The sequence below is a fragment of the Nonomuraea basaltis genome (assembly GCF_005893125.1).
Lineage (GTDB): Bacteria > Actinomycetota > Actinomycetes > Streptosporangiales > Streptosporangiaceae > Nonomuraea > Nonomuraea basaltis.
Window position 1 is genome coordinate 1 of record NZ_VCJS01000111.1, and the last position, 41089, is coordinate 41089.

Annotated in this window: 43 protein-coding genes, 4 tRNA genes and 1 pseudogene; 25 read left to right on the forward strand and 23 right to left on the reverse strand. The window is 71.7% G+C overall.

The window, feature by feature from the left end; translation table 11 throughout:
• From EJK15_RS39150 to EJK15_RS39190, 9 genes are all read right to left on the reverse strand, one after another.
• The coding region (locus tag EJK15_RS39150) for an FtsW/RodA/SpoVE family cell cycle protein (protein WP_171074783.1) at positions 1-599 on the reverse strand (599 nt) is incomplete at its 3' end.
• Positions 596-2527 (reverse strand): penicillin-binding protein 2, encoded by a 1932-nt coding sequence (gene mrdA / locus EJK15_RS39155; RefSeq protein WP_138715531.1) that lies wholly within the window; start codon positions 2525-2527, stop codon positions 596-598. The genes EJK15_RS39150 and mrdA, both read right to left, overlap by 4 nt.
• Positions 2520-3032, reverse strand: a complete 513-nt coding sequence (locus EJK15_RS39160) for a rod shape-determining protein MreD (protein ID WP_138715532.1) — start codon at positions 3030-3032, stop codon at positions 2520-2522. The genes mrdA and EJK15_RS39160 overlap by 8 nt, the downstream gene beginning before the upstream one ends.
• A 3-nt stretch (positions 3033-3035) precedes the next feature.
• The gene (gene mreC / locus EJK15_RS39165) at positions 3036-3794 is read right to left on the reverse strand and encodes a rod shape-determining protein MreC (protein ID WP_138715533.1); all 759 of its coding nucleotides are present in this window, start codon (positions 3792-3794) and stop codon (positions 3036-3038) included.
• Positions 3791-5014, reverse strand: a complete 1224-nt coding sequence (mreB, locus tag EJK15_RS39170) for a rod shape-determining protein (RefSeq protein WP_138715534.1) — start codon at positions 5012-5014, stop codon at positions 3791-3793. Before mreB ends, mreC begins: the two co-directional genes overlap by 4 nt.
• Positions 5015-5127: 113 nt before the next feature.
• On the reverse strand, positions 5128-5559 hold the full coding sequence (locus EJK15_RS39175; RefSeq protein ID WP_138715535.1) for a nuclear transport factor 2 family protein: 432 nt from the start codon (positions 5557-5559) through the stop codon (positions 5128-5130).
• A 41-nt stretch (positions 5560-5600) separates the two neighbouring features.
• Entirely contained in the window at positions 5601-8156 is a 2556-nt protein-coding gene (locus EJK15_RS39180) for a hypothetical protein (protein ID WP_138715536.1), read from the reverse strand.
• Between the two features lie 73 nt (positions 8157-8229).
• Positions 8230-8685 carry a hypothetical protein gene (locus EJK15_RS39185; protein ID WP_138715537.1) on the reverse strand — a complete coding sequence of 152 codons (456 nt, stop codon included), beginning with the start codon at positions 8683-8685 and terminating at the stop codon, positions 8230-8232.
• A gap of 173 nt (positions 8686-8858) precedes the next feature.
• Positions 8859-9476 (reverse strand): MBL fold metallo-hydrolase, encoded by a 618-nt coding sequence (locus EJK15_RS39190; protein ID WP_206061378.1) that lies wholly within the window; start codon positions 9474-9476, stop codon positions 8859-8861.
• Between the two features lie 97 nt (positions 9477-9573).
• On the opposite strand from EJK15_RS39190, the gene EJK15_RS71210 reads away from it, so the two are divergent.
• Together EJK15_RS71210 and EJK15_RS39195 are read left to right on the forward strand one after the other, a co-directional pair.
• A complete protein-coding gene (locus EJK15_RS71210) occupies positions 9574-9720 on the forward strand; it encodes a hypothetical protein (protein ID WP_171074784.1) in 147 nt (48 codons plus the stop codon).
• 50 nt (positions 9721-9770) lie between these two features.
• Positions 9771-10451, forward strand: a complete 681-nt coding sequence (locus EJK15_RS39195; protein ID WP_138715538.1) for a DUF1275 family protein — start codon at positions 9771-9773, stop codon at positions 10449-10451.
• A gap of 116 nt (positions 10452-10567) precedes the next feature.
• Here the strand turns inward: EJK15_RS39195 and EJK15_RS39200 are convergent.
• The 5 genes from EJK15_RS39200 to EJK15_RS39220 all read right to left on the reverse strand — a co-directional run bounded on the left by EJK15_RS39200 (position 10568) and on the right by EJK15_RS39220 (position 12850).
• Positions 10568-10642: transfer RNA gene (locus EJK15_RS39200), tRNA-Val, on the reverse strand.
• Between the two features lie 5 nt (positions 10643-10647).
• Positions 10648-10718: transfer RNA gene (locus tag EJK15_RS39205), tRNA-Cys, on the reverse strand.
• A 15-nt stretch (positions 10719-10733) separates the two neighbouring features.
• Positions 10734-10805: transfer RNA gene (locus EJK15_RS39210), tRNA-Gly, on the reverse strand.
• An 81-nt stretch (positions 10806-10886) separates the two neighbouring features.
• Positions 10887-11612 carry an SDR family NAD(P)-dependent oxidoreductase gene (locus tag EJK15_RS39215; protein WP_138715539.1) on the reverse strand — a complete coding sequence of 242 codons (726 nt, stop codon included), beginning with the start codon at positions 11610-11612 and terminating at the stop codon, positions 10887-10889.
• Positions 11613-11650: 38 nt separating this feature from the next.
• The gene (locus EJK15_RS39220; protein ID WP_138715562.1) at positions 11651-12850 is read right to left on the reverse strand and encodes a hypothetical protein; all 1200 of its coding nucleotides are present in this window, start codon (positions 12848-12850) and stop codon (positions 11651-11653) included.
• A 112-nt stretch (positions 12851-12962) separates the two neighbouring features.
• Here EJK15_RS39220 and EJK15_RS39225 point away from each other — a divergent pair, with 112 nt between their 5' ends.
• The 3 genes from EJK15_RS39225 to hutH are packed head-to-tail and all read left to right on the forward strand — an operon-like array spanning position 12963 to position 15841.
• The gene (locus EJK15_RS39225) at positions 12963-13514 is read left to right on the forward strand and encodes a hemerythrin domain-containing protein (protein WP_240777494.1); all 552 of its coding nucleotides are present in this window, start codon (positions 12963-12965) and stop codon (positions 13512-13514) included.
• Positions 13515-13563: 49 nt separating this feature from the next.
• Positions 13564-14271: an ArsR/SmtB family transcription factor gene (locus EJK15_RS39230; protein WP_138715540.1), complete on the forward strand. Its 708-nt coding sequence runs from the start codon at positions 13564-13566 to the stop codon at positions 14269-14271.
• 19 nt (positions 14272-14290) lie between these two features.
• Entirely contained in the window at positions 14291-15841 is a 1551-nt protein-coding gene (gene hutH, locus EJK15_RS39235) for a histidine ammonia-lyase (RefSeq protein WP_138715541.1), read from the forward strand.
• On the opposite strand, the gene EJK15_RS39240 is transcribed toward hutH, so the two are convergent.
• A complete protein-coding gene (locus EJK15_RS39240; protein ID WP_138715542.1) occupies positions 15822-16988 on the reverse strand; it encodes a Rid family hydrolase in 1167 nt (388 codons plus the stop codon). The two genes, hutH and EJK15_RS39240, sit on opposite strands and share 20 nt — an antisense overlap.
• A 58-nt stretch (positions 16989-17046) precedes the next feature.
• On the opposite strand from EJK15_RS39240, the gene EJK15_RS39245 reads away from it, so the two are divergent.
• From EJK15_RS39245 to EJK15_RS39255, 3 genes are read left to right on the forward strand one after another with little or no spacing between them, the layout of a single operon-like run.
• Complete coding sequence (locus tag EJK15_RS39245; protein WP_171074785.1) at positions 17047-17964, forward strand: LysR family transcriptional regulator; 918 nt, start codon at positions 17047-17049, stop codon at positions 17962-17964.
• Positions 17965-17993: 29 nt separating this feature from the next.
• Positions 17994-18956, forward strand: coding sequence for a chorismate-binding protein (locus EJK15_RS39250; protein WP_240777495.1), 963 nt, complete (start codon positions 17994-17996; stop codon positions 18954-18956).
• Positions 18957-19787, forward strand: a complete 831-nt coding sequence (locus EJK15_RS39255; RefSeq protein ID WP_171074786.1) for an aminotransferase class IV — start codon at positions 18957-18959, stop codon at positions 19785-19787. It abuts the gene before it with no gap.
• A 166-nt stretch (positions 19788-19953) separates the two neighbouring features.
• Here EJK15_RS39255 and EJK15_RS39260 read toward each other — a convergent pair whose 3' ends face one another.
• Positions 19954-21315: an LVIVD repeat-containing protein gene (locus EJK15_RS39260; protein ID WP_420847125.1), complete on the reverse strand. Its 1362-nt coding sequence runs from the start codon at positions 21313-21315 to the stop codon at positions 19954-19956.
• A 168-nt stretch (positions 21316-21483) separates the two neighbouring features.
• Here EJK15_RS39260 and EJK15_RS39265 point away from each other — a divergent pair, with 168 nt between their 5' ends.
• Positions 21484-22041, forward strand: coding sequence for a DUF305 domain-containing protein (locus EJK15_RS39265; RefSeq protein ID WP_240777496.1), 558 nt, complete (start codon positions 21484-21486; stop codon positions 22039-22041).
• A 30-nt stretch (positions 22042-22071) separates the two neighbouring features.
• Here the strand turns inward: EJK15_RS39265 and EJK15_RS39270 are convergent, their stop codons facing one another.
• On the reverse strand, positions 22072-22488 hold the full coding sequence (locus EJK15_RS39270) for an SsgA family sporulation/cell division regulator (protein ID WP_138715546.1): 417 nt from the start codon (positions 22486-22488) through the stop codon (positions 22072-22074).
• Between the two features lie 450 nt (positions 22489-22938).
• On the opposite strand from EJK15_RS39270, the gene EJK15_RS39275 reads away from it, so the two are divergent.
• Positions 22939-23010: transfer RNA gene (locus tag EJK15_RS39275), tRNA-Val, on the forward strand.
• A 6-nt stretch (positions 23011-23016) separates the two neighbouring features.
• Here EJK15_RS39275 and EJK15_RS39280 read toward each other — a convergent pair.
• From EJK15_RS39280 to EJK15_RS71215, 3 genes and pseudogenes are all read right to left on the reverse strand, one after another.
• Positions 23017-23454 (reverse strand): site-specific integrase, encoded by a 438-nt coding sequence (locus tag EJK15_RS39280; protein WP_138715547.1) that lies wholly within the window; start codon positions 23452-23454, stop codon positions 23017-23019.
• A 246-nt stretch (positions 23455-23700) separates the two neighbouring features.
• Positions 23701-24562 (reverse strand): annotated as a pseudogene (locus tag EJK15_RS39285) (IS110 family transposase); the annotation flags it as partial.
• A gap of 65 nt (positions 24563-24627) precedes the next feature.
• A complete protein-coding gene (locus tag EJK15_RS71215; protein ID WP_171074787.1) occupies positions 24628-24786 on the reverse strand; it encodes a hypothetical protein in 159 nt (52 codons plus the stop codon).
• Positions 24787-24878: 92 nt separating this feature from the next.
• Here EJK15_RS71215 and EJK15_RS39290 point away from each other — a divergent pair, with 92 nt between their 5' ends.
• Both EJK15_RS39290 and EJK15_RS39295 read left to right on the forward strand, forming a co-directional pair.
• On the forward strand, positions 24879-25907 hold the full coding sequence (locus EJK15_RS39290) for a hypothetical protein (RefSeq protein WP_138715548.1): 1029 nt from the start codon (positions 24879-24881) through the stop codon (positions 25905-25907).
• A gap of 117 nt (positions 25908-26024) precedes the next feature.
• Positions 26025-26438, forward strand: a complete 414-nt coding sequence (locus EJK15_RS39295) for an SbtR family transcriptional regulator (protein ID WP_138715549.1) — start codon at positions 26025-26027, stop codon at positions 26436-26438.
• 35 nt (positions 26439-26473) lie between these two features.
• Here the strand turns inward: EJK15_RS39295 and EJK15_RS39300 are convergent, their stop codons facing one another.
• A complete protein-coding gene (locus tag EJK15_RS39300; protein WP_138715550.1) occupies positions 26474-27571 on the reverse strand; it encodes a TetR/AcrR family transcriptional regulator in 1098 nt (365 codons plus the stop codon).
• Between the two features lie 221 nt (positions 27572-27792).
• Here EJK15_RS39300 and EJK15_RS39305 point away from each other — a divergent pair, with 221 nt between their 5' ends.
• The 3 genes from EJK15_RS39305 to EJK15_RS39315 all read left to right on the forward strand — a co-directional run bounded on the left by EJK15_RS39305 (position 27793) and on the right by EJK15_RS39315 (position 29747).
• Entirely contained in the window at positions 27793-28197 is a 405-nt protein-coding gene (locus EJK15_RS39305) for an ArsR/SmtB family transcription factor (protein ID WP_240777497.1), read from the forward strand.
• Positions 28194-28853 carry an SRPBCC family protein gene (locus EJK15_RS39310; protein ID WP_138715551.1) on the forward strand — a complete coding sequence of 220 codons (660 nt, stop codon included), beginning with the start codon at positions 28194-28196 and terminating at the stop codon, positions 28851-28853. Before EJK15_RS39305 ends, EJK15_RS39310 begins: the two co-directional genes overlap by 4 nt.
• A 201-nt stretch (positions 28854-29054) precedes the next feature.
• Entirely contained in the window at positions 29055-29747 is a 693-nt protein-coding gene (locus EJK15_RS39315; protein WP_138715552.1) for a DUF998 domain-containing protein, read from the forward strand.
• A gap of 130 nt (positions 29748-29877) precedes the next feature.
• Here EJK15_RS39315 and EJK15_RS71220 read toward each other — a convergent pair whose 3' ends face one another.
• Complete coding sequence (locus EJK15_RS71220) at positions 29878-30027, reverse strand: hypothetical protein (protein WP_171074788.1); 150 nt, start codon at positions 30025-30027, stop codon at positions 29878-29880.
• A gap of 62 nt (positions 30028-30089) precedes the next feature.
• On the opposite strand from EJK15_RS71220, the gene EJK15_RS39320 reads away from it, so the two are divergent.
• Genes EJK15_RS39320 through EJK15_RS39330 form a run of 3 tightly spaced genes read left to right on the forward strand, consistent with a single transcriptional unit; the run spans position 30090 to position 31572 of the window.
• The gene (locus tag EJK15_RS39320; protein ID WP_138715553.1) at positions 30090-30359 is read left to right on the forward strand and encodes an SAM-dependent methyltransferase; all 270 of its coding nucleotides are present in this window, start codon (positions 30090-30092) and stop codon (positions 30357-30359) included.
• Entirely contained in the window at positions 30353-30628 is a 276-nt protein-coding gene (locus EJK15_RS39325) for an SAM-dependent methyltransferase (protein WP_240777498.1), read from the forward strand. The genes EJK15_RS39320 and EJK15_RS39325 overlap by 7 nt, the downstream gene beginning before the upstream one ends.
• A 20-nt stretch (positions 30629-30648) precedes the next feature.
• Complete coding sequence (locus tag EJK15_RS39330; RefSeq protein ID WP_138715555.1) at positions 30649-31572, forward strand: phosphotransferase enzyme family protein; 924 nt, start codon at positions 30649-30651, stop codon at positions 31570-31572.
• 5 nt (positions 31573-31577) lie between these two features.
• On the opposite strand, the gene EJK15_RS39335 is transcribed toward EJK15_RS39330, so the two are convergent.
• Positions 31578-32267, reverse strand: coding sequence for a sulfotransferase family protein (locus EJK15_RS39335; RefSeq protein ID WP_138715556.1), 690 nt, complete (start codon positions 32265-32267; stop codon positions 31578-31580).
• Between the two features lie 104 nt (positions 32268-32371).
• Here EJK15_RS39335 and EJK15_RS39340 point away from each other — a divergent pair, with 104 nt between their 5' ends.
• The 7 genes from EJK15_RS39340 to EJK15_RS39370 form a co-directional block, all read left to right on the forward strand.
• Entirely contained in the window at positions 32372-33880 is a 1509-nt protein-coding gene (locus EJK15_RS39340) for a class I adenylate-forming enzyme family protein (RefSeq protein WP_138715557.1), read from the forward strand.
• Positions 33881-33924: 44 nt separating this feature from the next.
• Complete coding sequence (locus EJK15_RS39345; protein WP_240777499.1) at positions 33925-35535, forward strand: NAD(P)-binding domain-containing protein; 1611 nt, start codon at positions 33925-33927, stop codon at positions 35533-35535.
• Between the two features lie 2 nt (positions 35536-35537).
• The gene (locus tag EJK15_RS39350) at positions 35538-36587 is read left to right on the forward strand and encodes an alpha-hydroxy acid oxidase (RefSeq protein ID WP_138715558.1); all 1050 of its coding nucleotides are present in this window, start codon (positions 35538-35540) and stop codon (positions 36585-36587) included.
• Complete coding sequence (locus EJK15_RS39355) at positions 36581-37918, forward strand: cytochrome P450 (protein ID WP_171074789.1); 1338 nt, start codon at positions 36581-36583, stop codon at positions 37916-37918. The genes EJK15_RS39350 and EJK15_RS39355 overlap by 7 nt, the downstream gene beginning before the upstream one ends.
• A 13-nt stretch (positions 37919-37931) precedes the next feature.
• Positions 37932-39254, forward strand: coding sequence for a cation:proton antiporter (locus EJK15_RS39360; protein WP_138715559.1), 1323 nt, complete (start codon positions 37932-37934; stop codon positions 39252-39254).
• 92 nt (positions 39255-39346) lie between these two features.
• Positions 39347-40036, forward strand: a complete 690-nt coding sequence (locus EJK15_RS39365) for a response regulator transcription factor (protein ID WP_206061379.1) — start codon at positions 39347-39349, stop codon at positions 40034-40036.
• Positions 40033-41089, forward strand: a 1057-nt coding sequence (locus EJK15_RS39370; protein ID WP_138715560.1) for a sensor histidine kinase, incomplete at its 3' end; no start/stop codon positions are given. The genes EJK15_RS39365 and EJK15_RS39370, both read left to right, overlap by 4 nt.

The window sequence follows — 41089 nt, forward strand, 5'->3', positions numbered from 1 at the left end:
CCCGCCACCAGCACCAGCAGCCACCGCTTGGGCGCCCCCGACACCAGCAGCGCTCCGGCCACCATGGCCGCGAACACCAGCATCGTGCCCAGGTCCGGCTGCAGCGCGATCAGCCCGATCGGCACCGCGGCCAGCACCAGCGCCAGCAGCACCCCGCCGAACCCGGGCCGGCGCTGCCCGTCGCGCAGCTCGCCGAGCGGCACCGCGAACGCCAGGGCGAGCGCCACCTTGGCGAACTCGGACGGCTGGAACTGCACCCCGGGAGCCAGCACGATCCACGAGTGCGCCCCGTTCACCCGGACCCCGAGCGGGCTCAGCACGCCCGCCAGCGAGATCAGCGCCAGCACGTAGGCCAGCGGCACGTACGCCCGCAGGACCCGCAGGTCGCACCGGGACACGAACCACATCAGCACCAGCCCGAGCCCGACGCTCACCGCCTGCCGGACGAGCAGCGCGTAGTCGCCCTCCATCCGCGTGGCCGACCACACCAGCAGCAGGCCGACCACGGACAGGGCGAGCGCGAGCAGCGTCAGCGTCCAGTCGGGGGCGGCCAGCGTCGGCGCCCACACGATCCGCCGCTTCCCGGTGACCGCGATCATCGCCGCTCCTGTGTTGGATGGTCGCGCTCACTTGGCCCTCGCTGGTCACGCAAGCTACCGCTCTCGGGCCCGAACGTTCGCCGCTCCGTCAGTCCCAAGATGCCCTCCCAGATGTCGCGGGCCGCCGGCGCCGCGCCCTCGCCCCCGCGGCCGCCCTCCGACAGGACGACGACCACGGTGTAGGCCGGATCCGGCGCGAACGACGCGAACCACGAGGTGTCCCGCCGCCCGAACGACTCCGCCGTCCCCGTCTTCCCGGCCACCGCGATCTTGCCGAACGGGAACCCGTCGAACGCCTCCTCCGCCGTGCCCTTCCTCGGCACCTGGCTCAGCGCGGCCCTCATGAACCGCAGCGTCTCGGCCGAGGCGGGCAGCTTCCCGGCCACGGGCGGCGTGATGGTCCTGACCGTGGTGCCGTCAGGACGGACGATCTTCTGGCCGACGCGCGGGCTGTGCAGCGTCCCGCCGTTGGCGACGGCCGCGTACGCCCGGGCCAGCTGCAGCGGCGTGACCAGCACGCCGCCCTGCCCGATGGAGAAGTTGGCCGCGTCGCCGCCCCGCCACACGCCGCCGCCGCGGCAGTTCTCCTTCGCGATCGCGGTCAGGTACGCCGCCCGGCCCTGGTCGGCCAGCTCGGGGTAGCCCTTGACGGCCCGGCGGCAGCTCTCCTTGCGCGTCGCCTGCCAGTACGCCTTCTTCGACGCCGCGTCGGGCACCGCCCCGGCCGCCTCCCCCGGCAGGTCCACCCCGGTCGGCTTGCCGAAGCCGAACCTGCGGGCGGTCTCCTGCATGGCCTCGGACCCGCGCTCCCATAGCTGGTCGGCCAGCCGGTAGAAGATCGTGTCGCACGACTTCACCAGCGCCCCGTGCATGGTCATCAGGCCGAGGTCGGCGCTGGCGAAGTTCCTGAACACCCGGTTGCCCACCGTGTAGCCGCTCGGGCAGTCGTAGAGGGCGCCGAGCCCGTACCCGGCCTGCGCGGCGGCCGCCACCGAGGCGACCTTCCACGTCGAGCCGGGCGCCCACTCGCCCTGCACGGACTGCGACAGCAGCGGCAGCCGCTTGTACTCGCGGGCCGTCACACCGTCGGTCCACACGGCCGGGTCGTAGGCGGGCAGCCCGGCCAGCGCGACCACGCGGCCGGTCTTCGACTCCATCACCACGGCCGCGCCGGACGAGCCGCCGCTGCCCTCCAGCGCCCGGTCGAGCGCCTGCTCGGCGATCGTCTGGATGCGGGAGTCGATGCTGGTCACGAGCGTGTCGCCGGGGACGGGCGGGTCCTGGCGGAGCGTCCTGGTGACCTGGCCGGTGTTGTCCACGGCCACGTCCTTGCGCCCCGGCCGGCCGGCCAGCTCCCCGTCGTACACGCCTTCGAGGCCGTCGCGGCCCTTGGCGCCCTGGACGTACCCGAGCGTGTGCGCCGCCGCCGCGCCGAACGGGTAGACCCGCACCGGCCGCAGCTCCGTGCGGACGCCGGGGAAGTCCTGCTGGCGCTCGCTGATCTGCAGCGCCACCGGCACGGTGACGCCCTCGGCGACGGGGATCGGCTCGTACGGCGACCCCTGCCAGCACGGCTGCGGCACTTGCGGCCCGCACAGCCGGACCTTCTCCGCGATCTGCTTGTACGGCTGCCGCAGCACCTTACCCAGCCGTTCGAGAACCGCCCGCCCGCCGTCGGGCTGGTGGGCGAGCGCCACCGCGTCCACGGTGACCACCGGCCTGGTCCGGTTCGTCACCAGGGGACGCCCGGCCACGTCGACGATCTGCCCCCGGACGGGCGGCACCGGCACGGTCCTGATCCGCACGTCCGCCGCCGCCTGCACGTACTGCGCCCCGCTGACCACTTGCAGGAACCACAGCCGCCCCATCAGCGTGACCACCATCGCCGCGACGACCAGCCGCAGCACGAACAACCTGGCCCTAGACACGACGCATCGCCACCCGGGGCTCCGCGGCGGCGGGGGACCGTCGCCGGCGCAGCAGCACGGGGCTCACCAGCGCCCCGAGCGCCACCGTCCACGCCAGCGTCCACGGCGCCTCCGCGACCACCGACCTCCATGGCTCGTCGCCCAGCGCCACCGCCGCGCCCGCCTGCAGCACGACGCCCAGGGCGGCGCTCGCCGCGCCGACGAGCGGCGGACGGCCCTCCCGCCGGCGCCCCTCGGGCAGCGGCCTGCCCTGCTGCCACCGGCCGGCCAGCAGCCCGGTCACGGCCAGCACCAGCGCCGTACGCCCCATCGTGCCGTCGGCGGGCGGCGTCACGTCGGCGGCCAGCCCGCCGGCGAGCCCGGCCACGCATCCCCAGACCGGCCCTCTGGACATCGCCAGCCACACCACGGCCAGCGTCACCAGTTCGGGCCCGCCCCACGGCGACCTGCCGACCAGCAGCACCTGCAGCAGCGGCGCCGTGAGCAGCAACAGCACCAGTCCCATGGCTCACCTCCCAGGCGCGGGCACGATCACCGCGACCAGGTCGAGGGCCGACAGCCGGGCGGCGGGCCGCACCAGCGCCGTGCGCGTGGCCGCGCCCGGCACGCTCTCGATCGCCGCCACCGTGCCGATGGGCAGCCCCGCCACGTACGGCCGCCCGCCGGCCGAGCCGAGCGTCACCACCTGGTCGCCGACCTTGAGCGGCGCGTTCGGGTCGAACAGGCTCAGCCGCAGCCTGCTCTCGCCCGCCAGCCCGGTCACCACGCCCAGCTCGCCGGAGCCCGCCATGCGCGCGCCCACCGAGGAGCCGGGATCGGTGATCAGCGACACGGACGCGGTGGCCGGGCCCGCCCAGGTGACCTTGCCCACGAGCCCGTCGGCGTTGAGCACCGTCACGTCCCGCACGATGCCCGCCGCCGCGCCGGCGTCGATGGTGACCTTCTGGCCCTGCCCGAACCCGACCACGTGCGCGGCCACGCCCCGCAGCCGCGCCGCCGCCTGGCTCTTCGTCCCGGCCGCCCCCAGATCGGACCGCAGCCGGGCGTTCTCCTGCTCGATCGCCCGCAGCCGGGCGTTCTCCTGCTCCAGTGCCCGCAGCCGTGCCTCGCCGCCGACCGACCGGGTGACCGTGCCGATCGCGCTCTCGACGGTGCCGTACACGGTGGAGCCCGCCGCCCGCAGGGGTTCCAGCGGCATGAGCGTACGGTCCACCACGACGATCAGGACACCGGCGACGAGCACGAGCAGGACGAGCGTCCGCTTCACCGCCGGGACCAATCGGGCAGCAGGACGTCCCGCATCGCCTGGAAGCGCTCGACGCAGCGGCCCGCGCCCAGCGCCACCGAGTACAGCGGCTTGTCCACGACCCTGATCGGCATGCCGGTGGCCTGGCCCATCCGCTCGGCCAGGCCGCGCAGCAGCGCCCCGCCGCCGGTCAGCACGATGCCGTTGTCCAGCAGGTCGCCGGCCAGCTCGGCCGGGCACTGGTCGAGCGTCGTCTGCACGGAGTCGATGATGGTCTGCACCTGGTCCTCGATGGCCTCGCTGATCTCCTCCGACGTCACCATCGCCGTCTTCGGCAGGCCACTGACCAGGTCGCGGCCGCGCACCGGGGCGCTGGCGTCCGGAGCGATCGGCCCCGGCGCGGCGCTCGGCGGCGTGGCGTCCTGCTTGGGCCTGGACCGGAACGGGTTCCACCGGTGCGGCTGCGGCGGCTCGGGCTCCTCTTCCTCCACCACGATGGGCGGCATGGAGTCACCCCCGTTGGGGGCGCCGACCCGGTGTTTGCCCCGGGGAGTGATCTCGGCGCCCTGGGCGGGCGCGGGCCGCACCATGCCCAGCTCGATCTTCAGCCGCTCGGCCGTACGGTCGCCGAGCAGCAGCGCGTGCTCCTTCTTGGCGTACGTGATGATCGCCTCGTCCAGCTCGTCACCGCCCACCCGCAGCGACTTGGCGACGACGACGCCGCTCATGGAGACGATCGCGACCTCCGTGGTGCCGCCGCCGATGTCGACGACCATGTTGCCGGTGGCCTCGCCGACCTTCAGCCCGGCGCCGATCGCCGCGGCCATCGCCTCCTCGATGATGTGCACCCGCCGCGCGCCCGCCTCGTAGGCGGCCTCCTTGACGGCCCGCTGCTCGATGGAGGTGGTGCCGCTCGGCACCGCCACCACGATGCGGGGCTTGGCCAGGAACCTGCTGGGGTGCGCCCTCTGGATGAACATGCGTAACATGCGCTCCGCCGCGTCCAGATCCGCGATCACGCCGTCCTTGAGCGGCCTGATCGTGGCGATGTGCGGAGGAGTGCGGCCCACCATGCGCTTGGCCGCCTTGCCGACGGCCACGACGGTGTTCTTGTGAAGGTTGATCGCGATGACGGAGGGCTCGTTCAGCACGATGCCCTTCCTGCGGACGTAGACGAGTGTGTTGGCGGTGCCGAGGTCGACTGCTATGTCATGACCGAGAAGACCCAATGCGAATGCCATTGCCGCACAGCCTTTCGACCGGGAAGGGGCAGGGGGACACTGCCCGCTCTCGCGCTGCCCCCGGCGATCTCACCGCAAACGCAATATGTCTGTAGCGTCGCCGTCGCCGCAGGTCAGCGGGCCGTTCGCCAGCTCTGCTCCTCCACCAGTTCCGTGCTGCGCCAGCCGTCGGGGGTGCGCCGCATCCGGTGGTGGTACCACCCGCCGCCGTGCAGGAAGCCCTCGGTGCCGGCCGCGACCATCTCCCTGGTCGGGGCGAGGGTGTCGGTGAAGGGGGCGCTCACCCGCGCCTCGCCGTCCTGGAAGTCGATCGCGGGGGCGCCGATGAGGTGCAGGCGGCCCGGCCAGTGCGCCAGCACCTCGGCCAGCCAGGCCTTGACCTCGTCCCGGGTGCCTTTGATGCCGCCCGCGGAGCTGTAGTCGATCACCGCGTCCGCGCTGAACACCTCGTCGAGCAGCTCCCACCGGCCGGAGTCGATGGCGAGGGTGTAGCGGGCCAGCAGGCCGGCGATCTCGAGGCGGTCGGCGATTTCCTGAGCGTCCATGCTGTGATCGTCGCGCTGATCGGGCTCGATGACCAGGGTGCTCAAACCGGCCTGCGCAGCAGCCCGGCGAGCCGTTCGTGGGGGACCCGTACCGTGAACGGCGCGCAGCCGGTGCAGAAGTAGCCGCGGCCGAACGCGAACTCCACCGCGCCCGTCCCGAGGTTGACCAGCAGGCGGTCGTTGTCCACGGTCACGGTCCGCGGATCCTGGCCGGCCGGCATGAACGGCCGCAGCGCTTCGGCCAGCCGCCGCCGGCCCGCCGGGGTGAGCGCGGCAGGGGCGAAGATGTCGTACACGGTGAGCGACCGGCCCGCGGCAACGTCGTAGTTGAGCGCGCGCCGGTGCTCGCCCGCCATCAGGTAGCGGACGGAGATCACCTGGGCGTCGTTGCGCACCACGAGGTGTGTGCCCGTCACGGCGCCGGTGGCCACCGGGTTCGCGCGCAGGCCCCGCAACGCGTCCTCGACGCGCTCCCTGACCGGCGCGAACAGCGCCGCGTTCAGCCGCTGCACGTCCTCGCCCGCGGCCCGCGGGTAGGAGACGTCGATCGTCAGCCGCGGCCGCTGCTCCCTCCAGGCGGCCGAGCCGATCACGACCTGCTGCGGCGCCGGGGGTGGTTGCCGGACGGCCGGGGCCGCCGTCACCACGACGAGCAGCACGGCCGCGTACAGGAGCGGTTTCCGGCGGATCGGCACCGCCAGCCCCGCCGCCGCGAACGGCCCGGCGACGAAGCCCATCTGCAGCCCGGCCATCGGATCGAACGGCTCCCGCACCAGGGCCGCCAGCCCGCCGGCCACCACCGACAGCCCCCATACGGCCGGCCACGACGACAGCCGGCGCTCCTGCCCGTTCAGCCTGCCGAATCCCAGGTAGACCAGCCCGGCCAGCAGCACGACGTACAGGCCGCCGGCCAGGTTCTCCATCGGCGTCTGCCGGACGGACAGGGCGGGCACGGCGAGCAGACCCTCGCCGTCGCGGACCTGGTCGACCCCGAACCCGTGCAACGCGCCCGCCACCACGGCCGTCACCAGCGCGCCCCCGGCCACCCGGGCCGCGATCACGCCGCGCTCCCGCCTGCTCGGCAGGTGCGGCCGCACCTGCTCCTTCCAGGCCCGGTACCGCTCGCCCAGCTTCGCCCAGCTCTCCTCGCCCTCCAGCTCCACGATGCGCACGAACCTGGATAAGCCCACCTGCGAGTGCACGATGAACAGCAGCGCCGCGAAGGCCGGCACGACGACCGCCGTGAAGACCGCCGCCTCCCGCGCCGGCGAGATCCCCAGCAGCCGCTCACCGGTCACCGCGCGGGCGATCACACCGCCCGCGTTCCACGCCAGCGCCGCCGCGAGCGCGAGCGCGCCCACCAGCAGCAGGTAGTCGGACGCCGGGAAGAGCCGCACGAGCTGCCCGCGCACCGTGACGTAGACCAGGACCGCCGACAGCACCCCGAACGCCGCTGTCACCGCCCATAACCACACCACCGCGGTCCGCTCCAGCTCCGGATCGGGCGGGGCGAGGAAGGCGAGCGCCCGCAGCATCATGGGGGTCTGCTCGTCGTACGTCCGCCGCGTCAGCACGGGATACCTGGAGGTGGCGGCCACGCAGAAGTACGTCAGCGCGAGCGCCGCCCCCGCCACGAGCAGGCTCCACCGCCGATCGGACCGCACCGGATCCGGCGCCGCGGGCGGCCGCTCCTTGGCCGGGAGGACCAGCTGGAGCCCGGTGCCGGCCAGCGCGAGCAGCAGCGGAGGCAGCGCGATCTGCGCCGGCTCGGCGACCAGCGCCGCCCCGAGGTCGCGGACGTACTCGGCCGCCCAGGTCGCGCTCAGCGGATCGGCGAGCAGCAACTCCCGCATGCCGCGATCGATCGCGACGACGGCTGCGTACACGACGGGCGCCGAGCACAGCGCGATCCACGCCAGCACGAAGGTACGCCCCGGCCGCCCCTCCACCGGCAGCCGCCGCCGCAGCGCCCCCTCCAGATGGCTCGCCACGACGGCCGCCAGCACCACGGCCACCTGGTGGAAGTAGCCGAACGACAGCGGCAGCCAGGCCAGCAACGGCTCCCGCTCCCTGAGCAGCACGCTCCACAGCACCGCCCAGCCGATCACCAGGCAGGGCAGCACCCACCGGCGCGGCCGGAACGACCGCTTCCCGGGCTCCGGGGGAGCGGCGGGCAGCGTACGCGTCACGGCCAGCGCCACCAGGACGGCGACCAGGGCCGTCGCCATCCCCCACGAGGCGGCGTGCGGCCCGTATTCGAAGAACGCCGCCCCCCACGCCTGAGCCCACGCCAGCACGGCGACCACTCCGGCCGGTCCGCCTGCCAGCCCCCAGCAGACGACCAGCCCGACCGGCGACGCGCCGAACCCGGACCACCGGAAGACGACATACGCGCCGACCGTCAGCGTCACGGTGAATCCCACCAGGGTCGCCGCCGCCATCACCACCGGCCCTTGACCCAGGCCGGGAAAGACCAGCGCTCCTACGAGCGGCCGGCCGAGCAGAAACCCGCCCACGGGCGGCAGGGCGCAGAGGCCGGAGACGGCCAGCGCGGAGCCTGCGGCCACGAGCAGGAACGTACGTGTCGATTTCGCCACGCCCCGTCCTCTGCCCCCACCGGGTCACGTCCCTCACGGTAGTGACCATGAAGTGGCCGGCGGGTGAGCGATCTCACCTGTTGCCACCGGAAATCCCTGACCGGCGCGGGCGGCGGAGCAGCCGCGCCAGCCGGAACGCCGCAAGAACGCTCACCCCCAGGTGCCCCGAGACGAGGGCCACCTGGTAGACCCGCTGGCCCGCCGTGAGATCGGCCGCGTAGCCGCCGTCGAAGAACCCGGAGACGAAGGCCAGCACCCCGGCGACGACCAGCAGTGCCGCGGCCGGGACGGCGACACCGCGGTGGCGGCGGGTCGCCCCGGTGACCAGCACGATCTGCGCGATCATCATCGAAATCGGCGCGGACAGCCGCGCCTGCGGCCCGAGCGCGTCCAGGACCGTCGGGTTCAGCCCGGCGGACACCGATATGAACGCGCCGATGACGTCCATGGCGAGCAGCAGCCCGACCCCGGCGAACAGCGCCGTGCTGAGCGCCCGGCCGGCGGGAACGGCGGTGATGGGAATGGACATGCCTTCTCCTCTGTGGAAGCTCGATGTGTGACTCGAGCATGGAAGGCGGGCAGCCGGGCGTCATGATCCACCGGTCCCCGTCCGGGTGGGACTTCTCGTCCCGTGACGACGGGACACCTGGACGGCGCGACCGTCCGCACCGGCTACGCACAGGCCTTGACACCCCCTGCACGTCATACGGCGACAGGGTTGTCCCCGGGGGTGAGGCGGTAGGTGCGTCCCTCGACGCCCCACTCGCCGAAGGGCGGCCGGTCGCCGCGGTCGAGGGCGCGGATGGACGGGCGCCCGATGTGCGCCAAGATCAGCCGCCTCACGCCGCGTTCTCTGGCCGCCCGCGCCACCTCAAGGACGCAGGCGTGCCCGCCCACGCCGCCGGCGAAGCGGATCGGCCGGTCCCAGCCCGCGGCGTCGGCGAACATCAGGTCCGCTCCGGCTGCCCACTCGGGGAACTCCCAGAACTCCGGCGCCCAGACGGCCCGCGCCCCGGCCGTCTCGATCACGTAGCCGTAGGTGGGATGCGAGGTGTGGCGGACCGGCGACGGCCGGATCGCCACCCCGGCGGCCTCATAAGACGCCACCGCGGCGGTCAGGCCCAGGCCCGTGGCGGCTCGGCGAATCCGCGGCATCAGCTCGGCTCGCTCGTCGCAGACCAGCCACGCGTCCAGCGCGCCTTCACCCTCGTCTCCGTCCAGCAACACGCGCCGGCCGCGCCAGGCGGCCAGCAAACCCGCGGGACGGTAGCGGGGCGAGTTCATCGCTCCCACTCCCCAGAGGCGGAGCCGTACGGTCACGGACTCGTGCTGCCCATGGGCAGGGCCCCGCAACCCGTACGGGCCGCGGCTGCACGGCTGCGCCGAGCAGTTGCGCTCGCGCGACGACGTTCACCGCGTGTCGCTCTTCGACGCCCTCGCCATGCCACCGCTGGGACGCCTGCCGTACATCCGAGACCACCGGGAATCCATCCACCTGCGGCGCTTCGACGTGGTCGTGCTCATCGAGGCGGTGGACCTGGCCGGCCGTCTCGGTCTGCTGTGAGCGGTGCGGCGCTTGGGCTGCTCGCCGACAGATGGTGAGAGCTTGGATCCATGTGCCTCAAACGGGAGAGTGAGCCGACCGGACTCGCCCTGGTTCTCACGATCCTGGCCGGGTTGGTGGACGCGGCCGTCTTTCTGAAGATGGGCGGCGTGTTCGTGGCCAATCAGACGGGAAACTGCGTGCTGCTGGCCATTGGGCTCGCTGAGCATCTCCCGCCCGACGGCACAGACGAGGCCGCGTCCGGCGTCGTCGGCGTGACGGGGCCGTTGACCTCCCTGCCGGCGTTCGGTCTCGGCGCAGCGGCTGCGGGGTGGCTGGGGCGGGCCGGGGTCCTGGCCCGCATCTGGCCGCTGCTGGGGGCTGAGGCGCTCCTGCTGGCAGGGGTGGCGGCTCTGCCAGGTCCGGCCGCGGTGCGCGTGGGAATGGCGGCCGCCGCCATGGGAATCCAAAGTGTGCAGGCGGTGCGGCTCGGCCTTCCCGGGGTGATCACCACGGTGGTCACCGGCACGGTGGCTGCGCTGTTCGCCCGAACCGCCGAGCAACCCCGGCGACGGCACCGCGCGGCCATGCTCGGCATGGTCTGGCTGCTGTACGTCGTCGGCGCCATCATCGGCGCAGCAGGCGCACGCATCTGGTCGCTCAGCGTGGTCTGCTGGTGCGCCGTAGCGATCGTCGGCGCGGGAGCAGTCCTCACCCGGCAGCATGTCCTGCCGGACATCGAGGATGCCTAGGTGGCGACCTGCGGACGGCAGAGCTGAGGATGCTCATCGGCCGGCTTCTCGGCACAGTCAAAGGACGGTCGAACGACCAAGAGGCTGCCGCGCCTAGCCTCTCACCTGGTAAAGCCTGGTGGACGATACTGGGATTGAACCAGTGACCTCTTCCGTGTCAGGGAAGCGCTCTCCCGCTGAGCTAATCGTCCTTGTGAGGTGGCGACGGGATTTGAACCCGTGTGGACGGCTTTGCAGGCCGCTGCCTCGCCTCTCGGCCACGCCACCGAGCCGGAAGCTCCGAGCGGAAGACGGGATTCGAACCCGCGACCCTCACCTTGGCAAGGTGATGCTCTACCACTGAGCCACTTCCGCATCCGCCCCGCTCGCGCCGGGCGACGAGAGAACTGTAGCGAATCCTGGCCGAGTCCCCAAACCGGAATACGCCCGCGCAGGTCAGGTGTGGCCGCCGTTGACCGTGACGCGCTGCCCGGTGACGAACGCGCCGCCGTCCGAGGCGAGGAACGACACCGCCGCCGCCACGTCCGCGGGGGTGCCGATCCGGCGCAGCGGCACCTCCGCCAGGTAGCCGCTCTGGTCGAGATCAGCGTGCCGCTCCACGGGGATCCAGCCGGGGGCGACGACGTTGACCGTGATGCCGTACGGGCCCAGCTCCCTCGCCCACGCCTCGGTCAGCGCGTGCTGGGCGCCCTTGGCCGCGATGTACGCCGACATGCCGGGCAGATTGCGGTCGACGATGTCGGAGCCGATCTGGATGACGCGGCCGCCGCCCCGTTCCCTCATGCCGGGCAGGACCGCCTGAACCAGCAGGGTGGGGCTCTTGACGAAGAAGCGGAGCTGGTCGAGGTGCGCCTCCCAGGTGAGGTCCGCCAAGGGGATCGACGGCTGCGGGCCGGTCGCGTTCGCCACCAGCACGCCCACAGGGCCGAGCCGCTCGGTGACCTGGGCGATCAGGTGCACCACGTCGGTCTCGTCCGTGACGTCGGCGGGGAACGCCTCCGCGGTGCCGCCTGCGGCGCGGATGCCGTCCACCACCTGCTGGAGTCCGGCCGAGTCCGCGCGGGAGTTGACGGCGACGGCCAGGCCGTCGGTGGCCAGCCGGTGCGCGATCACGGCTCCGAGGCCGCGGGACGCGCCGGTGACGAGGGCGACTGAGGTCATGGAAGCCGACTCTAGCCACCGGGTCGGCGCAGCGCCCTCTAGGGGCTGCGCTGGAGGCCCGCCGGGTGCGGCACCGCCATCTCCAGGCGGTAGTCCTGACCGGAGATGGCGCGGTTGTCGTCGATGACCTGCTCCGACGGCGGCTTCTCGCCGCCCATGATCGCCTCCTGCATCCTCGTGAAGCGCTCGTGCGCCTCCCGCACGTACCCGGTGCCCAGGGTGGTGTGGTCGATCTGGGTGGCGAGCAGGTCGCGCAGGTAAGCCTTGTTCGGTTCGAACGTCACCGGCGGCGGCAGGGCCGGGGCCAGCACCTGGTCCGGGTCGCGGCCGTCGAACCGCTTGAACAGCTCGGCCGCGAGGCGGAGATGCTCCAGCTCCATCCCCAGATGCAGCTCCCAGATGCGCTTCACCCTGGGATCGGACTCGGTCTCCATGAAGGAGTAGTAGAGGTAGCACTCGTTGTACTCGTGGTTGAGCAGCCGTTCCCACCAGCTCTCGCCGGGGTCGACGAGCGACTCGTAGTGGGTGACGTGCTCCTCCTCGATCAGCCCGATCTCCTGGTAGAGCCGGCGCGCGATCGGCTCCATGTGCATGGGGCCGACGTTCATGTAGAAGTTCATCGTCTGCTGCTCGGCCGCCGTGATCGTGAGCGCGTGCAGGCGGGACAGCGGCTCCGTCACGCTCCTGCGGTACGGCTCGCGCACGTTGTCCATGCCGTCGCGGTGGTGCAGGTACGTCGGCCGGCCTGGCATGACCTCGGTGAGCTGGTCGACGATCTTCTCGGCCTTGCGGTGCTCGATCATCTCGTACAGGTTGGCGTAGCGGTAGAGGTGATCGAAGTCCTCCAGGACGCCGAACTCGTACGCCTTGCTCAGGTAGGGATCGGGCTCCATGCGGGCCACCCAGGCGGTCAGGTCCACGGCGACCTGCTCGTAGGCGATGGTGGTCTCCAGCACCGAGGCGGCCCCGGGCAGCAGCCAGTTGACCGCCTTCTGCTGCTGGGACTCGATGTAGCGGACCTGGGCCAGCTGCCGCTTGAGCTCGACGTCGGGGCAGTGCCGGGCGAACTGGTGGCTGAACAGGATCGCCTCCACCTCGATGCCGTTCATCGCGATGATCCGGCACCGGGTGTACGGGTCGGCATGATCGGGATCGATGGGCGTGACGTTCAGCTCGCGCCAGTCGCGCAGCTGATCGTCCAGCGGGATACCCCGCTCCTGCAACGGGTCGAAGGCCATGTCGCCGCCCGTACCCGGGGACCGGCCGGGCAACCTCCGCGTTGCCTCCTCGAACGGCCCGCGTTCGGTAAGAAAACGCGTGCCGTCCGCCGCCCCCGGGTAGGGCGCTGGAGTGGGTGAACACGATGTGATCGAGCTGCTGATGGCTCAGCACGGGCAGATCAGGGACCTGTTCGACGAGGTCGAGCAGGCGCCGCAGGACAAGGTGGAGGCCGCGTTCGGCCGGTTGACGCGGATGCTGTCCGTGCACGAGACCGCCGAGGAGGAGATCGTCCACCCGTACGCGCGCAGGAAGCTCGACAACGGGCAGGGCGTGGTCGCCGACCGGCTGCGCGAGGAGAACCACGCCAAGCGGCTCCTCCTCGACCTGCACAGGAACGGCGTGGACCATCCCCGGTTCTGGGAGCGCCTCGCCGAGCTGCGTACTGCCGTGACGGCGCACGCGCGCGGCGAGGAGCGGTACGAGTTCGCCAAACTGCGCGCGCACACCTCCACGGCCGAGCGGCGGGCGATGGCGGCGGCGGTGCGGGCGGCCGAGAGACTCGCGCCGACGCGCCCGCATCCCGGCACGGAGTCCGCCACCAAGAACGTGCTGCTGGGGACGCCCATCGCGGTCATGGACCGGGCCCGGGAGGTGATCCGCAAGGCTCTCGGAAAGGACTGAGGGCATCCTTCGACGACGGGCGAAATGTCGGCGTATTAGTGTCGGGAGCATGGAGTACATCGCTCGTGACGCCGACATCGCCCCCGTGGCCGCGCTCATCGCGGATCCGACCCGGGCGGCCATCCTGACGGCCCTGCTCGACGGCCGCGCGCTGGCGGCCGGCGAGCTGGCCAGGGTCGCGGGCGTGAGCGCCGCCACCGCGAGCGCGCACCTGGCCAGGCTGCTCGACGGCCGGCTGGTGGACGTCGTACGCCAGGGCCGCCACCGCTACTACCGGCTGGCCGGGCACGAGGTGGCCGAGGTGCTCGAGGTGCTGGCCAGGATCAGCGCCCGCCCGCCCGTGCGGTCCCTGCGCCAGTCCAGGCAGGCCAGGCTGCTGGAGGAGGCCCGCACCTGCTACGACCACCTGGCCGGGCGCGCCGGGGTGGGGCTGCTGGACCGGCTCAGGGAGGGCGGCTACTACGCGGCGCAGGACCTGACCGGCGAGGGGGAGCGGCTGCTGGCGGGGCTCGGCGTGGACGTCGCGGGCGCGCGGCGGTCGAGGCGGCGGTTCGCGCCCGAATGCCTGGACTGGACCGAGCGCCGGTCCCACCTCGGCGGGGCGCTGGGGGCGGCGGTCACCGAGGCGCTGTTCGAGCGGGGATGGTATCGGCGGGGGAACGTTCCGAGGGCGGTGATCCTCACCGAGGAGGGCAGGGAGGGGCTGTCGGCGATGTTCCCGAGTAAGGAGCTAACATCGCATACGCCGGTTACCTAGCAAGCGAGAGTGACGCATCATGCGCGACAACGGAGTCGTGAACGTCGGCCCTGGGCCGCTGACCCCCGAACACGTGATCGAGGTGGCCCGGCACGGGGCCGCAGTCCAGCTCACCGACGACGCGGTGGCCGCCATGTCGGCCGCCCGCCAGCGGGTGGACGAGCTGGCCGAGAGCCCGACGCCCTCGTACGGCGTCTCGACGGGGTTCGGAGCGCTCGCCACCCGGCACATCGATCCCGCGCTGCGCACCCAGCTCCAGCGCTCGCTCGTCCGCTCCCACGCGGCGGGCAGCGGGCCCGAGGTGGAGACCGAGGTCGTGCGCGCGCTCATGCTGCTGCGCCTGCGCACGCTGGCCTCCGGCCACACCGGCGTCCGGCCGAACACCGCCAAGACCCTGGCCGCGCTGATCAGCGCGGGGATCACGCCGATCGTGCACGAATACGGCAGCCTCGGCTGCTCGGGCGACCTGGCGCCGCTCGCGCACGTCGCCCTCACGCTCATGGGCGAGGGCGTCGTACGCGACAAGGAAGGCAAGATCCAGCCGGCGGCCGAGGCGCTCAAGCAGGCCGGCATCGAGCCCGTCGAGCTGGCCGCCAAGGAGGGCCTGGCGCTCATCAACGGCACGGACGGCATGCTCGGCATGCTGATCCTCGCCATCCACGACCTCACCACGCTCGTCAGGACCGCCGACGTGAGCGCCGCGATGAGCGTGGAGGCGCTGCTGGGCACCGACGCGGTGTTCGCCCCCGAGTTGCAGGCGCTGCGGCCGCACCCGGGGCAGGCGCGCTCCGCCGCCAACATGATCAGGATCCTCAGCGACTCCGGCATCATGGCCAGCCACCGCGACCCGGAGGCGTGCACCCGCGTCCAGGACGCCTACTCCCTGCGCTGCGCCCCGCAGGTCGCCGGCGCCGTCCGCGACACGATCGCGCACGCCGCCACCGTGGCCGGCTGGGAGCTGGCGAGCGCCGTCGACAACCCCGCCGTGCTCGCCGACGGCCGCGTCGAGTCCAACGGCAACTTCCACGGCGCGCCCATCGGGTACGTCCTGGACTTCCTCGCCGTCGTGGCCGCCGACCTGGCCTCGATGTCCGAACGCCGTACCGACCGGTTCCTGGACGTGGCCCGCAACCACGGCCTGCCCGCGTTCCTGGCCCACGACCCCGGCGTGGACTCCGGGCACATGATCGCCCAGTACACCCAGGCCGCGATCGTCTCCGAGCTGAAGCGCCTCGCCACGCCGGCGAGCGTGGACTCCATCCCCAGCTCGGCCATGCAGGAGGACCACGTCTCCATGGGCTGGTCGGCCGCGCGCAAGCTGCGCAGGTCGATCGACGGGCTGACCCGGGTGCTGGCCATCGAGGTCCTCACCGCCGCCCGCGCGATCGACCTGCGGGCCCCGCTGGAGCCCGCGCCCGCCACGGCCGCCGTGGTCAGGGCGCTGCGGGAGACCGTGCCCGCCCCCGGCCCCGACCGGTTCCTGGCGCCGGAGATCGACTCCGCCGTCCGCCTGGTCGCCGACGGCGGCGTGGTGGCGGCCGCGGAGTCCGTCACCGGCTCCCTGGCCTGAGCGCCACGATCAGGTCCACCTCGAGCAGCAGGCCCGGCATGAACAGCTTCGACACCTCCACGGTGGTGCTGGCCGGGGGCGTGCCGGTGATGTACTTGCGGCGCACCGCGCCGTACTCCGCGCGCGCCTCCATGTCCGTCACATACGTCCTGATGAACGCGATGTCGTCGAACGTGGCCCCCTGATCGGCCAGGATGTGCCCGATGACCTGGAAGACGTGCTCGGCCTGGGCGGCCATGGAGCCCTCGCCGACGATGTTCCCGTGCTCGTCGAAGGCGGCCTGGCCGGAGACGTAGAGCATGTCGCCGACGCGGACGGCGTGTGAGTACATGCCGTTCGTGGCCGGGATAGCCGGCACGTTGACCGGCACCGCCCGGGAACCGGGCCGGCCCCCGGCATGATCCACGATCGCCGTCAGATCCTGCTCGCCCAGCCCGGCCTCCCGCGCCTCCCGCAGCCGGGCCCTGGCGGCCGTGGCCAGCGACGCGCCCTCCCACGCCCCCAGCTCCAGGTCCTTGGCCGCGTGGGCCAGGGAGTAGCGGGTCTGCGCGGCGGGCACGCGCAGCCGCTCCGCCAGCGCGCCCAGCGGAGTGCCCGACAGCACGTCGATCAGCGCGCCGCGGTCCACGCCGTGCGCCTCGCCGTAGGCGAACGTCTCCGCCAGCAGCACCTGCGCCGGCACCAGCGCGCTCATGACGGCGATCTTCATGGCCGCGCCCGCCCCCAGCGGCCCGAGCTCCCGCACGGACCCGAACACCGGCAGCACCTCGCGGCAGCCCGCCAGATCACCACCGGCCAGCACGGTCAGCGTGCCGTCCGTGGCGGGGCCCACGCTGCCCAGCACCGGCGCGTCCACGAGCCCGACCGACGGCGGCAGCAGCGCCCGCAGCTCACGCACCGCCTCGGGGCCGATCGTGGACATCTCGACCACCGTCGCGCCGGGCCGCAGCCCCGGCAGCGCCGCCGCCAGCACCTCGCGCACCGCGGCGGGGTCGCTGAGCATCGTGATGACCAGGTCCGCGCCGTCCACCGCTTCGGCGGCCGAGACGCCGGTCCCGCGGCGCCACGTCGTCACCTTGTGCCCGGCGTCCACGAGCCGCCGCGCCATGGGGGCGCCCATGCGCCCCTGTCCGAGAAAAGCAATCATGCGCAACAGTCAACCCGGATGCGAGGTATTCCACCACCGACTAGATTGCATATCAGCCATGCCTGACGTGAATGCCTTTGACACCGCCGCCCTGCGGCTCTTCGACGAGGTGGCCCGGAGCGGGTCCTTCACCGCCGCCGCCGAGCTGCTCGGATACACCCAGTCGGCGGTCTCCCGCCGCGTCGCCGCGCTGGAGCGCGCCACCGGAGGGCCGCTCTTCGAGCGCCTCGCCCGAGGGGTACGCCTGACGCCCGCCGGTGCCGCCCTGCACCGCCACGCCGTCGCGGTCCTGGACCGGCTCGAACGCGCCGGAGACGAGCTGGCCGCCATCCACGGCGGCCGCGGCGGGACGCTGCGCGTGGGCGCGTTCGCCACCGCCAACGTGGACCTGGTGCCCGGCACGCTCAAGCGGTTCGCCGAGCGGCGCCCCGGCGTCGAGCTGCGCCTGGTCGAGGGGCTCACCCCGCGGCTGATGGACCGGCTGCGCGCGGGAGCGCTGGACGTGGCCGTGATCAGCGACTACCCGGCCGGGCTGCCCGCCGACGGGGCGCGTGCCGTGCCGCTGCTCGAGGACCGCCTGTACGTCGCGCTGCCCGCCGGCCACCGGCTGGCCGGCGACGAGGACGTGGACCTGCGCGACCTGGCCGGCGAGACGTGGATCGAGGCGGCCCCGCGCGGGCAGCCCACGCTGCTGGTCACCGCGTGCGCCGCCGCCGGGTTCACGCCGCGCAGCGGGCTGCGGGTGGCCGAATGGACGGGCAAGTTCGGATTCGTCGCGGCCGGGCTGGGGGTGACGCTGGTGCCGGAGCTGGCGGCGCGGGCCGTACCGCGGGATCTGGTGCTGCGCCCGCTGCGCGGAATGGCGCCCGCGCGCAAGGTGTACGCGGCTCTGCCCGAAGAGCCACTGCCCGCCGCGCTGGAGCTGGTCGGATTGCTGGGAGAATGGGAGATGTGTACGACGGTTTCGCCCATTTAGGTCATCTCCACGCCACCGGACTGCGGGACGTGACCTCCGACCTGGCCGCGCTCGACGGCCGGGGCTGGTGGGCCGTCGTCGTGGACTACGAGGGCAAGGTCACGTGCGCCCGGTTCGACCGGGTGCGGCAGGCGCCCCTGCCCAGACCGGCCGCCCCCTGGCACGGGCCGCACCCCGGCCAGTGGCACAGCTCGCTCGACCGGGCGGCCTACGAGCGCGGAGTGCGCGCCATCCGCGACTACATCGAGCAGGGCGAGGTCTACCAGGCGAATCTTTGCCGGATTTTGACCGCGCCCGTCCCGCGCGACGCCGACCCCCTCGCGCTGGCCGCCAGGATCGCCGCCGGGAATCCGGCGCCCTACTCCGGCGTGATCCGGGTGCCCGGGCTCAGCGTGGTTTCCGCGTCGCCGGAGCTCTACCTGTCGCGCGACGGCGACGTCGTGGAGTCCAGGCCGATCAAGGGCACCGGCGTGACCGCCGGCGACCTGCTCGACAAGGACTACGCCGAGAACGTCATGATCGTCGACCTGGTCCGCAACGACCTGGGCCGGGTCGCGGCCGTCGGCTCCGTCGAGGTGCCGTCGCTGTGCGCGGTCGAGGCGCATCCCGGGCTCGTCCATCTCGTCTCCACCGTGCGCGCCCGGCTGGCGCCGGGGATGGGCTGGCCCGAGCTGTTCGCGGCGACGTTCCCGCCCGGATCCGTCACGGGCGCGCCCAAATCGTCGGCACTGCGCATCATCAATGAGCTCGAACCAGCACCCCGCGGGCCGTACTGTGGGGCTGTGGGCTGGGTCGACGCCGACCGGAAGAGGGCGGCACTGGCCGTGGGCATCAGAACATTCTGGATCTCCGCGGCGGACCACGGCAAAGATGAGATCCGGTTCGGCACGGGAGCGGGCATCACGTGGGGCAGCGACCCCGCACGCGAATGGCTCGAGACCGAGCTCAAAGCAGCCAGGCTCATCGCACTGGCATCCACAGGAGGAAACTGAATGAACATCCCTGTCTGGGTCAACGGGGAGCTGATCGACCCCGCGCGGGCCACCGTCTCCGTGTTCGACCATGGGCTGATGGTCGGCGACGGCGTGTTCGAGACGATCAAGATCGTGAACGGGAAGTCGTTCGCGCTCACCAGGCATCTCGACCGGCTCAAGCTCTCCGCCCAGCGCATGGACCTGCCCGAGCCCGACCTCGAGGCCATCGCCGACGGCATCGCGAAGTGCCTTGAGGCCGCGCCTGCCTGGGAGCTGGGCCGCATTCGGGTCACCTACACCAGCGGCCCGGGCCCGCTCGGCTCCGACCGCGGCGACCAGGGCACCACCTCGGTCGTCATCGTGGACGACCAGAAGCCGTTCCCCGCCACCGCCAACGTCGCCGTCGTCCCCTGGCCGCGCAACGAGCGCGGCGCCCTGTCCGGCGTCAAGAGCACCTCGTACGGCGACAACGCCAAGGCCCTGCTGCACGCCAAGAAGCGCGGCGGCGGCGAGGCGATCTTCGGCAACCTCGCCGGCGACCTCTGCGAGGGCACCGGCTCCAACATCTTCATCGTCCGCGACGGGCGTCTGCTCACCCCCACCCTGGAGTCCGGCTGCCTGGCCGGCGTCACCAGGGCGCTGGTGCTCGAATGGTACGGCGGCGAAGAGACCGACGTGCCGCTGGCGGCCCTGTACGAGGCCGAGGAGGCATTCCTCACCTCCACCACCCGCGACATCCAGCCGATCAGGCTGGTGGACGACACCGAGCTGCCGATCGCCCCCGGCCCGATCACCACCAAGGCCATGCGCGTCTTCGCCGAGCGCTCCGCCGCCGATCTGGACCCGTGACCCGCTCCCGTGTCCGGCGGCCCCGCCCTGTCCAGGGCGGGGCCGTCTCGTGTCTCAGGCCCCACCCGGGTTCAGCCGATCGAGGTGTCACGGCCCCCGGTCGGCCTCGTGCGACGGCTCAACGGCGCCGCCATCGCGCGGCGGCGCCGTCGGCACCGTGACCGTCTCAGTAACTCTTCTGGGTCTGGACGTTGAAGTCGTCCATCTTGACCTTCTCGGCCGGATTCGTGAGCGGGTCGTCGATCTTCAGGACGTCCAGGCCCTCCATGATGTCGCTGGAGTAGATGTAGCCGTTGTAGTAGTACGCCGACCAGGAGCCCGCGATGGCGCCGCCGCCGCGGCGGAACGGGCCGCGCTCGAAGAAGCCGATCTCCTTGGGGTTCGCCGAGTCGGTGAAGTCCCAGATCGACACGCCGCCCTGGTACCACGCCTGGACCATGACGTCCTTGCCCGGCACCGGGATCAGCGAGCCGTTGTGCGCCACGCAGTTCTCGTCCTGCTGCTGCTCCCGCGGGATCTTGAAGTAGCCGCGCCGCTGCAACTGGCCGTCCACCAGGTCGTAGACGGCGTTCGCGCCCTTCGTGTTCGGCGTGTTGCGGTCGCACGTGGCCTGGCCGCCGCCGCCCAGCTCGTCGCTGAAGACGACCTTCGTCCCGTCGTTGTTGAACGTCGCCGAGTGCCAGATCTGGAAGTTCTCCCTGTCGGTGAGTTGCTGGAGGACCTTCGGATTGACCGGGTCTGAGATGTCCAGCAGCACGCCGTCGCCGAAGCAGGCGGCCGCGGCCAGCTTCTTCTCCGGGTAGGCGGTGATGTCGTGGCAGCCGGAGGCCAGATCGGAGTTCTGGCGCTCGGGGAAGATGTCCGGCTTCGACACGATCCTCGCGGACCCGGGAGAGCTCAGCGGGACCTCCACGACCTGGATGAGCTCGTGCGGCGCCGGGCAGGTCTCCGAGTCGGGCTCGGGGCCGGGCGAGGAGACGTACACGTACAGGCTGTCCTCGGCGGGGATCATCGTGTGCGTGTGCGAGCCGCACTCGGTCGCGACGGCGCCGACGTACCGCGGGCTCTTCTTGTCGCTGACGTCGAAGATCCGCAGCCCTTCCCAGGCGCGCTCGTCGTCGCCCGCGTCGCACTCCGGGCCCCCCCTGGGCTCATCGATGGACAGGATCAGCAGGTTGTCGTAAATGGTGACGTCGTTCTGCTGGCCCGGGCAGGCCACCTGGCTCACGACCTGCGGCTTCTCCGGATTGCTAATGTCGTAGATGGAGAATCCGCCGAAGTTCCCCACATAGGCATAGTCGCCCTGAAAGGCCAGGTCCGTGTTGATATCGTCCACCCCGTCGAACGGGGCGGTCTTCGGCACGTTGGCGACGTGCTCGACGTTCTCGCTCGTCATGACGCCACCCGTGGCCGTGGCGGGCTTACTGTCTGGAGCGCTGGTCTCCTGCAGTGTGGCCGCGGGTGTCCCCGGATCCGACGCCAGCGGGCCCGCCGCGCACGCGGAGACCAGCAGAAGGACCGTACACAACACCACTCCGCGCAACTTGGCAGAGATCAACGCGCATTCCCCTTTGTCTCGTAGCTCACCATGGAAGCTATGTCAGTAGGTTCGCAGCCGCGTACGGTGTTCATCACAGTTATGGCTATATTCGCCCTTGTATCCTGCGCTCCGAAGCCTGTAGAAGAGCCGTCGCCAGTGGGTACGGACGCCCCCGTTCTGGTGCCAGGAAGCCCGGGAGCGCCTGGCCGGACGGCGACGCCGGGGGAGCGGGTCGGGCGGCCGCCGAAGTCGGCGGTGGCCTCGGACGTGCGCTTCGCGGAGGGCATGATCCCCCACCACCGCCAGGCCCTGGAGATGACCTCCCTGGTGGACGACCGCACCACCACGCCGGGGATCCGCGCGATCGCCCGCTCGATCACGGCCGCCCAGACCCCGGAGATCAAGGCCATGACCGGCTGGCTGACCGAGCTGGGCCGCCCGGCTCCGGCCGGGCACGCGCACGAGCAGGCGGCGGGGTACGGGATGGCGTCGCAGGAGGAGTTGAACGCGCTGCGCGCCGCCAAGGGGAACGCCTTCGACCGCCTGTTCCTGCAGCTGATGACCAGGCATCACGAGGGGGCGGTGAAGATGGCGGGGGAGGAACTGGCCGACGGGAAAGATCAGCGCATGCGGCTGATGGCCAAGGACGTGTACTCGGGACAGAGCATCGAGATCGCCCGGATGAGGCAGGTCCTGGAGTCGCTGCCGGCCTAGCGGCTCCACCCGTCGCGCGCCGTAGTGCCTTTACGAGGGCCAGAGCATGTTCGTCAGCTCGCCGTCCAGATCCATGAAGTCGGTCTCGCGGCCCGCCGGCACCTTCTCATAGGTCCGATGCAGGAACTCGGTGAGCGGGGCCAGCGGAACTTCGAAGAGCGCCTGGCCGAACGGCGACGTGAGGCTGATGTGCAAGGTGCGCTCGCCGTCGGCGCGTGCGGGCCAGACCTGCACGTCGCCGTCGCCGACACGCCTCACGATGCCTACGGTCAGCAGTTCGCGAGCAAAGATCCACTCGACCGGCTCGTCGTTCCCTACGTGGAAGGCCATGCGGATGGCATACGGATCGTCGGCTGTGTAACTCAGTCCGGCGAGCAGGGGGACGGTTGTACGGTCGGGGACCACAAGCCGAAGGCCAAGCTCGGCGGAGACGGTGGTGCTGTTCATCGTCAGCCAAACCTTTTCGTCGTAGGTCCCCTCTACGGGGCTTTCACTGCTCTGACGGACTTCGTCCTGAGCTATGACGCGGAACGAAGAAACCTGTAGGAAAGATTCCGCCTCAGGGGCCTTCTGTAACGCACATCACAGCTGGACATTTAGGCATCTACCAGGCTAAACGGCATCAATCGGGTCGTATTTGCAAGGGTTTTGCGTGCTGTGGAACCTGCCCCGGAGGGCCGACCATGAACGTTCTCGCGAAGATCGCGATCGGAGCCTTCCAGGGACACGACGATGGTATGTCACCGACCCCTGGTGCCGGTGGGCAACCGCCGCCTTTCACCCTGAATCCTCCCCTCGCCTCGCGCTGCTGACCCCTCCCGATCGCTTTCGCTTCGCCAGCAGGTGCTGGAGTGCGGTATGGTTTTTCCCGTCGGCACCGCGAGGGACCGGCAGGGCGGGCGATTAGCTCAGCGGGAGAGCGCTTCGTTCACACCGAAGAGGTCACTGGTTCGATCCCAGTATCGCCCACCGAGGTCAAGAGCCACACCCCAACACGGGATGTGGCTCTTTTGATCTTTGTGCAGCATCAAAGTGCAGCAGTCCTACTGATCGAGACTGTCTCCGAGGCGCCTGAGAGCGTTCCAGGTCGTTGCCGGCCCACACCTCGACCGCGGCTACCTTGTCGGCCGCTTGCTGTTCGCCCCGCTGTTTGAGAGCCAGCACGCACACGTCCGGGATCGGCATGACCGCCGCCGAACCTGGCGTCTTCGTCTCACGGTGATGAAGCTTGCCGCCGACCCGTTGCAGTTGCCAGGTGATCGTGAGTTCCCGAGCGTCGAGATCCACATCCTTCCAGGTGAGCCCGAGCGCTTCACCGCCCCGCAGCCCCAACACCAAGATGAGAACGTAGGCGACGAACAGCGGATCGTCAGCCTGACATGCCGCTTCCAGGAACCGGCGCGCCTCCTCCACCGATCACCATTTCCTCTTCCGCTTGCGCGGCGACGGCAGCCGGACGGCGCTGGCCACATTCTTGGAGATGATCTCTTCAGTGATGGCGATGCCCAGCGCGGCCCGCAGCGTGTCCCGGACGTCCTTGATCGTGCGATCGGACAGAACGCTCTGGCAGCACTTGCCGAGTGCGCAGCAGCGCGGAGATGGCCGTGCGGCATCCTTACCCAGGGCACAGCAGTCTGACAGAGAGGGGCGTGCCAGGCAGATGAGGGCTGCGGTCCTGACGCCGATGCCGGGCATCGAGGTCAGGACCTGGGCAAGAGGGTGCGCATCAAGGATCTCCTCGACTTCGCCGGCGACGGTCTTGCGCTGGGCCAGGACGGTTTTGAGGCTGTCGGCGAGCCTCGGCAGGACGGTGTCGGCTGCGGTGGTGCCGGGAACGACGACGGTCTGTTCGTCTAGCGCGGTGAGGATGTCGTCGACGAGCCGGGCGCCCATGCGGGGTGCATGTTTGGTCGCGATCGCGGTCAGTTTGCGGCGGCTGGTCGCGCGGATCCCGGCCGGTCCGCCGCAGCCGATCAGGATTTCCAGCACCGCGGGGTGGCTGGCCTTCGGTCCGAGAACCCGCTCCAGAGCTGGGTGGGTCCCGGTGAGCAGCCCACGGATGCGGTTACTGATCCGGGTGGCCTCAGCGGCCAGGTCGTCGTCGTAGCCGACCAGCACGTCGAGCTCGGCCAGAGCATCGTCGCCGGCATCAAGGCGGCGCAAGGCGTGCGGCAGGGTGCGGGCAGCGTCGGCGATGATGAACGCGTCCCGGGCATCGGTTTTGGCGTTGCCCGGGATACAGGTCGGCCATCCGGCGCATCGCCAGCCCGGGAAGGTAGGCGACGTCGTGACCGCGGGCCCGGGCGACCGTGACCGGCAGCGCGCCGATCGTTGCGGGCTGGTCCACCACGACCAGCACCCGGCCGTGAGCGGCGAGCTTGTCGAACATCGCCCGCAGTTTGGGTTCGCTGTTCGGCAGTGGCGCGTCGTGCAACCGCCGGCCGTCGGGGTCCAGGCCCGTTGCGTAGTGGTCGCTCTTGCCGACGTCCAGACCTGGGAACACGCTGTATTCGCTGTCCATGAGCGGTGTCTTTCGTGTCGTCGCTTCCTGGTCGATCAGTCAGGCATCGACGGCCGACAGCCACGTTACGACGAGCCGGAGCCGCTGCGGCCGATCACGCCGCGCTGATGGGTCAAGCCCCCACTTCGGCGCTGACCAGCGACGTCCAGCCACTCGCCTCCCGGGAGCCGCACCATGCGGACGCCGACGAAGCCCTCCCGGTCGGCGCGGAAGGCCGCCGGCATCCCCTCCACCTGGTCAGGGCAGATGACTCATTTGCCCCGGCGACGTCCTGTGTTCACGCACGGGTCCTGACCGGCCCATAGATTCCCATGTCGTGGAATTCAAGGATCATGGTCTTTCCCGGCGGTCCCTGCTCGTCGGCGCGCTCTCCGCGGCGGGGGTCGCCGTTCTGAGCGAGGCGGCGCCGGCGCGCGCGAGTGGGAGGGCGGCCCGCGTACTGATCGCCACGAACGAGCCGTGGGGCACCTACCACGTGGCCCCGCTGCTCCCCGAGGCACGTCGGCTCGGGTGGGAGGTCGTGCAGCTGGTGCCTGATCTGGCCGGGATCAAGCCGGGCGATCCGGTACCGGTGGCGACCCCGGATCGCATCCCGCCGGCCGACCTGCTCGTGGTCACGGGGGCGGGGGACTGGCCCGCGGACTGCGCGGCGCGGCTGCCCCGGCTGCCGATGATCGCCAGTTCGCTCGCGTACCAGCTCCCCGTCGAGGCGCCGCGCGCGGCCGAGTTCCGCTCCCGGCTCAGGGCGATCACCGCGTCCTCTCCCGCCGAGGCGAAGGTGTTCGACGACTACTTGGGCACCCGCCGGCCCATCGCTGTCGTCGGCACTCCGCAGACCGACGACCTGCCCCGGCACGCGCCCGAGCCCGGCACCGTGCTGGTGCTCACCAGCGTGACCAGGTCCAGCCAGACCGGTGGCTCGGCCCCGGGTACGGAGCTGCTCCTGGCCGCCGCCGAGCGGCTGGCGGCGGCCGGCAAGCACATCCTGGTCGGGCTGCACCCGCGCGAGGACCGCTCGCTCTGGGAGCGGTACGAGATCAGCTCCGTACCGTCGGTCCAGGCGGCGGCGCGGGCCGAGGCCGCCATCGGCATCCCGGGGACGGTCTTCCCGGTCGTCGCGGCCGTGGGTGTGCCGCTGGTGGGATGCACGGACCCGCGCCTGCGGATCCCCGAATACCTGCTGAGCGTCTGCTCCCACACGATCACCACCCCGGACGACGCGGTGACCGCCGTGACGGAGGCCGAGCCGGTCTCGCGCGAGGTGCTGTACGAGGCGGTCGGACCCATCGGCGGCTCGGCCCGCAGGCTGCTCAAGGTGTGGCGGAAGGCGGGCGTCCGGGTCTGACCCGCGCACAGCCTGAGCGATGGTCAGGGCTGAGGGCTTGCCTCGGCAGGATGCGCTGCCGGCGCTTGGCGGGGCCGGCCGGCCTCATCCTTTCGCCACTTCCCGACCAAGGAGGAGTTGATCGAAGCAGCGCTGCTGCGGCACTTCGATCAACTCACCGAACGGGCCCAGGCGCTCGCCGCCGGCACGGACCCCACCGTGGCGTGGTGCGCCCTGGTGCGGGCGATGATCGAAACTGGCGCCACGAAACTGACGCTTGCCTCAATGCTGGCGGGCCGCAAGGGGCTCCCGGACAGCGCCACGGCCGCGTCGAACAGGCTGAAAGCCGCCGTCAGCGAGGTCCTGCGCCAGGCGCAGGACACCGGCGCGGTCCGATCTTCTGTCACGGTCGAGGAGGTCTACCTGCTCATCCGCGGGCCGGCTCAAGCGTCAGCGACGATGCAGGTGCACCCCGACATCATGGACCGCGCCATCGACGTCGTGCTCACCGGGCTGTCGCGGTCCGATCAGACGCCAACGGATTCCGGCTGACCGGCCCGAAGTCATCTCCGTTCGCGCCACGCGCGTCATCTTCCCGCACTGCCAGATCGCGGAGTGGTCGGATGGTCTGCGGCCGCTACAGCGTGGGCGGCGCCTCGTCCGCAGGCCCGGGCGAAGATCTTGCCCGCCTGGACGCGTACCGCGGTCTCGGTGGCGTCGCCCGGGTCCGGGATTCCGATGGCCGACGCGATGGTGGCGCGGTCGTCGAGGACGAGGCGCAGGTCCGGCCGGGTGTCCGGTGCGAGCACGCGTCGCAGGCACGCGGTGAGGTCGCTGATCCTGAGCCGCACGAGACGTCCGATCTCGGCGGGATCGCTCGTCACCACGGCCACGGTGATCCGGTCGCCTGGGCGGGCGGCGCGGATGGCTTCCTCGGCCGCCTCCAGCCGGCTGGTCCCGAGGACCGCGAGCACGCCGTCAGCGTCGAATCCGACCTGGCGACCGGTGATCTGATCCGGCAGCTCCGCGGGTGGCTTCCAGGTGTCCTGGACGGATTGTGCGGGGGTGACGTAGGGCAGGTGCGGCGGGTCCCAGGTGTCGGCGAGGTCGAGGCCGGCCAGGTGCTCGCAGGCACGTGCCACGTCGAAGGGGTCGCCGAATCCGGGCGCCGCGTCGGCCAGGTGGCCGGCTCCGTTCAACAGTGTGAGGACCAGCTCGGCCAGCCGCACCAGCCTCGTGTGGTGCGGGGCGCGTGACTCCAGCGCGAGGGCGAGCAGCAGCGCCTCCAGTCTGGTGACCTGCGCCAGCGCGGTGCGGCCCGGTTCGTCGTCGAACACCCCGGTCAGCGAGCGCAACTGCAGCTTCCCACCGGCGGGCGTGTCGCCGGCCAAGGGCAGCCGTTCGAGCCAGACGCGAGCGAACGCGCCCAATGCGTCGGCCAGGCCGGGCGGCGACGGCGCCTCGACCGTGTTCGTGTGCTCGATCGAGTCGACCAGGACCGCCAGATAGAGCGCACGCTTGCTCGGGAAGTTCGAGTAAACCGCGCCACGGGTCAGCTCCACCCGCTCCGCGATCCGGTCCACCTTGGCGTCGGCGTATCCGCGCCCCGCGAACTCCTCTCTCGCCGCGGCCAGCACGGCCGCTCGGGTGCGTTCCTGCTGCTGCGCCCGGGTCAGCCTGACCATGGCGACCCCTTGGTTCCCATCATGGCCGTAGAATACTCCCAACACTCAGATGTTCACATCATCTGATCTTGGCGGCCGTTTCAGAGGAAACGACGTACTGCGCCACCCCTGGCTGACGCGTGGCGTGGGAGCGGTACCCCGGCTGCGGTTTCCGGCTACAGCTCGCCATAGACATAATTTAAGGATTGACTTATATAAGCCACAGGTGGCATTCTCTCTTCGTGCAGGCCTTCGACGTGCTCGGCGATCCGGTCAGACACCGGATATTGGAGCTGCTCACCGACGGCGAGCAGACCGCAGGCGCGGTCAGCGGGATCATCCGGGCGGAGTTCGGGATCTCGCAGCCGGCGGTGCCGCCGCACCTGCGGGTGCTGCGGCGTGCGGGTTCGCGACCGTCCGCGCGGACGGCACCCGGGGCCTGTACGCCGTCGACTCGGCGCCACCACAAGGAGGTCGACATCTGGCTGGAGCGCTTCCGCCGGTTCTGGAGCCAGCGCCTGGACGCGTTGGGCACCGAACTCGCGCGCGGCAAGCGCGAACGCCGCGAACAGCGCGAAAACACTGCCGGGACACCGTCCGCGGGCAGACAACCGCCTACGGAGAACGAGGAAGAGGAAGACACGTGATCGACATCGTCAACCAGATCAACGCCACCCACCGGGAGATCGGCAAGCTCCCGGTCGCCACCGGCCAAGGGCGGTCGCTGCTGCTGCGCCGCGCCTACGACGCCTCGATCGAGGACGTGTGGAGCGCCTGCACCGACCCCGACCGGATCAGCCGATGGCTGGCCCCGATCGACGGCGACCTTCGGCTCGGCGGCACGTTCCAGCTCAAGGACAACGCCGGCGGTGAGATCCTGCGCTGCGAGGAGCCCCATCTGCTCAAGGTGACCTGGGGTCTCGGGGACGGCATGACCACCGAGGTCGAAGTCCGTCTCGCGCGCCGCGAAGACGGCGGCACCGTCGTGGAGTTGGAGCACGCCTCTCCCGCCGAGATCGTCGACGAGATGGTGCGCGCCTACGGGCCCGGCGGCGTGATCGGAATCGGCGGCGGCTGGGATCTCACTCTGCTCGGCCTCGACCTGTTCCTCCGCGGCGCGACGTTCGACCCCGCGACCTGGGAAGACACGCCCGAGGCAAAGGAGTTCGCCACCCGAAGCTGCCACGCCTGGGGACCGGCGATCCAGGCCGTCTGGGGAACCAGTGGCGACGACCTCGCCGCGGCGATCGCGTTCGGAGTGCAGCACTTCGCCCCCGAGGCCACAGGGGACGACAACGGCTGACCGCCGCCCGGCGGAGGCCGAACCACCCTCAACCCGAATGCGGCCCCTGTGGGTGAGGACTCAGGCCGTGTCTCCTGGATCTCGGGGGACGCGCGAGGTGATCCCTGCGGTGTCCGGCAAGGCGGAGAGGCGCCGATAGCGGAGCTATCGGCGCCGGCAACGCAGCCGGCACCGCCCAGTACGTATGAGAGGCGCAGACCGATGACCGAGAACATCACCTCAGGGGCCGGTAGGCCGCCCGATGCGGCCGCCGGGTCCACGAGAACGTTGCTGACCTGCGGCATCGTCGCCGGCCCGCTCTACATCGTCATGGTCGTCCTGCAGATGCTCACCAGGGACGGGTTCGACATCAGCCGGCACCCGGCCAGCATGCTGAGCAACGGTGACCAGGGATGGATCCAGATCGCCACCTTCGCGGTCAGCGGCCTGCTGTTCGTGGCGTGCGCGATCGGGCTGCACCGGGTGCTGGGTCCGGTGCCGGGCCGGGGCGGCGCCTGGGGACCGCGGCTGATCGGTGTCTTCGGCGCCGGGATGGTCGCCGCGGCCTTCTTCTCCGCCGACCCGGCCGACGGCTTCCCGCCGGGCACGCCGACCGGCCCACCCTCGACCATCAGCTGGCACGGACTGGTGCACTTCTTCGTCGCGGGGGTCGCCTTCCTCGCACTGGTCGCCGCGTGCTTCGTCTTCGCCCGCCGGTTCGCCGCGGCAGGCCGCCGTGGCTGGGCGGCCTTCAGCACGGTGACCGGCGTGCTCTTCCTGGCGACCTGGATCTCGATCTTCGCGCTGCAGGGCGCCCGGGCGGCTAATGTCGCCTTCGCCGGCGCGATCGCGCTCGTCCTGGTATGGACGTCGCTCCTGGCCGGGCACCTGCCGACCCGACCCGGCGAGGAGTAGGAGCCGTACGAGTCAGAGCGGCAGTCGGACCCGGCCGGCATGGCCGTACCACGTGCACGGTCCCGCTCGTGAGCAGGGCGCGCAGGTCCTCACGTGTGATGCGCCTGACGTGCGGCCACCTGCCCCCGTCTCACCTCACCCCGGCGAACTCGCGTTCCCGCTCGCGGACCTCCTCCCGGCGGGAGATGTTGAGGTCGTCGCGTGTCTCTTCCACGGCCAGGCCCACCCCGAGCGCGAACAGCGTGGGCGCCCATTGGCCGATGAAGATCCCCATGACCATGAGGAACAAGATCTCTCACGGTCCGCCTCCCCGCCAAGCCCTCGTGATCTACGCTGTGCGATGTGTCCGGAAATGAGGAAGGTTTTCCAGGAGTCGACCCACGCGTCCCGAACGCGGCCAGGATTTACAACTATTTTCTGGGTGGCAAGGACAACTTCCCCGCCGATCGGGCGGCCGCGGAGGCCGTGCTCGCGATGGCGCCGGAGGTCCGCGCCGCGGCGAGGGAGAACCGGGATTTCCTCGTCCGCGCCGTCGAGTATCTGGCGCGGGAGGCGGGCATACGGCAGTACGACGGTTGCTCGACCGGCTGCCTTCGGGCAGCCACGTGGTGATCACCCATCTGTCGGACGGGGGCGTGCCCGGCGACCCGCGCATCGCCCGTACCCGGGAGCTGCACCAGGGCGGGCTGTTCTTCCGGTCGCGCAAGGAGATCGAGGCGCTCTTCGACGGGCTGGAGCTGGTCGCGCCCGGCCTGGTGGGGGTCGGCGAATGGCGTGGCGCCGGTGCTGAGGGCACCTCGTGGTGGCTCGCCGGGGTCGCCCGCAAGCCACCCGCAAGCCATGAGCCGGAGTCGCCCGCGAGCCATGACGAGCCTCCTTGACACCGGCCCGGGGTGGTCGCGTGGGTGAGAGGCCCTCGGGTGAGCTGATGCGGGCGGTGGCGCGGGCGTACGGGCTGGGGGAGCCGCTCGGCCCGCCGGTGTACGCGGCCCGCGGCGAGCTGGGCCGGATCTGGCGGCTGGACACCGACGGCGGCTCGTGGGCCGTCAAGGAGCTGCTCGCCCCCGCCGAGGAGAGCGGCGCGCGGGCGGACACCGCATTCCAGCTCGCCGCCGGAGACGCGGGCGTCCGCCTGCCGCGGCCCGTCACGACGGCGGCGGGCGACGTGCTGCTCGACGGGCGATGGCGGCTCTACGAATGGGTCGATCTGGTGCCCGGCGAGGTGGTCACGGGCGCCGAGCTCGGGGCCGTGACGGCCGAGCTGCACCGGGTCGGGCACCCGGCCTCGGGACCGGTGATCCCCTGGTTCTCCGAGCCGGTCGGGCGCGGCGGCTGGGAGGCGCTGCCGGCGGCCGGCGGTGCATGGGCGCCGGCGCTGGAGCGGGCCCTTCCCGGCCTGATCGCGCTGGACGCCCTGGTGGTCCCGCCCGATCCCGGATCCGTCACCACCTGCCACTGCGACGTCAACGTCGAGAACGTCCGCCGCGCGGCCGACGGCGGTGTGATCGTGCTGGACTGGGAGAACTGCGGCCCGGCGCGACCGGCGTGGGAGCTGGCGAAGATCCTGGCCGACCTGTCCCTGGACGACGCGGCCGCGGCCTACCGGGCCTATCGGGCCGCGGGCGGTGTCGCGACCGTCTCCGAGCCGGCCGACTTCTCCATGGCGATCGTGGAGCAGGGGCATCTGCTGGAGTTCTACGCCAGGCGCGCCCTGTCGCCGGAGGAGTCCGACGAGAACCGGGCCAGGGCCCGCCGCCGGATGAGCACGATGCTCGGCCGGCCGCTGACCCCCGCGCGGATCGACGCCCTCCTCACAGCCCTGTGACGGGCTCAGCGGCCGCGCAGGATCAGCCGGAGCCGCCGGCGCGGCCGCTTGGCCTGCCACGCCGCCCGCTCGTTGACCTGCGGGAACGGCGCCTCGGGCACGGGCACGCCGAGGAACGCGCACAGCGGCTCCCACCCCTCCCGGACGTTGAAGACCAGCAGCCGCTCGGCCGGGATCGCGGTCTTGACCTCGGCGACATGCCGGTCGAAGACGCCGAGCACGTGGTCGCGGTCGTCGATTCGGCCGTCGAAGACGCGGTCCACGATGGTCGCCCTGGCCATGCGCGGATACAGCGCGAAGTCGGGGGCCCGCCGCGCCACCAGCCAGCGGATCACCCGGCGGCGCAGGGGCAGCCGCCGCCGCTCGGCCAGGGCGCTGCGGAAGATGGTCTCGCTGACGCTGTCGTACCAGCGGCCGGGGTCGCGGGCGGTGAGGATGACCTTGGCGTCGGGGTAGTGCGCGGCCAGCTCGCGCCAGTACGCCGCGGCCGGCCAGTCCAGCGCCGACTGGAAGCCGGCGAACACCTCGTCCCAGTCGCGTAATCGGCCCTCGCCGACGTCGAGCCACTGGCGCACCCGGTACGGCTCCGCGATGACCGACGACATGTGGTAGCAGGGGCCGTACCCCAGCAGCTCGAGCGCCGCCTTCAGCGACCTCGTGCCCGTCCGGCCGAAACCCGCGCCGATCACCTTCACGTAGCCCTCACCACCCGCACGCCTCTGATGCGCCTCTGATTCGCGCCTTTTACCGTGAGTCCAGTCTTATGACGACTTGCCCCGAATGCACAGAGGAGCCGGCCATGCTCTTCCCGTACGCCCTGCTCGACGCGCTGCGCGCCGCGCCCGCGACCCCCGCCTTCGAGCACGCCGGCCGGACCGTCTCACGAGGTGAGCTGCTGGATCTCATCCGGCGGCTGGCCGGCGCGATGGCCGACGCGGGGCTCGGTCCCGGCCGGGCCGTGGCCGTGCGCACCGCCGTCACTCCCGAGGCGTTCGCCGCACAGATGGCCGCGCACGCGCTCGGCTGCCGCGTCGTGGGCATCCGCCCCGGGTACGCCCCCGCCCAGCTCGCCCACGTGCTCGGCATGGACGTCGACGCGGTGCTCGTGGACCCGGCGACCGCCGCCCCCGGGCTCTTCGTGCGGCCCGTGCTGTCGCTGGGCCCGTGCGCGGGGGCGGTCGACCTGCTGGCACACCCCGACGACGGCCGGCCGCTCACCGTGACGGCCCGCCCGGACGACGTGGCCGCGCTGGTCTTCACCAGCGGCAGCACCGGGCGGCCCAAGGGCTGCGCGATCACCTACCGCGCGCTCACGGAGCACTGGGCATGGCAGCCGCGCGTCTGGTCGCCGGTCGCGGCCACGTTCGCCCGGGACTTCGAGCGTTACCTGCTGTTCGGCACGCTCGCCAGCATGGTCGTGATGGAGTTCGTGGCGCCCTGCCTGCTGGGCGGCGGCACGGCGGTGATCCCGGAGGACGACGGGCGGCCGATGTTCCCGTACGCGATCGAGCGCTACCGGATCACCGGCTCGATCATCACGGTTCCGCGGCTGTTCCAGCTGCTGCGCCTGCTGGAGGAGGAGCCGGCGGACGTCGGCAGCCTGCGGGCGCTGATGGTGTCGGGATCGCCCATCAGCGCGCGGCGGCTGGCGGCGGCGGCCGAGCGGCTCGGCCCCGTCGTCTACCAGGGGTACGGCCAGACGGAGGCAGGCAACGTCGCCATGCTCACGCCTGAGCACATCGCCGCCGGCCGCGGGCTGGACTCGGTGGGCCGGCCCCATCCCGGGGTCGAGATCAGCGTGCGCGACGAGGACGACCGGGAGCTGCCGCCGGGGCGGACCGGCGAGATCCACGTGCGCAGCCCGTACCTGATGTCCGGCTACTGGGGCGACGAGGAGGAGACCCGCGACACGCTCAGGGACGGCCGGCTGCGCACCCGCGACCTCGGGTACGTGGACGAGGACGGCTTCCTGCACCTCGCCGGGCGCACCCGCGATGTGATCATGGTCAACGCGATGGTCGTGTACGCCGGCCCGATCGAGCGCGTCCTGACCGCACACCCCGGCGTCGACGAGGCGTACGTGGCCGGCGCCCCCGACGAGGCCACCGGCGAGGCCGTGCACGCGTTCGTCGTCCCGTCCGCAGGGCGGGCTCCGGACCCCGCGGCCCTGTCCGCGCTGGTCAGGGCCGAGCTCGGCGACGACAGCGTACCCAAGACGATCACGATGGTGCCCGGTGTCCCGGTCGCCGCCAGCGGCAAGCCCGACAAGCGCGCCCTCCTCGCCCGGCACGCTCTGAGCAATCTCTGAGAATTGCCCGCCAACACTGAGGTTGTCATTTCAACCACATCGCTGTGACGGAGGAGTCAGTGCCGGACAACGCCCTGGACTACCTGGTGATCGGCGCCGGCCCGGCGGGCCTGCAGCTGGGGTACTTCCTGCACGCGGCGGGACGGAGGTACCAGATCCTCGAGGCAGGCCCCGCACCCAGCATGTTCTTCCGGACCTTCCCGCGCCATCGCACGCTCATCTCGATCAACAAGAAGCACACCGGATGGGACGATCCCGAGATCAACCTCCGGATGGACTGGAACTCGCTGCTGTCGGACGACCCTGACCTGCTGTTCACCCGCTACAGCGACCGATATTTCCCGCACGCCGATGACATGGTCCGCTACTTGATCGACTTCGCCCGGCAGACCGGGCTGCGGGTCACGTACGACGCCCGCGTGGTCCGCGTCGACCGGCCCAGTGATCGGCCCAGTGATCGGCCCAGTGATCGGCGCGGCCCGTTTGTGGTGACCGACGAGCGCGGCCGCACGTACGAGGCGAAGCGGGTGATCGTCGCGACCGGCGTCACCCGCCCGAACGTCCCGCCCATCCCGGGCGTCGAGACCGCCGACCTGTACGGCACCGCCTCCACCGACCCCGCCGACTACGTCGGGCAGCGGGTGCTCATCATCGGCAAGGGCAACTCCGCGTTCGAGACGGCCGACAACCTGATCGAGACCGCCGCCGTCATCCACGTCGCCGGCCCGAACTCCCTGCGCATGGCCTGGCGCACCCACTACGTCGGCCACCTGCGCGCGGTCAACAACGGCCTGCTCGACAGCTACCAGCTCAAGTCCCAGAACGCGCTGCTCGACGGCGACGTCAGGCGCATCGAGCGACTGGACGACGGCACGTACCTGGCCACGGTGGCCTTCGCCCGCGTCAACGAGGTCACCAAGGACATCCCGTACGACCGCGTGATCGTCTGCACCGGCTTCCGCTTCGACGCCTCGATCTTCGCCGATGCCTGCCGTCCGGCCCTCGTCATCGCCGACAGGTTCCCGGCCGTCACCCCCGCCTATGAGTCGGTCAACGTCCCCGATCTCCACTTCGCCGGCACGATCACCCAGTCACGCGACTTCAAGCACGGCACCAGCGGCTTCATCCACGGCTTCAGGTACGGCGTCCGCGCCCTGCACCGCATCCTGGAGTCCCGCCACCACGGCGTGCCGTGGCCCGCCAGGATGCTCGCGGCGCAGCCGGGGCCGCTGGCGACCGCCGTCATCGACCGGGTCAACCGCACCTCGGCCCTGTGGCAGCAGTTCGGGCTGCTGGCCGACGTGATCGTGCTCGACGGCGACGGAATCGCCCGTTACCTGGAGGAGGTGCCGTACGACCTGCAGGGCCCGCCGATCGGCGACCGCGGCCACTTCGCGATCACTCTCGAGTACGGACCCGACCACGACAAAGTCGACCCCTTCGACATCGCGGTCTCCCGCATCGCCCAGAGCGACTCCGCCCGCGCCCACGAGGGCCACTACCTGCACCCGGTGGTCCGCCACCACCGGCCGGGACAGCCGCCCGTGGCCCACCACATCACGGAGAACCTGGAGAACGAGTGGAACTCCGAGGAGGTCCACGTCGAGCCGCTCCGGGCCTTCTTCGCCCGCCAGACGGCCTCCGTACCGGTCTGATCATGGAACCGCGGAACCTGCGTGAGTTCGAGGCGGCGGCCCGCGCCCGCCTCGACCCCGCGCACTACGACTACTTCGCCGGGGGCGCCGGGGACGAGGTCACGGTGCGGGCGAACGAGGCCGCGTTCGGCCGGCTCGGGCTGGTGCCGCGGGTGCTGCGCGGCGTCTCGAAGCTCCAGACCGACGTCACCCTGCTCGGCAGCCGCGCGGCCATGCCCGTGCTGGTGGCGCCGACCGCGTTCCACCGGCTCGCCGACCCCGAAGGCGAGCGGGCCACGGCCCGCGCGGTCGCCGCCGCCGAGACCATCATGATCGTCAGCATGGCCGCGACGGTCGCCGTCGAGGACGTGGCGGCCGCGGCGCCCGGTGCCGAGCTCTGGTTCCAGCTGTACGTCCAGCCGGACCAGGCCTTCACCGAGAAGATCGTCCGCCGCGCCGAGGCGGCCGGCTGCAAGGCGCTGGTCGTCACCGTGGACTCGCCCGTGCTCGGGCGGCGCGAACGCGACCTGCGCAACGGCTTCCACGACCTGCCCCCGTACCTGTGCTGTGAGAACCTGCGCGACGGAGCTCGCGGCGACCGGGTGCGGCCGGTCGTCATGACGCCGGAGCTGTCGTGGGAGCACATCGACCGGCTCAGGGAGATGACGTCGCTGCCGATCGCGCTCAAGGGCGTCACGCACCCCGCCGACGCCCGCCTCGCGCTCGACCACGGCGCATCGGCGATCATGGTGTCCAACCACGGTGGACGGCAGCTCGACACCGTGCCCGCCACGATCGACCTGCTGCCGGACATCGTCGCGGCCGTCGGCGGCGCCGTACCCGTGCTGCTGGACGGCGGCGTGCGGCGCGGCACCGACGTGCTCAAGGCCCTGGCGCTGGGCGCCGCCGCGGTCGCGGTCGGCAGGCCGGTGATCTGGGGGCTGGCGGCGGACGGCGAGCGGGGCGTCGCCCGCGTGCTCGGCCTGCTCCGCGCGGAGACCGAGCACGCGCTCACCCTGTGCGGCCGCGCGTCGATCCACGAGCTCGGCCCGGACCTGGTGCGGCCATGCTGATCATGATCGCACTCACCGTGGCCGTGCTGGCGAGCCTGCCGTGGTGGCTGCCCGGCCGCGTCGTGGCGCTGCGCGTGCGGGTCTTCAACCGGATCAACGGCGGCGAGGGCATCCCCGTGCCCGGCGACCTGATCGGCGTCGACCGGTTCAAGGAGGTCTACTCGCACCCGGCGGCCGGCGGGCGCAGCAAGGGCGCGGCCCTGTCCGACCTGTTCTGGTACTGGCTGTCGCCCGGTCCCGAGATGCACCAGGAGCACCTGGAGGCGGGGGAGCGGTACGACGCCGTCGCCAGGACCACGCGCACCCTGCTCGCCGTGCCGCGCGCCGAGGCCGAGGAGCTCACCCGCCGCTGCGCCGCCCGCACGCTGGACGGCGCCCACGGCATGGTGCGGCTGCGGGACCTGATGATGCCGCTCTGGGCCGAGGTCTACTACGAGCTCGTGTTCGCCGAGCCGTGCCCGCGCGAGGCCCGCGACCTGATCGTCGGCAACGCGAACGACGTCGTCACCGCGCTCAAATGCTGCGGCCTGCGCCACATGCAGCGCCGCGACCGCCTCACCCGCTACCTGCTCGGCCGGCTCTCCCGCGTGCGCGTCCCGCTCCCGCCGGAGCTGTCACCCCGGGAACAGGCCTTCTACCTGCAGGGCGCCTTCTTCAACACCGCCGTCGTCCAGATGTCGGAGGCCATGGCCCACCTGCTCATGGTGCTTGCCCGGCACCCCGGCACGCAGGAGCGGGCCCGCGACGCCGGCGACCGCCACCTCGACCATGTGATCGCCGAGACCATGCGGCTCTACCCGCTGTTCGGCATCGCCCACCGCATCACCACCGGCGACATCGAGCTGGACGAGCGCACCACGATCCCGGCCGGGTCCGTGCTCTGCTTCAACTACCCGGAGTTCCACCGCGCCGGCCACACCGACCCCGACCGCTTCGACCCGGACCGCTTCTCCGGGCCCGCCAAGGAGCTCAACCACATCCCGTTCGGCGTCGCCGCCAATCGCCCCTGCCCCGCCTGGCGGCTGGCGCCGATCACGATGCGGGCCGCCGCCCGGGAGGTCCTGCGCAGGTACGCCCTCGCCTCCTCCGCCGCCCACACCCGCTCCCTGCCCAACCGCGGGCCGTGCCTGCTCACCCCGCGAGACGCCTCCCGGAGACATGGACAGCGTCATGCCCGTGCCGCGCTGGCCTGGATGCGCCTGCGCGACCGCTGGGAGGACGTGTGGCGCAGCCTCGTCCAGCTCGTCCTCGGCACCTACATGGTGTGGGACGCGCGCCGGCAGCGGCTGTGCGCGCGCCACTTCGATCGCTGCCCCGTCACTCACCGCTGAGCGGAGAACCGGCATGCCTCTTCTGTTGACCGCGCCTGATCCGAACCTCGCCCTCATCCTCAAGGTCCTGCCCGCCCTCGTCGTCATCCTGCTCGCCGCGGCGATCTGCGGCCGGCTGGCGCAGATGGTGATGCAGCCGCGCGTGCTCGGGGAGATGGTCGCCGGCGTGCTGCTCGGGCCGACGCTGTTCGGCTGGCTCTTCCCCGAGGCGCAGGCGGCCCTGTTCCCGCCCGAGGTCAGACCCGTCCTGTACGTGCTCAGCACCATCGGTCTCACCCTGTACATGTTCCTGGTCGGCGCCGGCCTCGACCACAGCGCCCGCACGCCCGGCGAGGTCCGCAAGGCCTCCGTACTGGCCGTCTCGGGGATCGTCCCCTCCCTGCTGCTCGGGTCCGGCGCCGGCCTGCTCCTGCACGGCCTGCTCTCGCGCCCCGACGTCAGCCCGGTCCAGTTCGCCCTGTTCGTCGGCGGCGCGCTGTCGCTGACCGCGTTCCCCATGCTGGCCAGGATCCTGTACGAGCGCGGACTGGAGAACTCCCCGATCGGCCGCCTCACCCTGCTGGCGGCGTCCATCGACGACGCCCTGGCCTGGTGCATCCTCGCCGTCCTGTCCGCCGTGCACCTCGGTGCGGGACCCGCCGGCGCGCTGCCCACCATCGCGCTGACCGCCGTGTTCGCCGTCGTCATGCTGAAGGTCGTCGCCCCCATGCTGCGGCCCATGGGCCGGACCGTCGCGCGCACCGGCCGGCTGGGGCCCACCGGCATGTACGCCGTCATCCTCATCCCGCTCACCGCCGGCTGGCTGACCGACTGGATCGGCGTCTACGCCGTCTTCGGCGGCTTCTTCGCCGGCCTGGCCATGCCCCGCGATCCGGCCTTCCGCGAGATCCTGCACGGGCGCATGATGGAGGTCGTCACGACGCTGCTGCTGCCCACGTTCTTCACCTTCTCCGGGCTCAACACCCACCTCGGCGGCATCGCGGGCGGCGCCATGCTGGCGGCGTTCGGGCTGATCCTGGCCGCCGGGTTCTGTGGCAAGTACTTCGGCTGCGCGCTGTCGATGAGAGGGCTGGGGTTCGGCTGGCGGGAGTCGTACGCGGTGGGGGCGCTCATGAACGCCCGCGGCCTGATGATCCTCATCTTCATCAACATCGGCCTGGCCCAGGGCATGATCACGCAGGAGCTGTTCGCCATGCTGGTGCTCGTGGCCGTGCTCACCACCGCGGGCGCCCTGCCGCTCTACAAGCTGGCGCTGCCCGAGCGCCTCGAGCGCACGGTCGAGCCCGCCGGGCAACGGCCCTTAGAGGAGCAGGTCGTCAAGTCCAATTCTGGATAAATCCGCAGCTAGATCTCGATGTCATGATTTTCGAATAGGCCAAAGGTCAAGTGGACCTGGTAATTCGCGGACAGTGGTGTAAACGTGGTCTGGTGGCTGGGACACCGGGTACGGCCGACCTGCCCTCCCGTCGGCTGCTGCTCATCGAGGATGACCGCGAACTGGGGAACATGCTGGTCGACCTGTTCACCGAGCAGGGGTACACGGTCGACCTGGCACTGGAGGGGCAGCGGGGGCTGCATCTGGGACTGAGCCGCGCGTACGACGTGCTGATCGTCGACCGCGGCCTGCCCGCGCTGGACGGGATCGACCTGCTGCGGCGGCTGCGCCGGCAGGCGGTCACCACGCCCGTGCTCGTGCTCACCGCCTTCGGCTCGGTCGCCGACCGGGTCGCCGGGCTCGACGCGGGCGCCGAGGACTATCTCGTCAAGCCGTTCGACATCGATGAGCTGCTGGCCCGGGTGCGGGCACTGCACCGCAGGAACCTCGACCAGGCCACGCTGCTGCCGCTCGGCGCCGGCTGGCTGGACGCCGAGGCGCACCTGGTACGGCTGCCGAGCGGGGAGCAGGTGACGCTGTCGACACAGGAATGCCGGCTGCTGAGCGCTCTGGCCGTCCGGCCGCGGCAGGTGCACACCCGCACGTCGCTGCGGCAGCGGGTCTTCGACGGCGCCAAGAAGGAATCGATCGTGGACACCTACGTCTACTACCTGCGCAACAAGCTGGGACCAGGGGTCGTGTGCACCGTGCGAGGTGTGGGGTACCGCCTGGGTGAGCTTTGACCGGGCCAGGGCGGCCGGACCCGGAGCGGCGCCTGCTGATCCGCGCCCGCCGCCGGCTCACCGCGCAGGTCGCGGGTGCGATCTCGGTCGTGCTCGCGCTCGTCGGCGTGCTGGTCTTCTGCTTCATGGTGCACGAGCAGGCCGCGGCCGCGCGGCGAGACCTGGCCGCCGCCGCCCAGCGCGCCCCCGTCGCGTACCCGCCGCCCTGCGTGTGGCTGTTCGAGCAGCGCGGCGGCACCGTGCGGAGCTCGCCGGGCGCGCCGGCGACGCTGCCGGTACGCGCCGAGCTGGACCGGGTGAGCCGCGGCGGCGAGGCGCGGGTCACGCAGGTGGAGGTGGCCGGCCGCGCCTACCTCGTCCGCACCCAGAGCCGCGGCGACGCCGTCCTCCAGGTCGCGATGGACCTGCGCTACCAGGCCGCGGAACGGAACCGGCTGCTGCGCACGCTCGCCGCCGCGGAGATCGCCGGCCTGCTGGCCGCCGTGCTCGTCGGCCAGGTCATCTCCCGCCGCGCGATCGCCCCGCTCGGCGAGGCCCTGGCCCGCCAGCGCCGGTTCGCCGCCGACGTCAGCCACGAGCTGCGCACCCCGCTCACCCGGCTGAACACCCGCGCCCAGCTCCTCGCCCGCAGGATGCGCGGCGGCACGGACCCGATCCTGCTCATCGACGAGGTGGACCAGCTGGTGACCGGCAGCAGGCAGCTCGGCGAGGTGGTCGAGGACCTGCTGCTGTCGGCCCAGTTCAACCGGCTGCGCCGGCCGTTCGCCCCGGTGGACCTGGCCGCGCTGGCGGCGGAGGCGGCCGGGGCCGAGAACGCCCGCGCCCAGGCCCACGGGGTGACGATCGAGGTCAGGTGCGAGGGACCCGGCGACCACGTGGTGCGCGGCGTGGAGTCCGCGCTCCGGCGCGTGATCTCGGCGCTGCTGGACAACGCCATCGGGCACACGAGTCCGGGCGGCCACATCTGGGTGACGCTGTCCAGCGACCCGGACGTGGTCCGGCTGACGGTCCGGGACGACGGAGCAGGCCTGGACCTGTCTCTTATACAAATCT

Coding starts and splice junctions, on each gene's coding strand:
- EJK15_RS71220 (WP_171074788.1), bottom strand. CDS start 30,027: ATGGTCATGGGGATCTTCATCGGCCAATGGGCGCCCACGCTGTTCGCG.
- EJK15_RS39160 (WP_138715532.1), bottom strand. CDS start 3,032: ATGGGACTGGTGCTGTTGCTGCTCACGGCGCCGCTGCTGCAGGTGCTG.
- EJK15_RS39355 (WP_171074789.1), top strand. CDS start 36,581: ATGCTGATCATGATCGCACTCACCGTGGCCGTGCTGGCGAGCCTGCCG.
- hutH (WP_138715541.1), top strand. CDS start 14,291: ATGCGCGACAACGGAGTCGTGAACGTCGGCCCTGGGCCGCTGACCCCC.
- EJK15_RS39175 (WP_138715535.1), bottom strand. CDS start 5,559: ATGGACGCTCAGGAAATCGCCGACCGCCTCGAGATCGCCGGCCTGCTG.
- EJK15_RS39360 (WP_138715559.1), top strand. CDS start 37,932: ATGCCTCTTCTGTTGACCGCGCCTGATCCGAACCTCGCCCTCATCCTC.
- mreB (WP_138715534.1), bottom strand. CDS start 5,014: ATGGCATTCGCATTGGGTCTTCTCGGTCATGACATAGCAGTCGACCTC.
- EJK15_RS71215 (WP_171074787.1), bottom strand. CDS start 24,786: ATGCCGGCGGCCTTCCGCGCCGACCGGGAGGGCTTCGTCGGCGTCCGC.
- EJK15_RS39215 (WP_138715539.1), bottom strand. CDS start 11,612: ATGACCTCAGTCGCCCTCGTCACCGGCGCGTCCCGCGGCCTCGGAGCC.
- EJK15_RS39195 (WP_138715538.1), top strand. CDS start 9,771: ATGTGCCTCAAACGGGAGAGTGAGCCGACCGGACTCGCCCTGGTTCTC.
- EJK15_RS39300 (WP_138715550.1), bottom strand. CDS start 27,571: ATGGTCAGGCTGACCCGGGCGCAGCAGCAGGAACGCACCCGAGCGGCC.
- EJK15_RS39255 (WP_171074786.1), top strand. CDS start 18,957: ATGAACATCCCTGTCTGGGTCAACGGGGAGCTGATCGACCCCGCGCGG.
- EJK15_RS39240 (WP_138715542.1), bottom strand. CDS start 16,988: ATGATTGCTTTTCTCGGACAGGGGCGCATGGGCGCCCCCATGGCGCGG.
- EJK15_RS39350 (WP_138715558.1), top strand. CDS start 35,538: ATGGAACCGCGGAACCTGCGTGAGTTCGAGGCGGCGGCCCGCGCCCGC.
- EJK15_RS39315 (WP_138715552.1), top strand. CDS start 29,055: ATGACCGAGAACATCACCTCAGGGGCCGGTAGGCCGCCCGATGCGGCC.
- EJK15_RS39245 (WP_171074785.1), top strand. CDS start 17,047: ATGCCTGACGTGAATGCCTTTGACACCGCCGCCCTGCGGCTCTTCGAC.
- EJK15_RS39340 (WP_138715557.1), top strand. CDS start 32,372: ATGCTCTTCCCGTACGCCCTGCTCGACGCGCTGCGCGCCGCGCCCGCG.
- EJK15_RS39185 (WP_138715537.1), bottom strand. CDS start 8,685: ATGTCCATTCCCATCACCGCCGTTCCCGCCGGCCGGGCGCTCAGCACG.
- EJK15_RS39220 (WP_138715562.1), bottom strand. CDS start 12,850: ATGGCCTTCGACCCGTTGCAGGAGCGGGGTATCCCGCTGGACGATCAG.
- EJK15_RS39270 (WP_138715546.1), bottom strand. CDS start 22,488: ATGAACAGCACCACCGTCTCCGCCGAGCTTGGCCTTCGGCTTGTGGTC.
- EJK15_RS39230 (WP_138715540.1), top strand. CDS start 13,564: ATGGAGTACATCGCTCGTGACGCCGACATCGCCCCCGTGGCCGCGCTC.